This is a genomic window from Litoreibacter meonggei (genome assembly GCF_003663885.1).
Lineage (GTDB): Bacteria > Pseudomonadota > Alphaproteobacteria > Rhodobacterales > Rhodobacteraceae > Litoreibacter > Litoreibacter meonggei.
Genome location: NZ_RCCE01000004.1, coordinates 339,883 through 396,346 on the forward strand (window position 1 = coordinate 339,883; position 56,464 = coordinate 396,346).

The 56,464-nt window shown below is 59.2% G+C and carries 56 protein-coding genes (2 of these 56 running past the window's edge); 30 read left to right on the top strand and 26 right to left on the bottom strand.

Going from position 1 to position 56,464, the window contains the following annotated elements:
• The 4 genes in view from BCF46_RS13600 to BCF46_RS13615 are tightly spaced (at most 37 nt apart) and all read left to right on the top strand, a layout consistent with a single transcriptional unit that may run on beyond the window.
• Positions 1–40, top strand: the 3' end of a protein-coding gene (locus tag BCF46_RS13600; RefSeq protein ID WP_245990138.1) for a type III polyketide synthase. The gene continues 1,001 nt to the left of window position 1, outside the view; only the last 40 of its 1,041 coding nucleotides appear in the window; the start codon falls outside the window, past its left edge; it ends in the stop codon at positions 38–40.
• On the top strand, positions 37–528 hold the full coding sequence (locus BCF46_RS13605) for an isoprenylcysteine carboxyl methyltransferase family protein (RefSeq protein ID WP_121025164.1): 492 nt from the start codon (positions 37–39) through the stop codon (positions 526–528). Before BCF46_RS13600 ends, BCF46_RS13605 begins: the two co-directional genes overlap by 4 nt.
• A gap of 37 nt (positions 529–565) precedes the next feature.
• On the top strand, positions 566–913 hold the full coding sequence (locus BCF46_RS13610) for a Lin0512 family protein (protein ID WP_121025168.1): 348 nt from the start codon (positions 566–568) through the stop codon (positions 911–913).
• Positions 913–1,272, top strand: a complete 360-nt coding sequence (locus BCF46_RS13615) for a Lin0512 family protein (RefSeq protein WP_121025171.1) — start codon at positions 913–915, stop codon at positions 1,270–1,272. Before BCF46_RS13610 ends, BCF46_RS13615 begins: the two co-directional genes overlap by 1 nt.
• A gap of 91 nt (positions 1,273–1,363) precedes the next feature.
• Here BCF46_RS13615 and BCF46_RS13620 read toward each other — a convergent pair whose 3' ends face one another.
• On the bottom strand, positions 1,364–1,855 hold the full coding sequence (locus tag BCF46_RS13620) for a ClbS/DfsB family four-helix bundle protein (RefSeq protein ID WP_121025174.1): 492 nt from the start codon (positions 1,853–1,855) through the stop codon (positions 1,364–1,366).
• A 92-nt stretch (positions 1,856–1,947) separates the two neighbouring features.
• Complete coding sequence (locus BCF46_RS13625) at positions 1,948–3,267, bottom strand: aspartate aminotransferase family protein (protein WP_121025177.1); 1,320 nt, start codon at positions 3,265–3,267, stop codon at positions 1,948–1,950.
• 432 nt (positions 3,268–3,699) lie between these two features.
• Between BCF46_RS13625 and BCF46_RS13630 the strand changes: the two genes are divergently transcribed.
• The 3 genes from BCF46_RS13630 (at position 3,700) to BCF46_RS13640 (ending at position 7,800) form a co-directional block, all read left to right on the top strand.
• Positions 3,700–4,668 (top strand): TAXI family TRAP transporter solute-binding subunit, encoded by a 969-nt coding sequence (locus tag BCF46_RS13630; protein WP_121025180.1) that lies wholly within the window; start codon positions 3,700–3,702, stop codon positions 4,666–4,668.
• Positions 4,669–4,765: 97 nt separating this feature from the next.
• Entirely contained in the window at positions 4,766–7,372 is a 2,607-nt protein-coding gene (locus BCF46_RS13635) for a TRAP transporter permease (RefSeq protein ID WP_121025183.1), read from the top strand.
• On the top strand, positions 7,369–7,800 hold the full coding sequence (locus BCF46_RS13640) for a universal stress protein (RefSeq protein WP_121025186.1): 432 nt from the start codon (positions 7,369–7,371) through the stop codon (positions 7,798–7,800). Before BCF46_RS13635 ends, BCF46_RS13640 begins: the two co-directional genes overlap by 4 nt.
• Before the next feature lie 13 nt (positions 7,801–7,813).
• On the opposite strand, the gene BCF46_RS13645 is transcribed toward BCF46_RS13640, so the two are convergent.
• A complete protein-coding gene (locus tag BCF46_RS13645) occupies positions 7,814–8,458 on the bottom strand; it encodes a response regulator transcription factor (protein ID WP_121025189.1) in 645 nt (214 codons plus the stop codon).
• On the bottom strand, positions 8,455–9,900 hold the full coding sequence (locus BCF46_RS13650) for a cache domain-containing protein (RefSeq protein WP_121025192.1): 1,446 nt from the start codon (positions 9,898–9,900) through the stop codon (positions 8,455–8,457). Before BCF46_RS13650 ends, BCF46_RS13645 begins: the two co-directional genes overlap by 4 nt.
• A gap of 222 nt (positions 9,901–10,122) precedes the next feature.
• Here BCF46_RS13650 and BCF46_RS13655 point away from each other — a divergent pair, with 222 nt between their 5' ends.
• From BCF46_RS13655 to BCF46_RS13670, 4 genes are all read left to right on the top strand, one after another.
• Positions 10,123–11,208 carry a TRAP transporter substrate-binding protein gene (locus tag BCF46_RS13655; protein ID WP_121025195.1) on the top strand — a complete coding sequence of 362 codons (1,086 nt, stop codon included), beginning with the start codon at positions 10,123–10,125 and terminating at the stop codon, positions 11,206–11,208.
• Between the two features lie 129 nt (positions 11,209–11,337).
• Positions 11,338–12,264 (top strand): TRAP transporter small permease subunit, encoded by a 927-nt coding sequence (locus BCF46_RS13660; protein ID WP_121025197.1) that lies wholly within the window; start codon positions 11,338–11,340, stop codon positions 12,262–12,264.
• 12 nt (positions 12,265–12,276) lie between these two features.
• Complete coding sequence (locus BCF46_RS13665; protein ID WP_121025201.1) at positions 12,277–14,631, top strand: TRAP transporter large permease; 2,355 nt, start codon at positions 12,277–12,279, stop codon at positions 14,629–14,631.
• A gap of 268 nt (positions 14,632–14,899) precedes the next feature.
• Positions 14,900–15,571 carry a Crp/Fnr family transcriptional regulator gene (locus tag BCF46_RS13670; RefSeq protein WP_121025204.1) on the top strand — a complete coding sequence of 224 codons (672 nt, stop codon included), beginning with the start codon at positions 14,900–14,902 and terminating at the stop codon, positions 15,569–15,571.
• Here the strand turns inward: BCF46_RS13670 and BCF46_RS13675 are convergent.
• From BCF46_RS13675 to BCF46_RS13710, 8 genes are all read right to left on the bottom strand, one after another.
• Positions 15,561–15,953 carry a VOC family protein gene (locus BCF46_RS13675; protein ID WP_121025207.1) on the bottom strand — a complete coding sequence of 131 codons (393 nt, stop codon included), beginning with the start codon at positions 15,951–15,953 and terminating at the stop codon, positions 15,561–15,563. The two genes, BCF46_RS13670 and BCF46_RS13675, sit on opposite strands and share 11 nt — an antisense overlap.
• Positions 15,950–16,777: an arginyltransferase gene (locus tag BCF46_RS13680; RefSeq protein ID WP_121025210.1), complete on the bottom strand. Its 828-nt coding sequence runs from the start codon at positions 16,775–16,777 to the stop codon at positions 15,950–15,952. Before BCF46_RS13680 ends, BCF46_RS13675 begins: the two co-directional genes overlap by 4 nt.
• 123 nt (positions 16,778–16,900) lie before the next feature.
• Entirely contained in the window at positions 16,901–17,362 is a 462-nt protein-coding gene (locus BCF46_RS13685) for an RDD family protein (protein WP_121025213.1), read from the bottom strand.
• A 63-nt stretch (positions 17,363–17,425) separates the two neighbouring features.
• Positions 17,426–17,839: a DUF2852 domain-containing protein gene (locus BCF46_RS13690; RefSeq protein WP_121025216.1), complete on the bottom strand. Its 414-nt coding sequence runs from the start codon at positions 17,837–17,839 to the stop codon at positions 17,426–17,428.
• Between the two features lie 139 nt (positions 17,840–17,978).
• Positions 17,979–19,160 carry an ammonium transporter gene (locus BCF46_RS13695; RefSeq protein ID WP_121025219.1) on the bottom strand — a complete coding sequence of 394 codons (1,182 nt, stop codon included), beginning with the start codon at positions 19,158–19,160 and terminating at the stop codon, positions 17,979–17,981.
• 142 nt (positions 19,161–19,302) lie between these two features.
• On the bottom strand, positions 19,303–19,770 hold the full coding sequence (locus tag BCF46_RS13700) for a CinA family protein (RefSeq protein WP_121025222.1): 468 nt from the start codon (positions 19,768–19,770) through the stop codon (positions 19,303–19,305).
• Positions 19,763–20,251: a phosphatidylglycerophosphatase A family protein gene (locus tag BCF46_RS13705; protein WP_121025225.1), complete on the bottom strand. Its 489-nt coding sequence runs from the start codon at positions 20,249–20,251 to the stop codon at positions 19,763–19,765. The genes BCF46_RS13700 and BCF46_RS13705 overlap by 8 nt, the downstream gene beginning before the upstream one ends.
• Before the next feature lie 4 nt (positions 20,252–20,255).
• On the bottom strand, positions 20,256–21,395 hold the full coding sequence (locus BCF46_RS13710; RefSeq protein WP_121025228.1) for a bifunctional 2-C-methyl-D-erythritol 4-phosphate cytidylyltransferase/2-C-methyl-D-erythritol 2,4-cyclodiphosphate synthase: 1,140 nt from the start codon (positions 21,393–21,395) through the stop codon (positions 20,256–20,258).
• A 182-nt stretch (positions 21,396–21,577) separates the two neighbouring features.
• On the opposite strand from BCF46_RS13710, the gene dusB reads away from it, so the two are divergent.
• The 12 genes from dusB to BCF46_RS13770 all read left to right on the top strand — a co-directional run bounded on the left by dusB (position 21,578) and on the right by BCF46_RS13770 (position 35,533).
• Positions 21,578–22,543 carry a tRNA dihydrouridine synthase DusB gene (dusB, locus tag BCF46_RS13715; RefSeq protein WP_121025231.1) on the top strand — a complete coding sequence of 322 codons (966 nt, stop codon included), beginning with the start codon at positions 21,578–21,580 and terminating at the stop codon, positions 22,541–22,543.
• On the top strand, positions 22,540–23,616 hold the full coding sequence (locus BCF46_RS13720; RefSeq protein WP_245990140.1) for a two-component system sensor histidine kinase NtrB: 1,077 nt from the start codon (positions 22,540–22,542) through the stop codon (positions 23,614–23,616). Before dusB ends, BCF46_RS13720 begins: the two co-directional genes overlap by 4 nt.
• Positions 23,617–23,642: 26 nt before the next feature.
• On the top strand, positions 23,643–25,013 hold the full coding sequence (locus tag BCF46_RS13725) for a response regulator (protein WP_121025234.1): 1,371 nt from the start codon (positions 23,643–23,645) through the stop codon (positions 25,011–25,013).
• A gap of 86 nt (positions 25,014–25,099) precedes the next feature.
• Positions 25,100–27,358, top strand: a complete 2,259-nt coding sequence (locus BCF46_RS13730; RefSeq protein ID WP_121025237.1) for a sensor histidine kinase NtrY-like — start codon at positions 25,100–25,102, stop codon at positions 27,356–27,358.
• A 25-nt stretch (positions 27,359–27,383) separates the two neighbouring features.
• Positions 27,384–28,805: a nitrogen assimilation response regulator NtrX gene (gene ntrX, locus BCF46_RS13735; RefSeq protein ID WP_121025240.1), complete on the top strand. Its 1,422-nt coding sequence runs from the start codon at positions 27,384–27,386 to the stop codon at positions 28,803–28,805.
• A 61-nt stretch (positions 28,806–28,866) separates the two neighbouring features.
• Positions 28,867–30,261 (top strand): Trk system potassium transporter TrkA, encoded by a 1,395-nt coding sequence (trkA, locus tag BCF46_RS13740; RefSeq protein ID WP_281272104.1) that lies wholly within the window; start codon positions 28,867–28,869, stop codon positions 30,259–30,261.
• A gap of 2 nt (positions 30,262–30,263) precedes the next feature.
• On the top strand, positions 30,264–31,811 hold the full coding sequence (locus BCF46_RS13745) for a TrkH family potassium uptake protein (RefSeq protein ID WP_121025247.1): 1,548 nt from the start codon (positions 30,264–30,266) through the stop codon (positions 31,809–31,811).
• A gap of 153 nt (positions 31,812–31,964) precedes the next feature.
• The gene (gene hfq, locus BCF46_RS13750) at positions 31,965–32,204 is read left to right on the top strand and encodes an RNA chaperone Hfq (RefSeq protein WP_121025250.1); all 240 of its coding nucleotides are present in this window, start codon (positions 31,965–31,967) and stop codon (positions 32,202–32,204) included.
• Entirely contained in the window at positions 32,188–33,474 is a 1,287-nt protein-coding gene (hflX, locus tag BCF46_RS13755; protein WP_245990142.1) for a GTPase HflX, read from the top strand. The genes hfq and hflX overlap by 17 nt, the downstream gene beginning before the upstream one ends.
• A gap of 66 nt (positions 33,475–33,540) precedes the next feature.
• On the top strand, positions 33,541–33,948 hold the full coding sequence (locus tag BCF46_RS13760; RefSeq protein WP_121025256.1) for a DUF2177 family protein: 408 nt from the start codon (positions 33,541–33,543) through the stop codon (positions 33,946–33,948).
• A 77-nt stretch (positions 33,949–34,025) separates the two neighbouring features.
• Positions 34,026–35,090 (top strand): agmatine deiminase family protein, encoded by a 1,065-nt coding sequence (locus BCF46_RS13765; RefSeq protein ID WP_121025259.1) that lies wholly within the window; start codon positions 34,026–34,028, stop codon positions 35,088–35,090.
• Positions 35,087–35,533 carry a hypothetical protein gene (locus tag BCF46_RS13770; protein ID WP_121025262.1) on the top strand — a complete coding sequence of 149 codons (447 nt, stop codon included), beginning with the start codon at positions 35,087–35,089 and terminating at the stop codon, positions 35,531–35,533. Before BCF46_RS13765 ends, BCF46_RS13770 begins: the two co-directional genes overlap by 4 nt.
• Before the next feature lie 13 nt (positions 35,534–35,546).
• Here the strand turns inward: BCF46_RS13770 and BCF46_RS13775 are convergent, their stop codons facing one another.
• The gene (locus tag BCF46_RS13775; protein WP_170157940.1) at positions 35,547–36,083 is read right to left on the bottom strand and encodes a histidine phosphatase family protein; all 537 of its coding nucleotides are present in this window, start codon (positions 36,081–36,083) and stop codon (positions 35,547–35,549) included.
• Positions 36,080–38,545: a penicillin acylase family protein gene (locus BCF46_RS13780; RefSeq protein ID WP_121025268.1), complete on the bottom strand. Its 2,466-nt coding sequence runs from the start codon at positions 38,543–38,545 to the stop codon at positions 36,080–36,082. Before BCF46_RS13780 ends, BCF46_RS13775 begins: the two co-directional genes overlap by 4 nt.
• Before the next feature lie 99 nt (positions 38,546–38,644).
• On the opposite strand from BCF46_RS13780, the gene BCF46_RS13785 reads away from it, so the two are divergent.
• Positions 38,645–39,526 (top strand): NAD(P)-dependent oxidoreductase, encoded by an 882-nt coding sequence (locus tag BCF46_RS13785; protein WP_121025271.1) that lies wholly within the window; start codon positions 38,645–38,647, stop codon positions 39,524–39,526.
• Positions 39,527–40,167: 641 nt separating this feature from the next.
• On the opposite strand, the gene BCF46_RS13790 is transcribed toward BCF46_RS13785, so the two are convergent.
• The 3 genes from BCF46_RS13790 to hemB form a co-directional block, all read right to left on the bottom strand.
• Positions 40,168–40,725 (bottom strand): lipid-binding SYLF domain-containing protein, encoded by a 558-nt coding sequence (locus tag BCF46_RS13790; protein WP_121025274.1) that lies wholly within the window; start codon positions 40,723–40,725, stop codon positions 40,168–40,170.
• A 128-nt stretch (positions 40,726–40,853) separates the two neighbouring features.
• A complete protein-coding gene (locus BCF46_RS13795) occupies positions 40,854–41,240 on the bottom strand; it encodes a hypothetical protein (protein ID WP_121025277.1) in 387 nt (128 codons plus the stop codon).
• A complete protein-coding gene (hemB, locus tag BCF46_RS13800; RefSeq protein ID WP_425454428.1) occupies positions 41,237–42,241 on the bottom strand; it encodes a porphobilinogen synthase in 1,005 nt (334 codons plus the stop codon). Before hemB ends, BCF46_RS13795 begins: the two co-directional genes overlap by 4 nt.
• Positions 42,242–42,400: 159 nt before the next feature.
• Between hemB and BCF46_RS13805 the strand changes: the two genes are divergently transcribed.
• Together BCF46_RS13805 and mfd are read left to right on the top strand one after the other, a co-directional pair.
• A complete protein-coding gene (locus BCF46_RS13805; protein WP_121025283.1) occupies positions 42,401–42,922 on the top strand; it encodes a component of SufBCD complex in 522 nt (173 codons plus the stop codon).
• 31 nt (positions 42,923–42,953) lie between these two features.
• Positions 42,954–46,400, top strand: a complete 3,447-nt coding sequence (gene mfd / locus BCF46_RS13810) for a transcription-repair coupling factor (RefSeq protein WP_121025286.1) — start codon at positions 42,954–42,956, stop codon at positions 46,398–46,400.
• 237 nt (positions 46,401–46,637) lie between these two features.
• On the opposite strand, the gene BCF46_RS13815 is transcribed toward mfd, so the two are convergent.
• From BCF46_RS13815 to BCF46_RS13835, 5 genes are read right to left on the bottom strand one after another with little or no spacing between them, the layout of a single operon-like run.
• Positions 46,638–47,063 carry a hypothetical protein gene (locus BCF46_RS13815; RefSeq protein ID WP_121025289.1) on the bottom strand — a complete coding sequence of 142 codons (426 nt, stop codon included), beginning with the start codon at positions 47,061–47,063 and terminating at the stop codon, positions 46,638–46,640.
• A gap of 43 nt (positions 47,064–47,106) precedes the next feature.
• The gene (locus BCF46_RS13820) at positions 47,107–48,294 is read right to left on the bottom strand and encodes a multidrug effflux MFS transporter (RefSeq protein ID WP_121025292.1); all 1,188 of its coding nucleotides are present in this window, start codon (positions 48,292–48,294) and stop codon (positions 47,107–47,109) included.
• Positions 48,291–48,767 (bottom strand): metal-dependent hydrolase, encoded by a 477-nt coding sequence (locus BCF46_RS13825; RefSeq protein ID WP_121025295.1) that lies wholly within the window; start codon positions 48,765–48,767, stop codon positions 48,291–48,293. The genes BCF46_RS13820 and BCF46_RS13825 overlap by 4 nt, the downstream gene beginning before the upstream one ends.
• Positions 48,764–49,408 (bottom strand): DsbA family oxidoreductase, encoded by a 645-nt coding sequence (locus BCF46_RS13830; protein ID WP_211332818.1) that lies wholly within the window; start codon positions 49,406–49,408, stop codon positions 48,764–48,766. Before BCF46_RS13830 ends, BCF46_RS13825 begins: the two co-directional genes overlap by 4 nt.
• Positions 49,401–50,888, bottom strand: coding sequence for a class I adenylate-forming enzyme family protein (locus tag BCF46_RS13835; protein ID WP_121025301.1), 1,488 nt, complete (start codon positions 50,886–50,888; stop codon positions 49,401–49,403). The genes BCF46_RS13830 and BCF46_RS13835 overlap by 8 nt, the downstream gene beginning before the upstream one ends.
• Before the next feature lie 57 nt (positions 50,889–50,945).
• On the opposite strand from BCF46_RS13835, the gene BCF46_RS13840 reads away from it, so the two are divergent.
• On the top strand, positions 50,946–51,569 hold the full coding sequence (locus tag BCF46_RS13840; protein WP_121025304.1) for a helix-turn-helix domain-containing protein: 624 nt from the start codon (positions 50,946–50,948) through the stop codon (positions 51,567–51,569).
• 54 nt (positions 51,570–51,623) lie between these two features.
• Here the strand turns inward: BCF46_RS13840 and BCF46_RS13845 are convergent, their stop codons facing one another.
• Positions 51,624–52,277 carry an aquaporin gene (locus tag BCF46_RS13845; RefSeq protein WP_121025307.1) on the bottom strand — a complete coding sequence of 218 codons (654 nt, stop codon included), beginning with the start codon at positions 52,275–52,277 and terminating at the stop codon, positions 51,624–51,626.
• 82 nt (positions 52,278–52,359) lie between these two features.
• Positions 52,360–52,956: a TetR/AcrR family transcriptional regulator gene (locus tag BCF46_RS13850; protein ID WP_121025309.1), complete on the bottom strand. Its 597-nt coding sequence runs from the start codon at positions 52,954–52,956 to the stop codon at positions 52,360–52,362.
• A 108-nt stretch (positions 52,957–53,064) separates the two neighbouring features.
• Here BCF46_RS13850 and BCF46_RS13855 point away from each other — a divergent pair, with 108 nt between their 5' ends.
• Positions 53,065–53,382, top strand: coding sequence for a YciI family protein (locus BCF46_RS13855; RefSeq protein ID WP_121025312.1), 318 nt, complete (start codon positions 53,065–53,067; stop codon positions 53,380–53,382).
• 12 nt (positions 53,383–53,394) lie between these two features.
• On the top strand, positions 53,395–53,838 hold the full coding sequence (locus BCF46_RS13860; RefSeq protein WP_121025315.1) for an MAPEG family protein: 444 nt from the start codon (positions 53,395–53,397) through the stop codon (positions 53,836–53,838).
• Positions 53,839–53,858: 20 nt separating this feature from the next.
• Here BCF46_RS13860 and BCF46_RS13865 read toward each other — a convergent pair whose 3' ends face one another.
• Both BCF46_RS13865 and BCF46_RS13870 read right to left on the bottom strand, forming a co-directional pair.
• Positions 53,859–54,890: a patatin-like phospholipase family protein gene (locus BCF46_RS13865; protein ID WP_121025439.1), complete on the bottom strand. Its 1,032-nt coding sequence runs from the start codon at positions 54,888–54,890 to the stop codon at positions 53,859–53,861.
• A gap of 16 nt (positions 54,891–54,906) precedes the next feature.
• Positions 54,907–55,692 (bottom strand): 3-hydroxybutyrate dehydrogenase, encoded by a 786-nt coding sequence (locus BCF46_RS13870; protein WP_121025318.1) that lies wholly within the window; start codon positions 55,690–55,692, stop codon positions 54,907–54,909.
• A 127-nt stretch (positions 55,693–55,819) separates the two neighbouring features.
• Between BCF46_RS13870 and BCF46_RS13875 the strand changes: the two genes are divergently transcribed.
• Positions 55,820–56,464, top strand: the 5' portion of a protein-coding gene (locus BCF46_RS13875) for a calcium-binding protein (protein WP_121025321.1). It continues 243 nt past the right edge of the window; only the first 645 of its 888 coding nucleotides appear in the window; the start codon lies at positions 55,820–55,822; its stop codon lies beyond the right edge, outside the window.

Below are 56,464 nucleotides of genomic sequence, written 5' to 3' on the forward strand. Positions count from 1 at the left end.
CGGTTTTACCGGTGCCTTCCTGCCGCTGGAGGCCCCATGACACCCGCCACCCTGTTCCTCGCCTTCATCATCGTGCAGCGCCTGTCCGAGCTGGTCATCGCCAAGCGCAACACCGCGCGGCTCGTGGCGAACGGCGCCACCGAGGTTGGCGCCGCGCATTACCCCGCCATGGTCGCGATGCACACCGCATGGATTGCGGCTCTGGTGGTCTTTGGCTGGCAAAACCCCGTTTCGGTCCCGTGGCTGGTCCTTTTTGCCGCCCTTCAGGTGTTGCGCGTGTGGATATTGCTCACGCTGGGGCGGCGCTGGACCACGCGCATCATCCTCACTGATACGCCCTTGGTCACCACCGGCCCGTTCCGCTACCTGCGCCATCCCAATTATACGCTGGTGGTGGCGGAGATCATCGTCGCGCCGATGGTGCTGGGGCTGGTCTGGGTCGCCGTGGTCTGGACGGTCCTGAATGCGGCGATGCTGTATGTCCGGATCAGCGCCGAGAACGCAGGGCTTGCGCCGCAGCGACGCTAGGGTCACAACTCTCAAGACCCAACACAGGAGCAGCCCCTTGGCCAAGACCCGCATGATCCACGAATTCGGCATGGGCACGTCGCTCCGCCGCCGCGACTACACCGAGGCCGCCGCCCGCGCCATCCGTGACGCGCTCTGGCACAACTCGGTCAGTCTGGCCGAGGCATTCGGCTTCGAGAAATCCGACATGATTATCGACGTGGAAATTGGCGTGCAGACTCCCGAAGAAGTGGATGTCTCCAAGCTGCTCGACATTTTCCCCTACGGCCAGCCCAGTATCACCGTCAAGCAGGGCGGGTTGGACATTCCCAAGCCCGACGGCTCCGGCACCACTGTCATTGCCAACGCCGCCGTCATGGTCAGCTTCGACATGGAGGCTGCGTAATGGAACATCGCATCATTCTTGAGATGGGCACCGGCAACGACCTTTACGGGCACGACTATACCAAGGCGGCCAAACGGGCCATTCACGACGCGCTGCATCATTCGTCGATCGTGATGTTCAAGTCGTTGAACATCCCCCATGAAGAGATGCGCGTGCAGGTCACCATTGGTGTGCAGCAGCCGGAACAACTCGATATTGCGGTCCTGACGGCAGAGCTGCCACGCGGCAAGGCGCAGGTCACAGCCGTGAAGGGCGGGTTGGATGTGCATGACGCGGAAAACGACCAGACCCATGTGATTGCGACCGCGGCAATCGAGGCTTTTGTGCCGATCACGGCCAAAGACTGGAAACTGTCCTAACCTACATCATTGCTTCAAAAATACCTCGGAGGGGTCCGGGGAGGCAGCGCCTCCCCGGCGGGTCGCCGTGCCGAAGGCAAGGCGAAAACACTTATATCGACCGAAGCACTGCGCGGATATATTTTGCGGCCGACCTATAGTGGCTCGCTCCCGCGGCCTCTGCCCACCGTCCCGTGGTCCAGGTGTTGTTGGCGCCCTTCATCGGGCCGCCATAAAGCGCATCTTCTGATGCTCCTTCAATGAATGCCACGAGAGCGGCGTGTCGTTTTGCAAGACGTTCAGTGACGTCGTCCCAACTCAGATCAGCCTGACGCGCCCGCAGGTCAGCATTATATCGTTTTAGATCGTTCCACTTATAGCCTTCGGCGGGGAAGTAGACGGTCCTGCCGGCTTGCCCATCCGTGTACCAGCCCAGAAACAGGTCAATCCAGTGGGCGCGATGCCCGATTACATCCCTAATTGATGTGCCGTCATCACGGATCATCACCTGATCGGCCTTCAATGACGCAATCAGCGTTTCGAGCTTTTCGTACTCTTTGAGTGTGACCGCCAATAGTGCGGCTTTGTCTGTTGCTGCTGGCATGGCTCGCCCCTTTCAACCGAAAGTCTAGCGGCCCGTGAACAAAGCCGCGTTGACCTTTGTCAAACGCGCTTCGCGCACCATCTAGCGCCCAATCACAGTACCCGCGCGATTGCGGTTTGCAGCTTTGAGATGATTTCGTCGATATGCCTATCCTCCATGATAAAGGGCGGCGCGAGAAGGATGTGATCGCCTTGCTTGCCATCAATCGTGCCGCCCATCGGATAGCAAATCAGCCCCGCCTCAAAGGTCTCTTTCTTGAGGGCTTTGTGAAGTGCACGCTCTGGCGCGAAGGGGCGCTTGGTCTCGCGATCCTCTACAAATTCTATCCCGTGAAACAAGCCACGCCCGCGGATATCCCCAATGTTCGGGTGCTGACCAAAAGCCTGCATCAAACCGCTCTGCAGCTTGGCTCCCATGACCGCGCATTTGTCGACCAACCCACCATCGGTCAGCTTGGTCAACACGGCCAAACCCGCGGCACTTGCGGTTGGGTGGCCGACATAAGTGTGCCCATGTTGGAAAAACCCGCTGCCTTGTTCAATCGCGGCATATATCTTTGCGGAACACAGCATTGCCCCGATGGGCTGGTATCCGGCCCCAAGGCCCTTGGCGACAGCAACGATATCGGGGTTGATGCCCTCTTGTTCGCTGGCAAATAACGTGCCGGTGCGCCCCATGCCGCACATCACCTCGTCCAGGATCAAGAGCACGCCATACGTGTCGCAAATCTCCCGGATGCGTTTGAAGTAACCTTCGACAGCAGGAACTGCACCCGCGGTTGCCCCGACGACGGGTTCTGCCACAAACGCGATAACAGCGTCTTCGCCAAGTCTGAGGATCTCTGCCTCAAGCTCGTTCGCCACGCGCAAACCGTAATCCGACGTGGATTCGTCGTCCCGCTTGCCGCGATATTCAAAACACGGCGAGATATGTGTGGTCTCGACCAACAAAGGCGAGAAGGGCGCGCGCCGCCATTCATTTCCACCCGTCGCCAATGCCCCGAGCGTGTTGCCGTGATAGCTTTGTCGTCTTGCAATGACGTGACGGCGCTGAGGTTGGCCTGTTTCCACGAAATATTGCCGCGCCAGTTTCAAAGCGGCCTCCATGGCTTCGGAGCCGCCCGACACAAGATATACGCGATCGATACCCTCAGGAGCATGTGCAATCAACTTGTCGGCCAGTTGTTCCGCCGGATCAGACGTGAAGAAGCTGGTATGCGCGAAAGCGACCTGATCCAGCTGGGCTTTGATGGCGTCTGTTACATCGCGGTCCCCATGACCAAGACAAGACACTGCCGCGCCGCCGGAGCCGTCAAAATATGCCTTGCCTGAATGATCATACAGATAAACACCGTCTCCCTTCGCGACTGTCGGGAGCGAGGATTTTGTATGCCGAGGAAAAACATGTGACACTGGCGTCATTCCTTGATGAGATGAAGAGCTTTACTGAAACATACGAAACTGGCGTTGACAATGTGCTGAAACAATTGGAACATTCTCGGAACTGAAGGCTTCTGGGGGAAGTTTATTTTTTTACAATTGTCATTTGAACAGCAAAGCTCTGGCAAATGCGCGTCATTGAGTGCCACGCTGAACGAGACTGTGGAAGTTGTTGTGTCGACCCCAGTAGGTGCCGCCGCGCGCCGCCTTCGCACAACCACAAGATGCGCAAAACTGTCATTTGCCGTTTTCTTACATCGCGTCGAGAGTCTGATCTCGAGTGCATCAACGACCGGCATGCGCGCTTCTTGGAGATGCGCCGTATCCGTCGAAAACAGAAACCGTCGTTTCGGACGTATCTGGAACGACTAACACCACGACTACATCAACTTTGGGAGACTACTGATGTCGAAAAACTTCAAACTATCCGTAACCACATTCGCTGCGGCGGCCATGTTGGCGCCGGCTGCATTCGCAGAAGAGTTCATCACGATCGGCACCGGCGGTGTCACCGGGGTTTACTACCCGACCGGCGGCGCAATTTGCCGTCTGGTCAACAAAGGCCGCAAAGAGCATGGCATTCGTTGCTCGGTCGAGTCCACGGGTGGGTCGGTTTACAACATCAACACCATCCGCGAAGGCGAGCTGGAATTTGGCGTGGCCCAATCTGACTGGCAGTACCATGCCTATAACGGCACGTCCAAATTCGAAGACGCTGGCCCCTTTGAAGGTCTTCGCGCCGTGTTCTCCGTACACCCCGAGCCCTTCACCGTTGTGGCCCGTGCGGATTCAGGCATCACCAATTTCGATGACCTGAAAGGCAAGCGTGTCAATATCGGCAACCCTGGTTCCGGCGCGCGTGGCACGATGGAAGTTCTGATGGGGGCCAAAGGATGGACCACCGATGACTTCACTCTGGCATCCGAATTGAAGCCTGCCGAGCAATCCGCTGCGCTGTGTGACAACCAGATCGACGCTATGGTCTTCACGGTTGGCCACCCTTCTGGCACCATCCAAGAAGCGACCACTGCTTGTGACTCCGTGCTGGTTACCGTCGATGGCGATTCCGTAAGCGCGCTGATCGCAGATAACTCTTTCTACCGGACAGCTACAGTTCCCGGTGGAATGTATCGCGGCAACGACAGCGACGTAGCCACGTTTGGTGTGGGTGCGACTTTCGTGACGTCGACAGCCGTTTCGGATGACGCGGTTTATGCCGTCGTCAGCGCAGTGTTCGAAAACTTCGACGACTTCAAGAAACTGCACCCTGCATTTGCAAATCTCGACCCTAAAGAGATGGCGACTGCTGGTCTGTCCGCTCCGCTGCACCCCGGTGCTGCGAAGTACTACAAAGAAAAAGGTCTGATCGAGTAAGGTCATACCTATCGGGAGCGGGCGGCAACGCCCCTCCCACGCTGCCTCAATGAACAAAAAGCGCTGATAAAATTCAGACATTCCGACCGGGGGACACATGACAGATAATCAATCTCAGAACCGCGCCTTGAGCGAGGAAGAGCTACAGGATCTCGTAGCCTCGTCCGACGCCGGCGCGCGCGACCCGGCCGGAGGCGTCGGCACGCTTCTTGCGGTTGTCGCCGTTGTTTGGTCCTTGTTTCAGGTCCTGCTCGCGTCACCCCTGGCGAACTACATCTTGCCCGGTGACATCATCAATAATTCCCGGCAGGTTCACCTTGCCTTTGCGGTCTTCCTCGCCTTTATGGCGTATCCCGCCTTCAAATCCAGCCCGCGCCATTACATTCCCATCGCCGATTGGATCCTTGGCCTCGCAGGCGCGTTCATCGCGATGTACGGGTTTATTTTCTACCAGAAGATCGTCGACGCAGGCGGCCTTGCCGACGACATGGATAAGTGGTTCGCGCTCGCGGGCTTGCTGATCCTGTTCGAGGGCGCGCGCCGCGCGCTTGGCCCCGCCATGGCGATTATCGCCACGATCTTCCTCGCCTATGTGTTCTTCGGATCCTCGGACCTAGTGCCCGACGTTATCCGCTGGAAAGGCGCATCGCTGAAAAAAGCCATGAGCCATATGTGGATCACCTCGGAAGGGGTCTTCGGTATTGCTTTGGGTGTATCGACGAAATTCGTGTTCCTGTTCGTGTTGTTCGGGGCCTTGCTCGATAAAGCGGGTGCCGGCAACTATTTCATCAAAATGGCGTTTGGTGCGCTTGGCCACCTTAAAGGTGGACCTGCGAAAGCTGCTGTTGTGGGCTCCGCTGCAACCGGCCTGATCTCGGGCTCGTCCATCGCTAACGTTGTGACCACAGGTACGTTCACTATCCCACTGATGAAACGCGTGGGCTTCTCGGCCGAGAAGGCTGGCGCGGTCGAGGTTGCGTCCTCGGTCAATGGCCAGATCATGCCGCCGGTCATGGGTGCTGCGGCGTTCTTGATGGTCGAGTATGTGGGCATCTCCTATGTGGAGGTCATCACGCACGCGTTCCTGCCGGCGACGATTTCCTATATCGCGCTGGTCTATATCGTTCACTTGGAAGCGGTGAAGAGCAACATGCCGACGCTGGGCAACCGCGTTGTGTCGATGGGCAAAACCATCGGTGGCATGATGGCATTCTTCTTCGGCTTTGCTGCGCTTTGCTACGGGGTTCAGTATCCGGTAGCTTGGGTTGCCGCCATCGCCGGTGACGCGTCCGGTACGGTCATGTCGATCCTGATCTTTGCGGCGTATGCCGGATTGTTGTGGCTGGCCGCGAGCGTTCCAGATCTGGAGCCAGACGACCCCAATGCCGAAGAGGTGGAACTCCCTGTCGTGGGTGAGATTTACAAATCCGGTCTATACTATCTGCTGCCAATCATCGTTCTGGTCTACTTCCTGATGATCGAGCAAAAATCCCCCGGCCTTTCGGCCTTCTGGGCGACGATGCTGCTCTTCGTGATCTTGCTCACACAAAAACCGCTTAAGGCGATTTTCCGTGGTGAGAGCCAGATGATGAACAGCTTTAAAGATGGCGTCGCGGACTTGATCCAAGGCCTCATCGACGGCGCGCGCAACATGATCGGGATCGGCCTTGCCACGGCAACAGCCGGCGTGATCGTGGGGACAGTGACCCTGACAGGGGTTGGCCAAGTTATGGCTGATCTGGTCGAGTTCCTGTCCGGCGGCAATTTGATCTTGATGCTGGTGATGGTGGGCTTGCTATCGCTCATCCTTGGCATGGGTTTGCCGACAACGGCGAACTACATCGTTGTGTCGTCTCTTATGGCTGGTGTTGTGGTCGAGCTTGGGGCGCAATCAGGTCTGATCGTGCCGCTGATCGCGGTCCACCTGTTCGTGTTCTACTTCGGCATCATGGCCGATGTGACGCCACCTGTGGGTCTTGCCAGTTTCGCCGCCGCAGCCGTGTCTGGTGGCGATGCCATCAAAACCGGCTTCGTGGCGTTCTTCTACAGCTTGCGCACCGTGGCCTTGCCCTTCGTGTTCATCTTCAACACTGACTTGTTGTTGATTGATGTGACGTGGGTCCAAGGCATCTTGGTGTTCATAACGGCGTCAATCGCGATCCTTGTCTTCACGGCAGGGACGATGGGCTGGTTCCTGACCAAAAGCCGCATCTATGAAAGCGTCGCATTGGTTCTGATCGCTTTTGCGTTGTTCCGTCCGGACTTCGTGATGGACCGTATCCAGCCGCCATTCGCGCAGGTTGAGCCCGCCGGGTTTGCAACGGCTCTTGGCAATGCGTCTGAAGGCGACGAGATACGATTGGTCGTCTCCGGCCCTGACTTTGACACGGGCGAGACCAAGGAAACCACGCTGGTTCTACCGGTCGGTGCGGGTTCTGAAGACGAGCGCATGACCGCGTCCGGCCTGCTGTTGTTGGAAGAAGATGGCGTTGTGAAAATGGACGAGCCGTCCTTCGGATCACCCTTCGCCGACACGCTTCAGAGCTTTGATTTCTATGGCGACAATCCGGTGCAAATTGCCTCGGTCAAAGCGCCGGCCAATCAGATGCCCAAAGAACTTGTGTTCATTCCGGCACTGATATTCCTTGCTTTCATCGCCTTCCTGCAACGTGCCCGCATCTCTCGTGAAGGAGTTCCAGCATGACCAATTCAGTTCTGTGTGCCGTCGATGTCAGCAATGGTGACGACGACATAAACGTCATTCAGGCCGCTGCACGTTTGGCGGCGCTGGACGATGCACAGTTGGATGTTGTCGCGGTTGTTCCGGACTATGGGTTGAGCCAAGTCGGCGCGTTCTTCAGCAAGGACCATCACGACACGATGGTCGATGAGGCTAAGGTTCACCTCAATGCGCTGGTCACCAAGGCACTGGATGCGGCGCAAAATGCCAAGGTAAGGCATGTGGTCGCGACAGGGCGTATTTATGTGGAAGTTCTGTCCCTAGCCAAGAAGAGCAAGGCTTCGCTGATTGTTGTCGGATCGCACAAGGCTGACTTTTCCGATTACTTGTTGGGGCCAAACGCGTCGCGCATCGTCAGGCACGCGACATGCTCTGTCTATGTAGTTCGCTAGGAGAGACTGGCACCTAAAACTCCACGCCGGTGCCTTGCAGCACGCCATGCTCCATCGCGTAGCGTGTAAGGCCGGCGGTCGAGTTGATGCCGAGCTTGCGTTTGATGTTCTTGCGGTGCGTTTCGACTGTATGGACGGATATATCCAACTCCACCGCCACTTCCTTGTTCGACTTGCCCTGCGCCAGTTGCAGCAAAATCGTCTGTTCCCGTGCCGTCAGCGCCTCGCGCGTGTCGTTGCTACTGGGGGAGATCGACGCTGTCGCCCCGCCACATAGATAGGTCTCGCCGCGCATGACGGCCTGAATGGCGGTATGAATTTCTTCGGTCGGAATATCCTTCAACAGATAGCCGCGCGCACCGTGTGACATGGCGGTCGAAACATATTCCGGCGCGTCATGCATCGACAGGATCAGGATGCGGGTCTCGGGGTTTTTCTCCAGCAATATTTCGGTGGCGGTTAATCCACCCATCTGCGGCATGTTTAAATCCATCAAGATCACGTCGGGGTCCAGATCGTCGACCTGATCCAGCACTTCTTGACCGTTGCTGAGCGTCGCGATCACCTCGATATCGTCGTAGCTTTCCAGAATGGCGCAAATGCCATCGGCCACCATCGGATGGTCGTCCGCGATCAAGACTTTGATGGCTGCGCTCATGCGGTTTTCCTCGGTTTGGGGGCTGGGGACTCTGACATGGTTTCCGGTGACAACATATGGCTCAGCGGAACGGAGGCTTCAATAATGGTGCCGTTCTCGCTCGACAAGACGCGCAGCGTGCCTTTGAGCTGGTCAATGCGTTCTTGCATGTTTCGCAATCCAAGCCCGCCCACGCCATCGCGGGCGCTTCTGTCTGAAATGCCCGTGCCATTGTCGGTAATCCGCATGGTCGCCCCTGATCGGTGGCCGAACACTTCAATGGAGACATGGTTGGCCTCCGCATGGCGCTCCACATTGGTTAGCGCCTCTTGGGCGATCCGGTACAGTGCAATCTTTGCGTCCTTGTCCAAGCGGTTGCGGAATACCACAGTCTTGAACTCGGTCTTGATGCTGGTGCGGCGGGCGAACTCGTCAATCAGTGATTTCAGGGCCGGTCCCAACCCCAGGTCATCCAGCACGCCGGGACGCAAATCAGCCGATATACGCCGGACTTCATGGATGGCCTCGGTCAATCCGCCTATGCCTTTATCAAGGCTTTCCGAGGCTCGTGGATCGCCGCCCATCACCCGCTTGCGCGCCAACTCCAACGTGTAGCGGATCCCGATCAGGATTTGGCTGATGCTGTCATGCAATTCGCGGGCCACTCGCCCGCGCTCTTCTTCCTGTGTGTCGATAATCCGCTCGGTCAAGGCACGCAGTTTGGTGTCAGCAAGGCGGCGTTCGCGTAAATTCAGCAGCAAACCGGCGACAAATACGCCGAACAGGGCGAGGATCGTGATCAGAACGATATAGATGAATGTCTTCTGGATACGCGCCTGAACCTCGGCCTCGGCAGCGGCGACGGTACTGAGTACGTCATCAATAAAGATACCGGTGCCAAGCGCCCATTTCCAGTCCTGCAACCCGATCACATAGACCACCATCCGGGCGGTTTCGCGGGTCGACGGCTTGGCCCAATCGTAAGCGTGGTACCCTCCACCGGATCGCGCGGTGTCGATGATTGTGTCGACCACTGGTACGCCGTTCAGGTCACTTAGCCCTTTCCAGTTCTTACCGATCAGGAAGGTTTGGCGCGGCGACACGAGGTTGTTGCCATCGTAGTCATACACAAAGAAAAATCCGTCTTGACCGTAGATCATGGCGCTAAGCGTCTGTTGCACCTTGATTTTAGCGACTTCATCGTCAGGTGCCGCATTGCCGTAGACCGAGCCTATCGCTGTGCGCGCCAACGACAGGTAGTTTTTCAACTCCGCTCTTTTGGCCTCGATCAACTGCGATTCTAGTTCGCGAATTTCGCGCGCCGCCAGCTGGCGTGACTGCACCGTGACCACAGCGGAAATCGCCGCCACCGCCAGCACAAGGGGCAGGGTGGTCAGCAGAAAAATCTTCTGCCGATAGTTGAACGCAAGCCGCGCCCTTATCTGGGTCCACAGATGAAACATGAACTGGCCGCTCCTCCCTGAGACGACGGGGCTAGGATGCGCCACGCGGTTCAAGGCGTCAATGAGATGCCATAAGCCGTTCGTGTCGCGATTTTTTTTCCAATCTACCCAGCGATGGGTATTTAGCTTCCTGAAAAGCCTGCGTAAGGTCGCGGCACTTGTAACGATCCGTCGAGTCACCGGTTATCCTGTGACCCGATGAAACCTTTGGGAGGAGAACCTATGGATCGTCGTTCTTTTTTGAAAACATCCGCACTTGGCGGCACCGCAGCGGCAGCAACGACTGCGCTGGCCGCACCGGCCTATGCGCAAGGTAAGCGCACGCTGACCATGGTCACGACGTGGGGTCGTGGCCTTGCGGGTGTGTTTGACGCTGCTCAGCACGCGGCTGACAGCATCACTGCCATGTCCGACGGCAACCTCACGGTTGACGTCAAAGCTGCGGGCGAGCTGGTTGGCGCGTTCGAAGTGTTTGACGCCGTGACCTCTGGTCAGGCCGACATGTATCACGGCGCTGACTACTACTTCGTAGGTCAGCACCCGGGCTATGCGTTCTTCACCTCCGTGCCATTCGGCATGACTGCGCAAGAGCTGGCCAACTGGTATTACCACGGCAACGGCCACGCGCTGCATGACGAGCTGGGCGAAATCTTCGGTCTGAAATCCTTCCTCGGCGGCAACACCGGCGCGCAGGCTGGTGGCTGGTTCCGCAAGGAAATCAATGGCCCCGAAGACTTCAACGGTCTGAAATTCCGCATGCCGGGCCTTGGCGGTCTTGCACTTGGTAAACTGGGTGCATCGGTGCAGAACCTGCCCGGGTCCGAAGTGTATCAAGCACTGGCGTCCGGCGCTATCGACGGCACGGAATGGATCGGCCCATGGGCTGACGAAAAAGCTGGTTTCCAAGAGATCACCAAGACCTACTACACCGCTGGTTTCCACGAGCCGGGCGCGGGTCTGTCGATCGCAACCAACCGCGAAGTCTACGACTCGCTGTCGCCTGCGCATCAGAAGATCGTCGAGATCGCATCCGCCGAGGCCCACCAGTGGAACCTCGCGCAGTTCCTCAACAACAACGGTGCGGCACTTCAGCGTCTGCAGTCTGCTGGTGTGAAAACGCTGGAATTCCCCGACTCTGTTTGGGATGCGTTCGGCAAGGCTTCCGACGAAGTGCACCAAGAGAACATGGGTGACGAGCTCTACAAGAAGATCTTCGACGATTACCAAGCGTCGATGAAAGCGTCTTCCGCGTGGATTCAGAAGTCCGAAAGCGCCTATCGCGCCCAGCGTGACCGCGTTCTTGGCTAAGGTCAGCTTTGCCCGATAGGGCGCTGATTAAAATACAATTTTGGCCCTCCTCTGCCGGGGAGGGCCAAAACACCCAACTGGGCCGCCACGGGGAGTTTGGCGGCGTTTTGGTATAACGGGGGGCACGCCATGCTGGACGCAATCGTCTGGTTCTTCACCAACATCGCCACATCATTCTACAACTTTGCCTATGCGATCACGCATCCGGGGCAATGGCTGTCTTGGCTGCCCTATATCAACCAAACCCTGCCAACGACCGAGCACAAACAAGCCTTAATGCGCTTCATTTACTATGGTGCGTCGGTGGAGCTGTTCTTCGTCATCCTGTCCGCCTTCCTTGTGCTGGTGGCCATCGGGTTGTGGCGCAATGAATTCATGTGGGGATGCGTGCGCAAGCTGGAAGGCTTCGCAAATGGTGTGGGCCGGATCGCTGCATGGGCCGGACTGATCATGGTGATGCAGCAAATCGTCATCATCTTCATGCAGCGCATCTTTGCGCGCGCCGAAATCTCCATGGGCTTCGGCATGAGCTTTTCCAAGGACATCAGCTGGTGGGCCGAGGAGTTGAAGCTCTACAACGCCCTCGTGGTGGCCTTATGCGTCACCTACACGTTCGTGCAGGGCAGCCATGTGCGTGTGGATCTGGTGTATTCCGCCGTGAGTTACCGCACTAAGAAGACCATCGACATGGTCGGCTCAATCTTGTTCATGATGCCAGTTGCCGTCCTGACATGGCTCTATGGCTGGTTTTTCATGTGGAGGCATCTGGTGGTGCCAAATCCGTCCGCGTCCGATGCGCTGGACAAACTGATGCTGAAATCGCGCGCGTTGCGCTGGAATATCGAGACCATCGGGTTCTCGCCCAACGGCTTCAACGCTTACTTCCTCTTCAAGATATTGTTGTGCCTGTTCACCGCCATGGTGTTCTTGCAAGCAATAGCCTTCTTCATGCGTTCGTATCTGGAACGCAAGGAAGGGCCGGAGAGTGAGGGCAAATACCTCGACAAAGACGTGCTGGGCGACGAAGACGCCGAGTTGGTCGCAAATATTCACTAAGGGGCTGAACCAATGCTTTTCGGATTAGATGGCGTCGAAGTCGGCCTTATCATCGTTTTTCTCTGCCTCTTTGGTGGCATCCTGTCTGGCTTCCCTGTGGCGTTTGCCATTGGCGGCTCCGCGGTTATTTCCTTCGCGATTATCGCGGCGCTCGATACCGGCGGGTTGCTGATCCATCAGGCAATTGACTCAGGGTCGGCTGAATATGCAGCCTTGATCGCCGAAGGCTTGAAGCCCGAAACAATATCGGTTTTCCGATACCCCGACTTGCCGCGACTGCCCGAGCCTGTGTTCGTACAGGGTTGGGAAACGGCGTTGGACCGCAACGTGTCGTTCATTGTGAACCGCATCAACGAGCGGGTGCTGGCCGGTGCCTCGATCGAGACCTTGCTGGCGGTGTTGATGTTCGTGTTGATGGGCATCACGCTGGAACGCTCCAAAATCGCCAATGACCTGCTGACCACCATGGCTCGCGTGTTCGGCCCGCTGCCCGGCGGTTTGGCCGTATCTGTGGTCCTTGTGGGCGCATTCTTGGCAGCTTCGACGGGTATCGTCGGTGCCACGGTTGTCACCATGGGCTTGCTATCGCTGCCGACGATGCTGCGCAACGGCTACTCGCCAGAGCTGGCAACCGGCGTCATCGCGGCGTCTGGCACGCTGGGCCAGATCATCCCGCCCTCCATCGTGATCGTGCTGCTCGGCACCTTGGCGGGGGATCTCTATTCTGCCGCCCAAGAAGCCCGCGCCCAAGAGGTCGGCTGTTCCGACGCGCTCACCTATCTGGGCGAACCCGCTGTGGTGTCCGTCGGCACCTTGTTCCAAGCCGCCCTGTTGCCCGGCATTATGCTGGCGCTGCTCTACGCGCTTTATGCCTTTGGTTACGCGGTGCTGAACCCGTCCAAGGCCCCGGCTGTCGAGTTGGGGGCCGCCAATGGCGAGCCGATCCGCCGCTCCGAGGCGCTGACATGGTTCCTGTTCGCACCGATCGGGCTGATCGTAGGGCTGATCTTGTTGATGCAGGTCAACGTCATCGGCTCGCAGAACTTTCAGGTGGATAGCTTCTCTGATGCCGGTCAATCGTCATCGCTTCGCACCAATGTGTCCGAGCAATGTGCAGGCGCTATGATCGATCTGCACGGCCAAGAGGCGTGGGACACCGCGCTCTCCGAACAAGAGACCATCGACGCCGCGGGTGGAGTTGTCCAATCTGTCAAGCTGACCGAGGACGAGTTGGCCGCAGCTATTGACGCCAAAGTGGCCGCTGCGGCGCCAATCGGCACTGGTATCTCGGTTGGCTTGCTGCTTTTTGCGATGATGTTTGTCGTCGCACGCGGCGTGTCGCCCTCGGCAAGCCCGATCCCGCTTATCGTCGGGACTGCGGGCATCTTGTTGGCGATGCTGGTGGATACGCTGCTGATTGCCCCGACAACTTCACCGGGGGTCACTTTCCTGCTGCTACTCATCCCGCTGGCGCTGATCCTCTATGGTGCCAAACACGCGGCAGCCATCCTTGGCAGCAACGATCTGATCCGCGTGGTTTTCCCACCGTTGGTGCTGATCGTGGCCGTTCTTGGCTCGATCCTTGGCGGCATTACCAACCCGACACCGGCAGCGGCACTTGGGGCAGGCGGGGCAATCATGCTTGCGGCCTACCGCAAGTTGCAGGATGAGGGTCGCTCTGGTCGCATCGTGATCTGGACCACATTTGCGATCATCATCATGATCCTCGTCGGGGTGAACTTCGATCTGCGCGTGAATATCGAGCAGGTCAGTTTCGAGAACACGCTAGCCTTCCTTGTGGCGCAAGCCGCCTATCTCTTTGCCATGTTCGGCCTGCTATATGGCTGCTACGTGCTGTGGAACTACGGCGTTCTTAGCCCGGTAGTGCGCGAAACCGCCAAGGTGACGTCGATGGTGTTTACGATCCTCATCGGGTCGCAATTACTGAACCTCGTGGTCATCTCCTTCGGCGGGGAGCACTACATCCAGCAGTTCCTGAAGTCCTTCGACAGCGAATTTCAGGTCTTCATTATCGTGATGCTGGTCTTGTTCGTGCTGGGCTTCGTGCTCGATTTCCTAGAGATCATCTACATCGTGATCCCCATCGTCGGCCCCGTCATTTATGGCGGCACGATGGACCCGAAATGGGTGACGATCATGATCGCAGTGAACCTGCAAACCTCGTTCCTGACGCCGCCCTTCGGCTTTGCGCTATTCTACTTGCGCGGCGTTGCCCCGAAAGAGGTCACGACAGGGCATATCTATCGCGGGATCATCCCATTCGTGCTGATCCAGGTCTTCGCGCTTGGCTTGCTGGCACTGTTCCCGTCGGTGGTCACAATATTGCCGAATCTGATCGGTAACTAACCTCGGAGGCCTGCCGCGTCCTTGTCCGCGGCAGGTCAAAAAATCGTGTAGAAATGTTTCAGCACATTCCTCAAAAGTGAGGTATTTCTGTCAACTGGGCGACAACCCGCTGATTTCGCCACCCTATAAGCTTGAACGGTATGGTAACGAGTAATTTGTTTTCCCCGTGTCTTGCTTTTGAATGCGGTCTAATTGCAATCTAAGCTTTTGATACTATTCCCCAATTAGACGGCACCATATTTTGAAAAATTCCACTCGATTTCCGCATTTGCTGGACCATAATCTGCTTCGCGATCTTCCGCGCGAGACCCAATCAGAGTTTCTTGATTCCTGTAAACGTCGCTCTTTCAAACCCACGAACGTCATGCTGCGCCAAGGCGAACTAACCGACCGAATGTATATGGTGGCAGAGGGTCGCGTTGAGGTCAGTTATGTCAACGAGACTGGTCACAATTCGATCATCTATCACGCAATGCCCGGTCAAGTGTTGGGCACGGTTGAAACCCTGTCAGAGCGCCCCTGCGCGGGCACCTGTACCGCACTTTCAGACACGACAGTCCTAATCTGCCGTCGCGCCGATCTGTTTGACAAGATGACCTCTCCGATCTTCGTGCGAAACTTTGCCGCCGATTTGCATGATGTTTTGACCCACGACAATCGGTTCAAATCCGTTGATCAGTTTTTTTCGGCGGAGCAAAAAATCTGCGCTTATCTTGATAAGCTCTCGGATATTGATGACGTATTCAAGGAGAGCCAAGGGTATCTTGCCGATGTTGCGGGGTGCTCTCGCCAGACAGTTAACAAAGAACTTGGGCGCCTGCGCGATCGGGGCGTTGTCGAAATGTCCAAGTCGGGAATCCGGATCCTTGATTATGATGCGTTGTCCCAACGCCTATCTGAATTGGGCGAGCATAGTCCGAAGACAACGCCTAGCTCTTGAGTTGCAACAAATCCCAACGGTTGCCCCAAGGATCACGCCAAACCGCAACTTTGCCATAAGGCTCGTCGCGCGGCGCTTCCTCGAACGTCACACCTGCCTCTGTCATTCGGCCAAAATCCGCGTCAAAATCATCGCTGTGTAGAAAGAACCCGACGCGCCCGCCGGTCTGATTTCCAATCGCAGCCGCCTGCGTGCCGCCTTTGGCCTCGGCAAGCAATATGCGCGTCTCGGCATCGGGCGAGGGGGCAATCAAGACCCACCGCTTCCCATCGCCCATGTCGGTATCTTCAATCAGGGAAAAACCAGCGCGATCCACATAGAATGCGATCCCGTCATCATAGCTCGGCACCACAATGGTGAAGGCCGAGATATGTCGGCTCATTCTTTCGGGGCGCGGGTGTCGGGCAGGCTGATGCGCGCAACTTGCTCGGCGATGGGATCAACTGACAGCGGGTGTGTGTCCGCATCGTAATCCTCGGCATCGCTCATGTCTTGCCACGCGCCACCGCGGAAAATCTCCAGCGCGCTGAAACCGGCCTTGTAGCCCATTTTCGATGACCCCGGCACCCAGTAGCCCAGATACACATAAGGCAGACCCGCCTCTTGGGCGATCCGCACATGGTCCAGAATGATGTAGCTGCCAAGGGAATTGCGCGCCCAATCTGGGTCGTAGAACGAATAGACCATCGACAACCCGTCATCGAGCACATCCGTCAGGCAGGTCGCGATCAACTCCGGATCGTCACCGGAGCGATCCCAATATTCGATCACGCGGCTTTTCACCGGTGTTTCTTCGATCATGGCGGCAAACTCGAAGATATCCATATCCGCCATGCCACCTTCGGCATGACGCGAATCCAGATAGCGGCGGAACAGCTCGTATTGCTCTTCAGTGGCCCAAGGTGAGGTCGCTTCGCGCTCCAACATCTTGTTGCGCTTCAGGCATCGACGCTGGCTCCGGCTCGGCTCGAAATCGACCACGCGGATACGGGCGGACAAACAGGCCGAGCAATCGGCGCAAGACGGGCGATACAAGACGTTCTGAGATCGCCGAAAGCCCTGCTTGCTCAGGGTGTTATTCAACGTGTTCGCGTGCTCGCCCTGCAACGCCGTGAACAGTTTACGTTCGCGGCGCTTGTCCAGATACGGGCAGGCCTGTGGGGCCGTCACGTAGAACTGGGGGGCAATGGGCAGTGTGTGGCGCATGGGGCCTCGGGCATGTGCAATTCCAGAAGAGCCTAGCAACGCCCCTCGCGAGTCACAAATGCTTTTTGGGAATGGTCCCCGCACAGCTTGGAAAACGTTGTAACCGTGCAGGGATTAGAGGGCTTAGTAGCGGCTTGGTTTGTTGATTGCGACCACTCCGGTGAACATATCATGCAGGCCTTGGCCACGTTCGGTCATAAGCATCAGGAAGACGGATGCGATCTGCGGAATGAAGAAGGCGCTGGCGATCATGAAGGCGATGGTGTGCAAAGCCGCCGCAGACCCGTCCAGCCGCTGGCCATCATGGGCGCGCAGCTCGACATTGAACAGCTGCATGCCCGGCGTCGCGGAATATGCGCGGATAGATCCGATCCGATAGATCAGGGAGACGACCAAAAACACCAGCGGGAACACGAACCACAGCAAGAACAGCGGGATGCTCGCGACGATTGCAGCGATCGTGCCTATCAATACCGTATCCACAACCCACGCCAAAAGCCGTTTGACGCCCACGCCTTCATAAAAGGCGGGCTGGGTCGCGGGGTTTGGCAATGCGTCGTAGGTGTCATTCATGGTGAAAGACATGGGGGTGCGTCTCCGGATTTAAAAGGGGGTGCCGCGCCCCGAATTGGGGCGCAGCGGGTTGGTTTAAGCGTCTTCGCTGGATTTGGCGGCGTCTGCGCGCTCATCCATGAAGGCGTCGAATTCGGACTTGTCCTTGGCTTCACGCAGGCGCTCCAAGAAGGTCTCGAACGCGTGCTGCTCGTCTTCAAGGCGTTTCAGCATGTCTGCTTTGTAGGAATCGAACGCTGTGTTGCCGGAGGTTTTGAACCCGTGGTTAGAACGGTGCGCCATGGCGCGGCTGCGGCAGGAAGAGTTGAACATGCGTTTGCTCCAGATCATATATGCGAGGATTGCGAGGCCGACGGGCCACACGAAGATAAAGCCGAAGACCATGGCTGCGATCCATGCGCCCTTACCGCGCTCGTCCAGCCAGGCTTCAGCCCGGGCGAACCAGCCCATGCGGGGCATCGTGTGGGTGGCTGTTGGGGTAGGGGTCATCTGTCGCTCCTTTATGTGAATGTTATTTACATTTACATATTTGGGTATTGCTGACGCGCTTTCAAGTATTTTCGGTGGAAAAACACGAAAAAGGGCGCAGTTTCCCGCGCCCTCATTGAATTTGTTCAGATATTTCGGCTTAGGAGGTCAGCTCGTAAGCCCGTTCCCCATGCGACGCGAGGTCCAAACCGGTGATTTCATCCTCTTCCGACACGCGGATCGGCAGGATCATCCTGACCAGAACCACCAATCCGGCGGTCACAACAGCCGTCCAGATGCCAACCACCAGCAGCCCGCCCAGTTGCGCAGTCCAGCTTGCGTGACCAAACACCGCCAACATAATGATGCCGAAGATACCGCCCACACCATGCACTGCGAAAACGTCCAGCGTATCGTCGATTTTGAGGAGGTTCTTCACCACGCCACACAGCTCTTGGCACATGATGCCCGCGATACCGCCAATCAGCATGGCCTCCATCGGCCCGACCGAGCCGGAGGCAGGCGTGATCGACGCCAAGCCCGCGATGGTGCCTGTGACCATGCCCACCAGCGACGCTTTGCCAAAGCGAACCCGCTCCCAAGCGGCCCACGTAATAGACGCCATCGCCGCCGAGATATGCGTGACAGTGATCGCCATCGCAGCACCACCATTCGCTGCAAGTTGCGAGCCGCCGTTGAAGCCGAACCAGCCGACCCACAACATCGCCGCCCCGATCATCACCATGCCGGGATTATGCGGCGGGGTGGTCGCCTTGCGGCGCGGCCCAAGGAAGACTGCAAGGATCAACGCTGCGATGCCCGCTGTCTGGTGCACCACGATGCCGCCCGCAAAATCGTTGACGCCGTCTTCAAACAACGACCATTCCGCGCCCGCTAGCAAGCCGCCGCCCCAGATCCAATGCGCCACGGGTGCGTAGCAGATCAGCATCCACAGCGACGAGAACACCATGATAAAGGCATAGCTGATGCGCTCCACATAGGCGCCGACGATCAGGGCAGGGGTGATGATGGCGAAGGTCATCTGGAAGGCAAAGAACAGCACTTCGGGGATCGTCCCCGACAGGCTGTCCGCCGTGACACCGTTCAGGAACGCCTTGTCCAACCCGCCCCAAAACGCGTTACCCTCGCCGAACGCGATGGAATATCCTGCGACGAGCCACAGGATGCTCATCACGCAGGCGATGGAGAAGCACTGCATAAAGACGCTGAGCACGTTCCGCGCCCGTACCAGCCCGCCATAAAACAAGGCCAGCCCCGGCAGGGTCATAAACAGCACCAAAGCCGTTGCGACGAGTATCCAGGCGGTGTCCGCTCCGTTCATGGGGTCATTCCTTTGTTGTCCTGACCAGACGAGAAACGGGCAGCGGAGCGGAGGAAAGAGGCAACCTGCCCAAAACATGGGCGATTGCGTCAGTGCTGAAATTTTAGGCTAAAACAACGGGGCCTGCTGCGATAGCGGGCAGTTAGGAAAGCGCGGAGTGCAACAATTTCAGCGCATGGGAAACGGTGGCTTGCCGGACTTCGCTGCGCCCGAGCGCGCCAAATTGCACGGTTTCAGTCACAACACCGCGCGCCGTTGCCACGCCAAAGCAGACCATGCCTTCCGGTTTGACCTCCGACCCACCCGGCCCGGCGATCCCTGTCACGGACACCGCCAGTTCCACGCCGGACGCCCGCAACGCGCCGAGCACCATTTCCCGCGCGACTTGTTCGGATACTGCGCCATGTGCTTCAAGCGAGGTTTCGGTCACGCCCAGCATCTTTTGCTTGGCCGCGTTGGAATAGGTCACAAACCCGCACTCCACCACGTCCGATGATCCTGCAATTTCGGTCAACGCCCCCGCGATCAGCCCGCCCGTGCAGCTCTCCGCTGTGGCGATGCGCCAGCCCTTGGCACGCGCCGCCTGCAATACTTGCGCCGCGTCAGCCATGGGCCAGCCACGCGCCAATCGCCACGACGATGGCCGCCAGAACGCCCGCAATCACGTCGTCCAGCATCACGCCCAGCGGCCCTTCCTTGCGATCCGCCCAGCCGACAGGGCCGGGTTTCCAGATGTCGAACAGCCGGAACGCGATGAAGGCCGTCACGACGCCGGGCCACAGGGTCCAGAACGACGCGCCGGAATGGCTCAGACCGACGGCCACGGGTAAAAGCGCGATCCATTGCCCCACGACCTCGTCGATCACGATCTCTGACGGGTCATGGTCATCCTTGCCCTTGGTCTCCATCGCGGTCACATACCAGCCCAACACGAACATAATCACCGTCAGCGACGCCAAAGCCGTGTAGCCGCGCCACTCTATAATGCCCCACGCCGCGATCACCGCTGCAGCCGAGCCCCACGTACCCGGCGCAGGGCGCAACAGGCCCACATAGAAGAACGTCGCCCAGAATTTCGAGACCGAGAACATCGCGTTACCCCTTCACCAGCGTGGCGGTTGCCACGCAGGCAATCCCCTCGCGTCGACCCGTAAAGCCCAATTGCTCGGATGTGGTGGCTTTGACGCTCACTCGATCCAAGGAAATATCCAACAATTCCGATACGTTCTGCCGCATCGTTAAAGCATGTGGCCCGACCTTCGGCTCTTCACAAATCAAAGTGCAATCCACGTTGGAGATCGCAAACCCCATCTCAGCAGCCAAATCCCGCGCGTGTTCCAGAAACACATGGCTGGCCATGCCTTTCCATTGCGGATCGCTTGGCGGGAAATGCTGGCCAATGTCGCCCTGTGCCAAGGCGCCGTAAATCGCGTCCGTAATCGTGTGCAGCCCCACATCGGCATCCGAGTGGCCCTGCAACCCGCGCCCATGCGGTACCTTGATCCCGCAAAGCACCACATGATCGCCATCTCCGAAGCGATGCACATCAAACCCGTTGCCAACCCGTATATCCACGGTGTTCTCCAAATATTGCTCGGCCCGCGTGAAATCCTCGGGCGTGGTGATTTTAAGGTTCCGCTCGCTGCCGGCCACAATGACCACATCCATGCCTGCCGCGCGGGCGATTTCAACGTCGTCAGCAGCCCCGCCGACATGCGCACGGTGCGCGGACAGAATATCCGCCAAATGGAACCCTTGCGGGGTCTGCGCGCGGTATAAATCGGTGCGGTCCTGCGTGCCGGACACCTTGCCGCCATCACCGCGCCACAGCGCATCCGTCACCGCCAAGGCAGGGGCCGCACCTTGCGCCTCGCCCAACGCAGCCAGCACGCCGTCAATGACATCAGCGCTCACCAAAGGCCGCGCGCCGTCATGGATCAACACCAGATCAAAGCGACCCTCGACTGCCTGCAACCCGTTCAGGACCGAGGCGTCACGGGTATCCCCACCAACGACCATGCTAACCCCGTCCGGTATCCAGTCCGCAGGCGCGTCGTCGGAGACCACCAAGACGATTTCGTCCACAGAGGGGTGCCCAGCAAAGGCCGCGCAGGTCCAGTCGATCACGCGGCGACGCCCAAGCGGTTGCCATTGCTTGGCAATCTCGCCACCCGCACGGGTGCCACGACCTGCCGCAACGATCACGGCGGCCACTGAGGGGCGGTTCAATTTCATGGATTTTGTCTATGATGTGCGCGTCCAGAGAACAATGCCCACGTAGTGGGTGCCTAATTTTTGGGCATTTGCAACTAAAGCGCCGCGTCCTGGTGGTTTCCCTTGCGCATAACGTTGCCAGCCCTGTTCTAAGCGGGTAGCCAAGTGATAACTGCACAAGGATTAATCGTTTGTCCATTCAGATGGCAGATCACCTGATCGACCCTCCGGTTTTGCTCGCCCCTTTGGCGGGCATCACCGATTTGCCGTTTCGCAAGCTGGTCTCCAGTTTCGGCGCAGGTCTGGTGGTGTCTGAAATGGTCGCCAGCCAAGAGATGGTCCAAGCCAGACCCGGCACGCGGGAAAAAGCCGAGTTGGGTATGGAATTTGCCAACACATCCGTGCAATTGGCCGGACGCGAGGCATACTGGATGGCCGAAGCCGCTCGCATCGTCGCCGCCAACGGCGCCCGTGTGATCGACATCAACATGGGTTGTCCTGCCAAGAAGGTCACCAGTGGCTACTCTGGCTCGGCGCTGATGAAAGACCTCGACCACGCTTTGACGCTCATCGAGGCGGTGGTGGAGGCGGTCGACGTCCCTGTGACCCTCAAAACGCGTCTTGGCTGGGACGATTCCCTGCTGAATGCGCCGACACTGGCGATCCGCGCGCAGGAGTCGGGGATACAGATGATCACGATCCATGGCCGCACCCGCTGCCAGTTCTACAAGGGTCACGCCGATTGGTCCGCGATCCGTGCGGTGAAAGATGTGGTGTCCATCCCTGTGGTCGCGAACGGCGATATCACCGATGTAACAACCGCCCGCACCGCGCTCGACGCCTCCGGCGCAGATGGCGTGATGATCGGGCGCGGTGCGCAAGGCCGTCCTTGGGCGTTGGCCGAGGTCGCGCACGATCTTCACGGCACGACTGCCCCCACCATCCCGCAAGGCGCAGCTCTGGGCGACATGATCGCCACGCATTACGAGGATATGCTTGAATTCTACGGCAGCGACCTTGGCTTGCGCGTCTCACGCAAACACTTGGGCTGGTACATGGACGGGGCAGGGACCGCTGCCCCGCTCCGCCGCGAGATTCTGACGGCGAAAAGTCCGTCGCATGTGCTGAAACTCTTGCCACTCGCCCTGCACGAAGGGAACGCCGCGTGACCGCCCATTTCTTTGACACATTGTGGATTTCGCTGCCCGTACCCTGTCTCGTCATCGACGGGCAGAGCAACATCGCCGAGATTAACCCCGCGGGCGAGATATTCATGAACGCCTCCGCCAAGTCCCTGCGCGGTGCGCCGGTCTGGGATAAACTCCACGTTAACGCCCCGCTGGACGAGGCCGTTACCCGCGTGCGCCGCGATAACTCCGCGCTATTCGTGAACACCGTCGATGTTGGTTCGGGTGAAAAACCTCCGGTGCAGTGCAACGTGCAGCTGACCACCATGGTCGACAGGCCCGACTATATCATGATCCTGATGGAGCCGCGCGAAATTGCCCAAAAGATGGGCCGCGACCTGAAATCCAAAAGTGCGGCGCGGTCCGCCATAGGCATGGCAGAAATGCTGGCCCATGAGATTAAAAACCCTCTCGCGGGCATCACCGGCGCGGCGCAACTTCTCAGCATGAGCCTGTCTGGCGACGACATCGAGTTGACCGATCTGATCGTCGAGGAATCCCGCCGCGTGGTTAAACTTCTGGAACAGGTGGAGCAGTTTGGTAATCTACGCCCGCCTATGCGCAAGCCAGTAAACCTGCACGACGTGCTGGACCGCGCGCAGAAAAGCGCTGCCGTGGGCTTCGCTGCACATATGAAGATCAAGGAAAACTACGACCCCTCGCTGCCCTCTACCTTTGCGGATTCTGACCAGTTGCTTCAGGTCTTCCAGAACCTGCTGAAGAACGCGGCGGAGGCCTCCGACAAAACTGGCGGGACGATAGAAATCCGGACCTTCTACGAGATGTCCCTGCGTGTAGAGCGCCCCGATGGCACCCGCGCGGCCGTACCACTTCAGGTCGAGATTATCGACGACGGGCCGGGATTGCCCGACAACCTGGCCGGTCAGGTTTTCGAGCCGTTCGTCTCCGGTCGTGACAACGGCACAGGTCTCGGGCTGGCATTGGTATCGAAAATCGTATCCGAACATGACGGTTGGATATCGGTCAGCTCTGCACCCGGGCGCACGGTGTTTCGCATTTCACTTCCCGTCGCCCCAAAAGATCACATTACATGACAAAGCCGAAAGAGAGACCTTAACCGATGGACGGCACCGTATTGGTCGCAGATGACGACCGCACTATTCGCACCGTATTGACGCAAGCCCTGACACGGGCAGGCTGCAAGGTTCACGCCACCTCGTCGCTAACAACCCTGATGCGATGGGTGGGTGAGGGGAAGGGCGATCTGGTGATCTCCGACGTGATGATGCCTGACGGTAACGGGCTGGAACTGCTGCCAGCCATCAAAGAACAACGCCCGTCTTTGCCCGTGATTATCATCTCGGCGCAAAACACCATCATGACCGCCATTCAGGCGACCGAGGCCGACGCCTACGACTATCTGCCCAAGCCGTTTGACCTGCCCGACCTGATGAAACGCGCTGCGCGTGCGCTGGACCGCAAACGCGTGGTGTCCAAGCCACGCACAGCTGATGAGCCGACGGGCGAGGGGGACGACCTGCCACTGGTCGGGCGCACGCCGGCCATGCAAGAGCTGTATCGCCTCGTGGCACGGGTTATGAACACGGATCTCGCGGTGATGATCACTGGCGAAAGTGGAACCGGAAAAAGCCTGATCGCCCGCGCCATTCACGATTTTTCCGACCGTCGAAATTTGCCCTTTGTGACCGCAACCCCAAATGATCTGGCCGCGATGGAGGGCCCCGCGACCATCCTCAGCCGCGCGCGCGGTGGGTCAATCTTGTTCGACGAAGTGTCCGACCTTGATGATGATGCACAGGCCCGCATCGTACGGATGCTCGACAGCCTAACCGACGACGCGCCGCGCATTCTGGCGACGTCCCAACAAGACTTGATGGCCAAGATGGAAGCCGGTGATTTTCGCCAGGATCTGTTCTATCGCCTGTGCGGTGTCACTGTGACTGTGCCGTCCTTGCGTGAACGGGTGGAAGACATTCCGCTTTTGACGGACCATTTCTTGCTAAAAGCTGAACGCGATGGCGCGCCGTCGCGACAATTTTCGAAAGAAGCGCTTGAAATGGTCCGTGCCTATAGCTGGCCCGGCAATGTGCGCCAGCTGGAAAATACTGTACGCCGCCTGATCGTCACCGCCGCCGAAACAGATATCGGGCGCGGCGACGTTGAAACGGTTCTTGGCAATCAGCCCGAAATGGAGCCCCTGATGGGCGGTGGCAGCGCCGACAAACTGTCCTCCTGCGTGGCGTTGCACCTGCGCCGCTATTTCGACCTGCATGGCGGAGTGTTGCCGCCACCGGGCCTTTACCAGCGTATTTTGCGCGAGGTGGAGCTTCCAATGATGGAGATTGCACTCGAAGCCACAGGCGGAAATCAGGCTAAATGTGCCGATTTACTTGGCATCAACCGCAATACCTTGAGAAAAAAGGTGACCGACCTCGATATTCGCGTGACACGGCGCCGTAAGTTGATGTAAAACCGCAACAGTCACCGTGACGATTGAGCCGCATGGACGGTTCAACGATCACATCAACAAGACGTGGCAAGGCGGTAAGAAAGCAGATGAAAACCCAAAGCGGGACTCACGGTCGCACTGCGGCTTGGGACAGGCTGAATCGGTTACGCAAGCAGCGCAGGGTGCAAAATTTTGCCACCCTCGGCCTTGTTGTGTTGGGTCCAGTGCTGGCGGTTCTCACCTATATGGGCCTTGGCCCGTTTGAATTGGACCCGACATCGAGCGGTATTCGCCTGATCCTTTTGGCCGATCTGGTCTATGTCCTCGTGGTCGCCGCATTGGTGGCCCAGAAGGTCGGCAAGATCGTTGCCTCCCGCCGTGCCAATTCTGCCGGATCCCAGTTGCATTTGCGCCTCACTGGCGTGTTCGCGTTGGTCGCGCTCATCCCGACTGTTCTGGTGGCAATCTTCGCGGTTGTGACGCTGAATTTCGGCCTTGAAGGCTGGTTTTCCGATCGCGTGCGTAATGTGGTCGGCACCTCACTTTCGGCGGCTCAGGCCTACGAGAAGAAGCAGCATGACGACCTGAGCGAAGATGCGTTGCGGCTTGCCGGTTACATGAATATCGCCAAGCAAACGACTAATTTCATTTCTGATTCCGATCTGCGGCAGGTTCTCACGCAGGCCCAAGAACAGGTTCAGCGTGGCCTGAAAGAAGCGTTTATCGTCGATGGTGTTGGCAACCTGAAGGCACGGGGAAACAGATCGTATCGCTTTGACTTCGAGCCTGTCCCCGAGGTCGCATTTAAGGAAGCGCAGAATAACAAACCTGTGGTGATCGAGGACTGGCCTAATAACGAGTTCCGCTCGCTCCTGCGCCTCAGCGCTTATCCGGATCGCTACCTCTACATTAGCCGCACGGTGGACGGCGAGATCCTGAGTCTGTTGGACCAGACCCAAGAGACGGTGCGCCTCTATCAACAACTCGAAAACGATCGCGGCAGGCTGCTGTTTGAGTTCGGCCTGATCTACTTGGGTTTCGCGCTGATTCTGATCCTTGCGGCGATCTGGCTGGGCCTGTGGTTCGCCGAGCGTCTTGCCCGCCCGGTGGGCCAGCTCGCCAGTGCGGCACAGCGGGTTGGGGCAGGTGATCTGGACGTGCAGGTCATCGAGGCCAAAAGCGAGGACGAAATCGCCCTTTTAGGACGTCTTTTCAACCAAATGACGCGCGAACTTAAAGTGCAACGGGAAACGCTTCTGAGCAACACGGAACAGATCGAGCGCCGTCGTCGCTTGTTTGACTCTGTCCTGTCATCGGTCACCGCCGGCGTGATCGGTCTTGATGCTGACAATCAAATTACATTCATGAACCGCTCCGCTTTGCGCCTGCTGGATTTGGAGGGTGAAACCGACATTTCCGGTGCCTTGACCGATGCAGTCCCAGAGTTTGGGTCCCTGTTGACCCTGCTGGCCGATACCGGCGCAGAAACAGCACAGGAAGAGGTCAAGATCACCCGCCGCGGCCAGCTCGAAAGCCTGTTGGTACGGATTGCCACTCGGAACTCCGAATATGGCGATCTGGAGGGCTATGTGCTGGCCTTCGATGACGTATCCGAGTTGGTCAGCGCCCAGAAGATGGCCGCATGGGGCGATGTGGCCCGCCGGATTGCACATGAGATCAAGAATCCGTTAACCCCGATCCAGCTGTCTGCTGAACGTCTGAAACGCAAGTTCGCGCCGCTGGCAGGTGATGAGTTGGAGAGTTTGGAGCAATACACCGACGTAATTATCCGCCAAACCAACGACCTGCGCCGCATCGTCGACGAGTTCTCGAAATTCGCCCGCATGCCGGAGCCTGAGCTGCGAGAGACAGACCTTATGAAGCTGGTGCGCGATGCCGTGGTGCTTCAACAATCCGGCCAACCCGGCGTTGAGATTACGTTGGAGTGCGGCGAGCCCTCCATTCTGGCTGATCTGGATCAAACCATGATCGGGCAGGCGCTGACCAACTTGATCAAAAACGCAGGCGAAGCGATCGAGAGTTACCAAGAGGCGGGCGCGCCGGACAGCCATACCCCACAGATCAAGCTGGCGGTCAGCACCACCGACAAGGACGTGACATTAACCATTTCGGACAACGGCATCGGCCTTCCAGAAGACCGCACACGGCTGTTTGAGCCGTATGTAACCACCCGCGCGAAGGGCACCGGTCTTGGCCTGCCCATCGTGAAGAAAATTATCGAAGAGCATGGCGGCAGCCTCGTGCTGCGCGACGCCGATCCCTTCGACGACACTGGCCATCAAGGCGCTAAGGCAGTCGTAAAACTGCCACGTCTGTCGGCCGCTAAACGCAAGAACGTGGCCTAACGGGCCGTTTATAAGGAACAGAAATATGGGCGATATTCTGATCGTAGACGACGAACGGGACATTCGGGAACTGATCTCGGACATCCTTAAGGATGAAGGGTTCACCACGCGGCTGGCGGGCACATCTGAGGCCTGCATGGCTGAGATCAACGCTGAACCTCCGGCGCTGATGATCCTTGATATCTGGCTAAAAGACAGCGCCATGGACGGGATCGACATTCTCAAACACGTCAAACGCGACAATCCTGATGTACCGGTGGTCATCATCTCTGGTCACGGCAATATCGAAATCGCTGTCGCTGCAATAAAACAAGGCGCTTACGACTTCATCGAGAAGCCGTTCAACATCGACCAGTTAATGGTGGTGATCACTCGCGCCATGGAAACCTCTCGCCTGCGCCGCGAGAACAACCAGTTGAAACGCGGCGAGGTAACTTCCGCCGAGATCATTGGCGAAAGCTCGGCCTTCAAGGCGCTGCAAGCCCAGCTCGACAAAGTGACAGGCTCTAATGGCCGCGTCATGCTGACGGGTGGGGCAGGGGCTGGCAAGGATGTGGCAGCCCATTATATCCACACCAATTCCAACCGCGCCCAAGCGCCATTCGTGACCGTCAACTGCGCCACCGTCGAGCCGGAGCGTATGGAAGAGGTCCTGTTCGGTCGTGAAAGCAAGGAACGCGGTGTCGAGCCGGGCCTGCTGGAACAGGCCCATGGCGGTATCATCTTCTTTGACGAGGTGGCCGACATGCCCCTTGGCACGCAATCCAAAATCCTTCGGGTACTGGTCGAGCAACAATTCCAGCGCGTTGGTGGTAACGATATGGTGCGCGTCGATCTACGGGTCATCACGTCAACCAACCGTGATCTGGCGGCAGCGATCGAAGAGGGCTCCTTCCGCGAAGAGCTGTATCATCGCCTCAACGTAGTGCCGATCCATGTTCCAAGCCTTGAAGACCGCCGCGAGGACATTCCGACCCTTGCCAACTATTTCATCGAAAGCTTCAACAAGACCCAAGGCTTGCCAATGCGCACGCTGGCCGAGGATGCTGTGACGCTGCTGCAAACCATGCAGTGGCCGGGCAATATCCGCCAGCTCAAGAATGTCATCGAGCGGGTTTTGATCCTTGGTCCAGACAAAGGCGAGATCGAAGCCAAGGAACTGCCGCAATCCGAGGGCGCTGTGGAAAGCGAAAGCGGTGTGACCATCAGCGGCAACCTTGCAACATTGCCTTTGCGCGAAGCGCGTGAACTGTTCGAGCGCGAGTATCTGATGACCCAGATCAACCGCTTTGGTGGCAACATATCCCGCACTGCGGCCTTTGTCGGGATGGAGCGCAGCGCCTTGCACCGCAAGCTCAAATCCCTTGGTGTGGTGACCTCCAACAAAGCAGGCGCACGGGTGGCGCAAGTTCAGGACGAAGATATGGCGGAGGCGGGATCCGAGTAAGAAGGGCCGCGTGCTAACCAATTGACCGGCGCGCGCCCATCTGCCATGGCTTGGCACTCGAATAAACGGGGTTAATCCGATGAAAGTCATCATCTGTGGGGCCGGTCAGGTGGGGTGGCAAATCGCCCGCCATCTGTCGAGCGAGAAGAACGACGTAACGGTCGTGGACAACAACCCCGAACTGGTGGCCCGCGCCACCGAGACGCTGGACGTGCAAGGCATAACCGGTTTCGCCAGCTATCCAGACGTGCTGGATCGTGCAGGCGCGCGCGATGCCGATATGATCATCGCCGCGACCTATTCGGACGAGGTGAATATGGTCACCTGTCAGGTGGCGCACTCGGCTTTTTCCGTCCCGCGCAAAATTGCGCGGCTGCGGTCGCAAAGCTATCTCACGGCGATCTATTCCGACCTCTATCGCCGCGACCACATGCCCATCGACGTGGTGATCAGCCCGGAGAAAGAAGTGGCCGAGGCCGCGCTGCAACGCCTTGCCGATCCCGCCGCCTTTGACACCGAAAACTTCCTGTCAGGCCAAGCGCAGCTTCTGGGCATCCAGCTTCTGGATGACTGCCCCGTTCTCAACACGCCGCTTCGGCAACTGACCGAGCTGTTTTCCACCCTGCGGGCCGTCGTCGTGGCTGTCCGCCGCGAAGGTCATCTATTTGCACCTGATCCGAACGATCAGCTGTTTGATGGCGATCAGGTTTATGTCTGCGCCCATCGCGAAGACGTGCCGCGCACCATGGAAATTTTCGGCAAAACCCAGTCCAAGCAGGAACGTGTGGTTATCATCGGCGGCGGCAATGTTGGCCTTGCAGTGGCGCAGGCCTTAGAGGCCCGCACTGACCGCATCCGTGCCAAGATTATCGAGAAAGACCGCAAAATCGCCGAGCGCGCCGCCAATCTGCTGGAGCGCACAATTGTGCTACATGGCGACGGGCTAAGTGCGGATTTGCTCAACGAAGCCAACATCAAACGCGCCGACGCTGTTTTATGCGTAACCGATGACGATAAGACCAATCTGCTGGCCGCTGTGCGCGCCAAGGCCGAAGGCTGCCCCATGGCTATTGCGCTGGTCAACGATCCGACACTGGTGCCCTTGATGGAGCCACTCGACGTCGACGCGTATATTAATCCGCGCGCCACCACCGTGTCGTCGATCCTGCGCCACATCCGCCATGGCCGCGTGCGCCAGATTTACTCCATTGGCGATGCCGAGGCCGAAGTGATCGAGGCGCAAGTGCTGTCCACATCCCCGATTGCGGGCCAGCGCATCCGCGACATGAACTTTCCCGAAGGCGTGCTTGTCGGCGCAATTCAGAAGGGGCAAAAAATCGTCCGGCCTGAAGGCGGCACGCGCATCGAAGAAGGTGATATCATCGTGATTTTCGCGCTTTCCGCGGATGTCCCAGAGGTCGAGCGGCTGTTGCAGGTCTCGGTCGACTTCTTCTGATCATGGGCCAGAGCACCAAAGCGTCAACCATTCCCGTACTGCTTAGGCTGCCTCTGCTGGTGCAACTCATGGGGGCAGGGGCTGCGGCCATGCTGATCCCCGCAATCCACGCGTTGGCCTTGAACCAGCACCGTGTTGCACAGCCGTTTTTCTACGGTGCGGTGCTGTTTTTGACCCTCTCCGCGCTTATCGCTTTGGCGACCTTCCGCCAGCCGGTCCGCAATGTGGCCCGCAGCCAGCTTCTAACCCTCGTGGCGGCGTTTTTGGTGCTGCCGGTGATGCTCGCCATACCGTTGCACGAGGCGCGGCCGTCGATGTCGTTCTTCAACGCATATTTCGAGATGGTGTCCAGCATCACCACAACAGGCGCGTCGATCCTCGACACCCCGCGCGTGGTGCCCGATCCTGTTCACTTGTGGCGTGGCCTTGTGGGCTGGATGGGCGGCTTTCTTGTGATCCTGTCGGCAGTCGCCATTCTAGCCCCGATGACCCTTGGCGGTTTCGAGGTCCTACGGCCCACCGCCTCCAGCGGCGGACGCCCGGGATCAGGCGCGCAACTGGCCAAAGCCACCGAGCCCAATCAACGCATGGCCCGCTACACGGCTAAAATCCTGCCGATATATCTGGCGCTGACACTCATCATCTGGTTGCTTCAGGTGATCAGCGGCACGGGCAGCTTTCACGGCCTGATGATCGCCCTTTCAACCATGTCGACTAGCGGCATTCTGCCAATGAAAACGATGATTGATATGGGCATGACGACCCCGGGAGAGGTGGTTATCTTTGCCTTTCTAATGGTCGCGATCTCCCGTCAGGTTATCGCGTTACCTTTGGACAAGCACTACCTGCCCAGTTTGAAGGAAGACGCGGAAATGCGGGTGGCGTTTGTCTTTGTGATCGCCGTGCCGCTGGCCTTGTGGTTTCGGCATTTTATCGGCGCGATCGAGGTCAACGAGGAAGCCAATGTTCTGGCGTCCATCAAGGCGTTCTGGGGTGCCATGTTCACCGTGCTGTCCTTCCTGACAACCACAGGGTTTGTCTCGACCGATTGGGAGGCTGCGCGCGACTGGTCGGCATTGCCCACACCGGGGTTGATCCTTGCTGGGTTGGCAATCATGGGCGGCGGCGTCGCCACCACGGCGGGCGGGGTGAAACTGCTACGCTTCTATGCGCTCTACAAACACGGGCTGCGAGAGATGGAGCGGCTGGTTCATCCATCCTCGGTCGGGGGCGGCGGACGGCTTGGGCGTGGCATGCGCCGCGAGGGCGCGTTTATCGCGTGGATTTTCTTCATGCTCTTCGCATTGTCGATTGCAGGTGTCGTCGTAGCACTGGCGTTCACCGGGTTGCGCTTTGATGAAGCTGTCATCTTCGCAATCGCGGCATTGTCGACCACCGGTCCACTGGTTCACGTCGCCTTGGACACTGGCGCCAGCTACGCCGATCTGTCGGTTCAAGCCAAAACGATCCTGATCGGCGCTATGGTGCTGGGACGGATGGAAACCCTTGCCATCATCGCCTTGTTCAACCCCGACTTCTGGCGGCGTTAATCGACGTGCGAATTTGGGCAACAGCCTGCCAGAAAACCTTAATTTCGGGGCTGGACCTCCTATAAAACCCAAGACATACTGACAATTCGTCAGGGACAGTGTGCCCAATTCAATGGCACTCGCACAGTAAGCGCAAAAACAAAGGCAATAAAAATGGCCGCTGATAAGCAAAACCTTCAAGACGCATTTTTGAATAACGTCCGGAAAACCAAAATTCCGGTTACGATCTTTCTGATCAACGGCGTCAAATTGCAGGGCGTCATCACCTGGTTCGACAATTTCTGCGTGCTCTTGCGCCGTGATGGACAGTCGCAGCTTGTCTACAAGCACGCGATCTCCACGATCATGCCATCGCAGCCCATCAACCTTTACGACGGTGAAAATAATTCTTGAAACCGAAGAAGCCGGCCTCACCCGCGCTTGGGTGATCCACCCCGACATTAAAGACGTCAAGGCCCGCAGGTTGTCCAGCATGGCGCTGGCCGAAGCCGTATCCTTGGCTGACGCGTTACCCGGACTGGAAGTCGCGGGCTCTGAAATCGTGCCATTGCCGAAGGTCAAAGCAGGCACACTTTTCGGCACCGGCAAAATCGTCGAGTTAAAGAACCGCCTGAAAGAAGCCGAGGTCGAGCTTGTCCTGATCGACGGCCCCGTGTCCCCAGTGCAGCAGCGCAATCTGGAGAAGGAGTGGGGGGTCAAGATCCTCGACCGCACCGGCCTGATTTTGGAAATCTTCTCCGACCGCGCAGCTACCCGCGAAGGCGTGTTGCAGGTGGAACTTGCCGCCCTCAGCTACCAACGCACCCGCCTTGTCCGCGCATGGACCCACCTTGAACGCCAGCGCGGCGGGCTTGGCTTTGTCGGCGGCCCCGGCGAGACGCAGATCGAGGCCGACAGGCGCGCCATCGACGACGCCATCGTGCGTATCCGCCGACAGCTAGAGAAAACCGTCAAAACCCGCGAGCTGCACCGCGCCGCCCGCGCCAAGGTGCCCTATCCGGTGGTGGCCCTCGTGGGCTACACCAACGCAGGCAAATCCACACTGTTCAACCGCCTGACGGGAGCCGAAGTGCTGGTGAAAGACATGCTGTTTGCCACGCTGGACCCGACCATGCGCTCGGTCGAGTTGCCGGACGGGCTGGAAATCATCATGTCCGACACGGTGGGCTTCATCTCGGACCTGCCAACACAACTCGTCGCCGCCTTCCGCGCCACGCTGGAGGAGGTGTTGTCAGCCGATCTGATCCTCCATGTCCGCGATATTTCGCATCCTGAAAGCGAAGGCCAAGCCCGCGACGTGCGCGCGATTATGACCGATCTGGGCGTCGACAAGGACGTGCCGGTGCTGGAGGTCTGGAACAAGTCCGACAAACTGGCCACCGACGCGCTGGAAGCCGCGACCAACAAGGCGGACCGAGACGAGCATATCTTCCTGACCTCCTCGATCACGGGGGCAGGGGTCGACGGGCTGCTGGACGCGGTCACGACTTTGCTGCGTGCAGGCTCCACCACCGAAGTGATCGAGTTGGGTTTTGCCGACGGCAAGGCGCGCGCATGGTTGTTCGGACAGGAAGTCGTGGATAGCGAAGAGCAGACCGAGACCGGATTCAACCTGACGGTGACATGGAATGCGGCCCAGAAAGGCCAGTTCGAAAAACTGTAGCCCAGGCGTGGCCCTGCCCGTTTCCCGCTCTATATGCGTCAGGTAACGCAAAGGAGCATTTCGCACATGGCCAGCACCTACCTGATCCTCTACGCCGCGACCTTCGGGCTGTTCTTGGTTCTCGACTACATCGGGTTGAGCTACCTGATCAAACCCGTATTTGAGCGCTACATTCCCGACTTGATTCTGGACCAGCCCCGCTATGGCCCGGCGTTGCTGTTCTATGCGTTCTACATCGTGGCCTTGCTGTGGTTTGTCTCCATCCCCGCATTGGCAGAGGACAAATCCTTGCTTTGGGTCTTCGGCACCGCCGCCCTTCTCGGGGCGTTCGGCTATGGTACATACGAATTCACCTCGCTGGCGGTGATAAAAGGCTGGACATGGACCATGGTCGCCACCGATTTGACATGGGGCACGCTGCTGACCGCAACCTCCGCCACCTTGGGGGTCATGATCACGCGGGCAGTCGGCTAATGGCTTTTCCACACAGGAGTATTTGACGCGGAAACAGCACAGCCCTACGGTCGAAAATGACCTCGAGGGTATGATTTATGAACCGACGCCAAGCACTTAAAGGAGGGGCCGCCATGATCCTCGCCGCCTCTTTGCCCACATCCGTTCTGGCCCGTGACGGCTTCCGCGTGCCACCAGAGGAAAGCCCGCATCAACGGACGTTTATGCAATGGCCCGTCAGCCGGAAGGTCCATCCCGATCCGGTTTTTCTGGACATGACTCAAGACGCAATAGCACGGATTGCCAATGCCATTTCCGAGTTCGAGCCGGTGACGATGCTGGCGGCAAAGTCCGACCATTCCCGCGCCCGCAAGATGCTGTCCGCCAAGGTCGAGCTTTGGGATATCCCGACCGAGGATTTGTGGTGCCGTGACGCAGGCCCGATCTTCGTCACCGATGGCAAGCAATTGGCCATCCGCCATATCCAGTTCAACGGTTGGGGCGAAAAGCAGGTCAACACCCGCGATGCCCGCATTGCCGAAGCCGTGGCCGCACGCCTCGATCTGCCGCTGTTGCCCACGCCCTTGAAGGGCGAGGCTGGTGGCGTGGAGCAAGACGGGCACGGGCTGCTGGCCGCTCATGAAAGCTCGTGGGTGAATGACAACCGCAACCCCGGTATGAGCCGTGATCAAATCGAAGCCGCGTTATTGGAGGCGTATGGTGCCGACCGGATGATCTGGTCTGAGGGCGTTTGGGGCGAGGACATCACCGACTACCACATCGACAGTCTGGCACGGTTCACCGGACCGGGCAGGGTCCTGATCAACCTGCCCGCAGAACCGGACAAGTCCGACCCATTCCACATGGCCGCCCTCGACACCCATGACGCACTGGAAGCCGCAGGGCTGGACATGGACGTGATCTACGAGCCGGACCGCCGTCGGGTCAAATCCGTCGACTTCGTTGCGTCCTATGCCAACTACTACGTTTGCAACGGCGGTGTGATCGCCGCACAGTTCGGCGACCAGCAGGCCGATGCGGAGGCGGTCGCAGCTCTGAAGCGCCACTACCCGGGGCGGGAAATCATCACGCTGAATGTCGACCCTCTGGGAGAGCTGGGCGGCGGTATCCACTGCGCGACCCAGCAGATGCCCGCGATATGAGCTGGTTCAAACGGAACGCCGTAGGAATCGAGGCGGGGGCGGCAATCGTCACAGCCTGCGTTGCGGTGATCGCGTTGATAGGTGTGAAAGTGCAGCTGGACGAGGCCGACCGCATCGCCGCCGCTGCCTCTGCCCGCGAGGCCTATCGCAGCCACCTCACGTTGTCCGTCAGCCATCCGGATTTCGCAACACCCGTCGATGCCTGTGCCTTGATGGAGGGTGACACCGCAGGGGCCTATCGCGCCTTCGTGGATCACTTGCTCTATTCCGCCGAGCAGATGCTGGAAGTCAGCGAAGGCTGGGAGGCCACCTTCACCGACGCGCTCATGCCGCATCAGGCGGCGATCTGCGCCGCGGGCCAGCATCTGGGCGAGACGGATGCCATGGCGACCTTGCTCAAGCAGTTCCGCGCGGCGAACTGTCCTGCAACGCCGTCCTGCTAGCGGGCAGCCGTATCTAGTTTCGAAGCTCCACGATGCCGCAATTATCGGGATGCGTGCCTGTCAGCGCGTCAATCACATGCCCGTGGCAGACTACGGCTAACGGGCGGGCATCGCGAGCGCGTAAAGCGCTTGCAAGCAGCACCATTCGCGCCTCGAACACATCCGCTGGCTCAACCGGCACGCCGACGGCATTCAACTCCCCTTGATGCCACCAGATGTCGGGCAGATGGCTGAAACTAATGTCCGGAAAGACTGCCTGCAATGCGGCGGGCGCGCGTCCGACGTCGCAGCTATGCCCCAAATGCTCTCGGGTTTCGGCGACCACATGAATGTGGTCGGTCGGAAAGATCAGCCGGGCGGTTTGCAGCGCACGGGTCAGCGGCGAGCAGATCACCTCGCGAATGCCCAGCTCCGCCACATGTATGCGAGCTGCGGTAGCCTGTTCATGCCCAAGCGGGGTCAGGCCGGCATCAAAGATCATCGGGTCGCCTGCACCGGTAAACACGGCGTTGAAGGCGGACTGGCCATGGCGGATCAAGTGGATACTCATGGCATAGGCTTTAGCGTGATCGTGCCGACAGCACCAGCGCGCGCCAGTTCGGGGTCCAGCGACATCGGGATATACTCGCCGCGTCGCCATAGCACGCCCAAGTCATCGTAATGGCGTGAAAGTGGGTGGCCGGATTGTCCGGTCGCCATCACGAACAGCGAGCTGTCAGGGTCGCCGAAATCATAGACCCCGCGATACCCCGCCGCATGCACGTTCTGGAACGGCTCTGCTCCCTTGCCGGACGTGCGCCCGCGTAACAGCGTGTTGTCGCCGCCAGAGGTCGATTGACGAATATTCACGAAGACCGACAGCAACGGGATTTTTCCCAACACCTGATGGTCATGCGTCGCCTCATGCGCGTCGCCCCACCGCCAGCTTTCGATTGCAGGGCCATATTTCTCGCTCAGCCAGACCAAGGCGTCGTCCAGTGCCTGACGGGAGACATCCGTACAGGTCTCGATGGGGGCGGATTGCAGCACGTCACACCACACGGCAGCGCCCTCGGCATCGCGAAACACGCGCTCGATGAACAGCGGCTCCACATGGGTAAATTCCGTCTCCAGCGGACCAAGCTCATCGCGGATCAGCCGCGATTGCAACGCGCGAAGCCACGCAGCGTAAATCAATGGCTCGGGCAAATGCTCCGACATCTCGCCGTTCCATTCGGCCATCAGGTCCAGCGCGCGCTGGCGTTGCCGCTCCGGCGTGCCATCGGGCGCAGCCTCGCCGGTAAACCACAGATCGGCGGCAATCAGCGGCAACAGGGAGCGCGCGGTGAACGACACCGTGTCCAACTGCGCCTCCACGAAGCTGTCGCGGGTATGCACCTGACGGTTTAACATCAGCCGCCGCCAGCGCTGGACGCGCTGCGTGTCGCCATAGGTGTAGCTGACATGGTCGGGGAAGGGGCGCTCGATCACCTTGTTGTTGGTGTTGCCCAGAATGCCACCCGAGGGCCGTGTGAACTCGGGGTTCGACGCATAAGGCATCACTCCCACCCAGCGGTTCTGGTCCAGCCATCCCGGCGATGGAATACGTCCACGCGATTGATGCGCAGGGTTGCGGCGCGGTACATGGCCGATGGTTTTCAGCGCGATGCTGTCCTGATCCACGATGGTCAGGTTTTGCGCCGGGGACACGTAGTCGGCCGCCGCGGCAATGACCCCGGCTGTGCTGCTCGCTTTCATGATGCGCAAGGCGGCCTGAATGGAGGTGTCCTTGTCCGTGAGTAACGTCCAACTTAGTGCCGCCTCATGGTTCAACGGAGTGATTGTGCCAAGGTTGTAATGAGTCTCTGGCAGCACGGGGCCATTATCGGTCCAACGCAAATTGATGGTCTGGGACGGGGCGTCCTTGATCTCGATGATCGACTGACCGGTGCGGAACGGCTTGTAGCCGTCTGGTGTCAGGTATTCGTTCGGGTTGTCGGGGTTGAGCTTCTCGATCAGCACGTCCTGGTCGTCCACATAGGCTGTCGTCACGCCCCAACCCACTTTGTCGGAGCGACCGGTCAGCACAATCGGCATTCCCGGAATGGTCCCCCCGATAACCCCGCCCGAGGACAGGTCCAGCCGTGCCAGATACCAGATCGACGGGGCAGACAGCGCAAGGTGAGGGTCATTTGCCAGCAAAGTACCACCAGCCGCCGAACGCTCAGGGGCCGCCGCGAAAGCATTGGACGCACCCGCCAAGTCGCGCTCGGGGAAAGGTGATAGCGGGCCCTTCGGCCCACTGGTATTCGCGGCATAACGCGGCAGATCAAGGCCCTGCATCAGGCCCGCATAGTCCAACTCCGCTATGCCTTTGCCCGGTGTATCCGGCAGCAAATCGCGGACGCGTTCCGGTGTTAGCAGCAGCGAGGTGCGGGCGCGGATGACTTCCTCTTCCAGATGGCCGGACAGCTGAAGTCCCATAAGTTTGATAACCCCGATGCTGTCAGCGGGTTGCCATGGGGCGATTTGGGGCGAAAAGACAAAGAACTCCGGTGCGCCGCGCCCCAAGGCTTGCTGGTTCACCGTGCGCAGCCATGCGTTGACGCCAGCGGAATATGCGTCAAGTGCGGCCATGGTCTCCGCGTCTTGTGCGGCAACCGAGCGTTGCGCGAGACCGTACAGGTCAAGGCGCCGGATCAGTTTGTCTACATTCAGCGTGCGCTCACCGAACAGCTCGCTCAGGCGGCCTTGCACGGTACGGCGCAGCATGACCATTTGCCACAAACGGTCTTGGGCATGGGCAAACCCCAGCCCGAAATAGACGTCCTCATCCGCCTCGGCGAAAATATGCGGCACGCCGGAATTGTTTCGGATGATCTCGACCGGACCGCTAATCGCAGGCACGGTGTAGTCGGCATTGTAGTCGATCAACGAGCGCGAGGCGAGGTAATACACAGCCGTCAGCGCCAGCCCCGCCAGTACCACAAGCAGCATGAAAAGCCGCAACGACCATCTAAAAATCAGACCCATAGCCCCGCCATGTCCGCGCGCCGCTATTGACGCCTCAGCCCCTGTCGTTACATCGGTTGGCAGGCATAATCAAACAGATGAAACAGGGAGGGCCCGCGCATGGCCAAAGTTAGTTTTTTAGGGTTGGGCGTCATGGGCTACCCGATGGCGGGGCATCTGGCCAAGGCGGGCCACGAGGTTACCGTTTACAACCGTACTGCGGCCAAAGCGCAGAAATGGGCCTCCGAGCATGGCGGCACAGCCGCAGCCACCCCGCGCGAGGCGGCGCAAGGCGCAGATTTCGTCATGGCCTGTGTGGGCAACGACGACGACCTGCGCGCGGTGTGTCTGGGCGATGACGGAGCTTTTGCAGGCATGTCGGCCGGGTCGATCTTCGTGGACCACACGACAGTGTCGGCTAAAGTCACCCGCGAACTGTATGCAGTGGCGGATGCCAAGCAGATCAGCTTCGTCGACGCGCCGGTCTCCGGCGGCCAAGCGGGGGCCGAGAATGGCCAGCTGGGTGTCATGTGCGGCGGCGACCAAGGCGCCTATGACCGCGCGGAGCCTGTGATCGACGCCTACGCCAAGGCCTGCAAACGGCTCGGCGAGAACGGGGCAGGGCAGTTGACCAAGATGGTCAACCAAATCTGCATCGCAGGACTGGTTCAAGGCCTGTCTGAAGCGTTGCATTTCGCCGACAAAGCCGGGCTGGATGGCAAAGCGGTGGTCGAGGTGATCAGCCAAGGCGCGGCGGGGTCATGGCAGATGTCGAACCGCTTCGAGACGATGATTGACGACGAGTTCAACCACGGCTTCGCAGTCGACTGGATGCGCAAGGATTTGGGCATTTGTCTGGACACCGCCGACGAGAACGGCGCGTCCCTTCCGGTGACCGCCTTGGTGGATCAGTTCTACAAGGATGTGCAGAAGATCGGCGGTGGACGCTGGGACACGTCGTCTCTGATCAAGCGGTTGAGAGCGTTGGACGGGGAGGGTTGAAAACCAGACTATTGGCAAACATATCCGCAGTAGGACCTAACGGTGACGCGTGCGCGAGGTCGTGGCCCAAACGGCCAGCAGCTCCCGCTCGTGCTGTTTTCGGTCGCGCCCCGCTGGCGGCTGATTGTACAACGTCCGGTGTTGTCGATCCGTGTAACAACCTCCGCTCCTCTCTCGGCGCGGTCGATGCCATCCTCGCGCGTAACTTGGACCGAGGGTACGTTGCTCGCAACGAAATCTTTGCCCACATCTGCACAACGACTTGCGGCGTTTGCGGCATCTAATGATGGGCATTGCTCAGATGCCAACTCATGAGACCGATTTTGCGCTCGATCATAGGCCTGCGACTCCGGCGATCCCCAACAAGTTGAAACCGTACTTGCAACCGAAATATTTCCTCCGCTGACACCATCTATGCGGCACATACCAATTGTGCTGAGTACACCGTCATCTTGAGCGCTAACGGCCGAAGCGAGTGAACCAAGGAGAAACAGAAGCGAAAAAGCTCTAAACATCATAACATCCAATCATAAAAAAATATGACAAAGAATATCACGATGAGAACCCCGCGATCAAGTTTGAGACGCGGAGCACACTAGTCTTAGGGCGATATCCGCGTTTTGCGGGCCCTATTTGACCCCTTACGGGATGATACGGTTATACTTGTTGCCCTCAACCTGCGCGCCGGCGATCAGGCCGGATTGGCCGAAGACCACGGCAATAACCGGTGTCAGCGCTGTCGTGGTATCCACGCCCAGATTGCCCGCGTCATTGGCCACCGCGTAGCGGGCGTCTGCGCCAAGGGTCCAGCCGGGGGAACGGCGGAAGTCTGACAGGGCCTGCTCGGTCATGAAGAACAGCGCGTGGGAATATTGCTGCGCGCCGATCTGGAAACCAAAGCTGGCGGCAGTGGTCGAGTAGTAATCCACCGTCACGTCATTGACCCTGAGCGCGCCGCGCCCGTAGGAGCCGCCGATGCCGAAGCCCGCCTCGGAGACCAGCGGCATCATCAAGATGCCCGTTGCTTTGTTCGCAAGGTCGGTCGTGCCACCCACATTGCTATACATAAAGTCAAAGGCGCTATCCACGCGGGCGTCAATCTTTGACCCGCCTTGAGAGTTTACGCCGTTGCCGCAGGCCGCCAAAACTGTTGCGCTGCCGGAAGTCGCAAGGAAATTGCGCCGAGTGAGAATGCTCATGGGATATGCCTATATTTGTTTTACTGCCGTTGACCTCTGAAATTGGGCCTTGTGGATAAAATAAGGCAAGCCGTGCGCGATGTCACGCAAATTGAGGGGGGTCATGGGCGGGGGATCGCCGATTGTGATCACTTTCTATCCGCATAAATCTGCAAAATCGCGGCATAGGCCTCGGGTGGGGCGACGGTGAACACCCCAGCATTGCCCGCATCAAACGCGTCGCGCCAAGTCTGGTAACCCTCGGCAAAGCCGTCTGGTGGGGTCACGCCATCCATTACCAACTCGCCCGTGCCATCCGCATTGAACGCGGTTTCTGCGATAGGAGTATGGCCAACCTCCGGCCAGTCAAGCTTGCGCGCTTCGTCGTCGGGGGTCATGGATACCGACAGAACTGCACTATTGGCAGGTTCCGCACCCAGATCGGCGGCTGTGTCTATCCGTCCGATGGTGACGATTAATTGAGGGTGATCTTCCGTCTCGGGAAAGGTCCAGACTTGACCGACAGAATAACTCATCCGTTCAGCAGCTTTGCGGCGCGGGGGGCGAAATAGGTCAGGATGCCGTCGCAGCCCGCGCGTTTGAAGGCCATCAGGCTTTCCATCATCACCTTTTCCTCGTCGATCCAGCCTTTGGCACCTGCGCCCGCGATCATCGCGTATTCGCCGCTGACTTGATAGGCATAGGTCGGTGCCCCGAACTGGTCCTTCACGCGACGGCAGATGTCCAGATAGGGCAAGCCGGGTTTGACCATGACCATATCCGCACCCTCGCTAAGGTCACGGGCCACCAGACGCAGCGCCTCGTCGGAATTGGCGGGGTTCATCTGGTAGGTCTTCTTGTCGCCGGTCAAAGCTCCCGATGCGCCAACTGCGTCACGGAACGGACCGTAGAACGCCGAGGCGTACTTGGCGGCATAGCTGAGGATTGCGACGTCCTGACAGCCGTCCGCCTCCAACGCGCGGCGCATCGCGCCGATGCGGCCATCCATCATGTCGGACGGCCCGAGGATATCCGCGCCCGCCGCCGCCTGAGCCAGCGCCATCTTCACCAAGGCCTCCACGCTTTCGTCGTTGATGATCACCCCCTCGCGCACGATGCCGTCATGGCCGGACGCATTGTAAGGGTCGAGCGCCACGTCGGTCATCACCGCGACCTCCGGCACCGCCGATTTGATTGCCGCCGTGACGCGGTTGGACAGGTTGTCAGGGGACCACGCCAAGGCGCAATCATCGGTTTTCAGCGACGGGTCGATATAGGGAAAGATGCAGATCGCGGGGATGCCGAGGTCGCGGGCCTCCTTCGCGGCGTCCACCGCGCGGTCGAGCGTCAAGCGCGACACGCCGGGCATGGAGAGGATCGGGTGCACGTCATTCTCGCCGTCCATCACGAAGATCGGCCAGATCAGGTCGTCCACCGACAACACGTTCTCGGCAGCCAACCCGCGCAAGGCAGGGGTGCGGCGCAACCGGCGCAGGCGGGTGGCGGGAAAGGGCGCGTTGATCGGAATGAGGGACATCGGGCAGGGGCTTTCGTGGTAGGATTTCGTTAGTGGTCGCATGATATTCACACCGCCTCAAGCCCTTGGCGGGAAAACGCGGGCCCTGGCCTTTCCATCGCCGTAATCCGCGACTAGGGTGCGCTCTGCATAACCAACCGACCAATGAGGCGCCTAAGCGTGGATTTTTACTCAACCGCTTTCGAGCTGATCGACATGCGCTCCTTCTCAAACCTGTGGTTCTGGATCACGCTGGCCTACGCATGGTCGGCAGCTTCACATTACGTGATCGGCGTGCCGTATGATGTCGTGGCGCGGGCCGTAAAATATGGCGGGCAAGTGGAACAAGATCTGAAAGATCTGGTCCGCATCAACGCCAACCGCTTCACCTATATCGCAGATACAGCCGGTAACTGGCTGGTAGGATTTGGTTTTTTCGCGCTGACCGCGCTGGCCTTGCTGGGCTTTTACTACGGGTTGGAGTTTTCACAGGCGATGTTCCTGATATTCGCGCCCATGTCGCTGGTCTTTGCGCTGTCGGTGCGTTGCGCACGGCGGATCGACCACACATCGCTCGTCGATATCCGGCTGAAACTGCGGCGCCAACGGCTGGCCATTCAGGTGATCGGGATGTTCTCGATCCTTGTTACGTCAATGTGGGGGATGTTCCACAACCTGTCCGTGGGCGTGCTGGGCGGTTGACACCCGCGCCCGATGACGTAGGTCAGCGGCCATGGACATGATCACGATTTCCGGCGCCCCCGAGGGCTTTGACGCGCAACTCTTGCTCAAGGAGCTGGAGCGCGGCCCCGTCGTGCATGTGGCCCGCGACGACAAGCGCATGGCCGCGATGCGCACTGCGTTAAGTTTTTTCGCGCCCGAAGTGCCGGTGCTGGACTTCCCCGCATGGGATTGCCTGCCTTACGACCGCGTGTCCCCCAACGCCGATGTGGCTGCCGCGCGGATGGCGACATTGGCGGGGCTGGCAGGCGGTGTGCCGGGGCCGTTTATTTTGCTGACGACTTTGGCCGCCGCCACGCAATACGTACCTGCGCGCGAGGTCTTGGCTGGGGCCTCCTTCGTGGCCGAGGTGGACCGCCAGATCAACGAAACCGCCTTGCGCGACTACCTTGTGCGCATGGGCTTTTCGCAAAGCCCAACGGTGATGGAGCCGGGCGATTACGCCATTCGCGGCGGCATCATCGACATCTATCCACCGGGCGAATCCGGCCCCGTGCGGCTGGACCTGTTCGGCGACGTGCTGGACGGCGCGCGGCGGTTTGATCCGGCGACGCAACGCACGACCGAGAAGTTGACGCGGGTTGAATTAGCCCCCGTCTCCGAAATCATTCTGGACGAGGCGGCGATCACCCGGTTCCGCCAGAACTACCGCATCGAGTTCGGCGCGGCGGGGACGGATGATCCTTTGTATGAAGCGGTCTCGGCGGGGCGCAAGCATCAAGGTGTCGAGCATTGGTTGCCGTTCTTTCACGAGAAGCTGGAAACCATCTTCGACTATCTCCCCGACGCCGTGGTGGCGCTGGACGACCAGACCGCGCCCGCACGGTTGGCGCGGTGGGAGAGCATTGCTGACCAGTACGAGAATCGCACCGAGGCGCTGAAATCCAAGGCGCGGATGGACAGTGTTTACAAACCTGTCCCGCCCCAGCTTTTGTATCTGGACGATGCCGCCTTTAAGAAAGCGTTAACTGATACCCGCGTGCTGCAACTGGCCGTGCTGCCACAGGCGACGGGCGCGGGTGTGGTGGATGCCGGCGGGCGTATTGGGCGCAATTTTGCGCCTGAGCGCCAAGCCGAAGATCGCAACATATTCAGCGCCTTGGCGGACCATATTAATGCGCTCAAGGCCGAGCGCGCGGTGGTCATCGCCAGCTTCTCGGACGGGGCGCGGGAGCGGCTGCACGGGTTGCTGAGTGACCAAGACATTCACGACGTCAAGCTGGTGTCCTCCTTCAAAGATGTGCGCGAAAGCGGCGTTCATTTGACCGTTTGGGGACTGGAGCAAGGTTTCACCGGCGCGGGTCTCGCCGTGGTTTCGGAGCAGGACGTACTGGGCGACCGGCTCATCCGCCGCGCCAAGAAAACCAAGCGGGCGGAGAACTTCCTGACCGAAGCGCAAGGGCTGTCCTTGGGTGAGTTGATCGTCCATGTCGACCACGGCATCGGGCGCTATATAGGCTTGGAAACCGTCACCGCCGCCGGTGCGCCGCATGAGTGCATCTTGCTGGAATATGCGGGCGGGGACCGGCTGTATCTACCGGTCGAGAACGTGGAACTGCTGTCGCGCTACGGCCATGAGGAAGGCTTGCTCGACAAGCTGGGCGGTGGCGCGTGGCAGGCGAAGAAAGCGCGGCTGAAACAGCGCATCCGCGATATGGCTGACCGTCTGATCCGCATCGCCGCAGAACGCGAATTGCGCCGTGCGCCCATTCTGGAAGCCCCTGCGGATATGTGGGAAGCTTTCTGCGCGCGCTTTCCATATGAGGAAACCGAGGATCAGTTAACCACCATTGAGGCGGTGATGGACGATCTGGCAAAGGGTCGCCCGATGGACCGCTTGGTCTGCGGCGACGTGGGGTTCGGCAAAACCGAAGTCGCCATGCGGGCGGCCTTCATCGCGGCGGCATCCGGCTTGCAGGTGGCGGTCGTCGCGCCCACGACGCTGCTGTCGCGCCAGCACACGCAAAGCTTCAAGGATCGCTTCCGTGGCTTCCCGATCAACGTGCGGCAGCTGTCGCGGTTTGTCGGCACCAAAGAGGCCGCCGAGACCCGCAAGGGGCTGGCGGATGGCACGGTGGATATCGTTGTGGGGACCCATGCAGTGCTGTCGAAACAGGTCAATATCAAGAACCTTGGATTGCTGATTATTGATGAAGAACAACACTTTGGCGTACAACATAAAGAGCGGCTGAAGCAGCTACGCTCCGACATTCACGTGCTGACCCTGTCGGCCACGCCGATCCCGCGCACCTTGCAACTCAGCCTGTCCGGCGTTCGGGAGTTGTCGATCATCGGCACGCCGCCCATCGACCGTCTGGCGATCCGCACCTATGTGTCGGAGTTCGACACCGTCACCATGCGCGAGGCGCTTTTGCGCGAACATTATCGCGGCGGGCAAAGTTTCTACGTGGTGCCGCGCGTCACCGACCTGCCGGATATCGAGGCGTGGATGAAGGAGCATGTGCCGGAAGTGACCTATCTGGTCGCCCACGGGCAAATGGCGCCGGGCGAGTTGGACAGCCGGATGAACGCGTTTTATGACGGCAAGTATGACGTGCTGCTGGCGACCACGATTATCGAATCCGGCATCGACATTCCGACCGCCAACACAATGATCATCCACCGCGCGGATATGTTCGGACTGAGTCAGCTCTATCAAATTCGCGGACGGGTGGGCCGCTCGAAGACTCGCGCTTATGCCTACCTGACCACCAAGCCGCGCCAGAAACTGACGCCCACCGCCGAGAAGCGGTTGCGGGTGCTGGGGTCGATTGACTCACTCGGCGCGGGCTTTAACATCGCCAGCCAAGACCTTGATATCAGGGGCGCAGGTAATGTTTTGGGCGAGGAACAGTCCGGCAACATGCGCGAGGTCGGCTACGAGTTGTACCAGTCGATGCTGGAGGAGGCGGTCGCCAAAATCCGCTCCGGACAGTTGGAAGGCCTGACTGATGGGGATGACCAATGGGCGCCGACGATTAACCTTGGCGTGCCAGTGCTGATCCCGGAAGACTACGTGCCTGATCTTGATGTGCGTCTGGGGCTCTATCGCCGCCTGTCCGGCCTGACCACCAAGGTGGAGCTGGAAGGCTTTGCTGCCGAGTTGATCGACCGTTTCGGCAAGCTGCCGCGCGAGGTCAACACGCTGATGCTCGTGGTGCGGATCAAGGCGATGTGCAAACGCGCCGGTATCGCCAAGCTGAACGCGGGCGAACGCGGGGCGACCATCGAGTTCCACAACAACAAGTTCGCCAAGCCGGAAGGGTTGGTCGAGTATCTTCAGGACGAACGGAACATGGCCAAGCTGCGTGACAACAAGGTTGTCGTGCGGCGCGATTGGAAAAAAGAGGCGGACAAGATCAAGGGTGCCTTCGCCATTGCCCGCGACCTAGCGGAACATGCGGGCACGTTCAAACCGGCGAAGAAGGCGAAGGCCTGATCTGCGCGGGGTTTTGCGTCTCGGTAATGTGGTGACCTGAAAGAGAAGTCGGCGGCCGCCGGTTTGAGGCGGATCATATACCGTCTTGCGCAAAACGGATCGGCCCTTGTCCCCTGCACCCTGTCTCGGGGTGATCTTCGGAAATTCGGAAGATCCTGGTCTTCTGTCGTCGTTGGATATCCGAGCGGAGGCTTAAGCCACCAAGGCTTTCAACTGCGTTAACCTTGCGTGCGCTGCTCAGTCGATGGCGTAGTCGTCATAGGCTGAAATCCACGCCTCGTTGCAGCCCTCGGGCAGGCCGGGGCGACCGGTGGACATGTGCAAGGACACCTCGTCAAAGCCACTCAGTTGTGCGCGCAGGGCGTCGAGATCGTAAGTGTTTTGCAAGGTTTGGAGCGAGGCGGTGGTCCCAAACCACACCCGCTGCTGCTCGCCGCAGATGCCCGCGCATTCCTGAAAATAACGCTGGTAAACCAAGGGACTGCACTGCTCGATCGGGGTGATTGAGCGCAAAGCTGGGGCCATGACGAGGAAGGATACCGGCGTATAAGGCTTGATTGCATAGTTTTCGTAGAAGGCGACGACAAACAGGCCGAACAACGTGATCAACGGCGTCAGGACTATCGCGGCCAGTATCCCCAGCTTTTTGAGAGGGCGTTTCAAGCCGCACCTGTGAGAGAGCCATGGCCAGCAAAGCGTGGCATAGCTAGCGAAGTCCACCTTTCACGATGGCATACCCGATGACGGATAGGATAGAGGTGCCAACTGCCAGCGGTAGGGGAGTGCCATCGAACGCAAGGCCGATGGGCGCTGCAATTGCTGCACCTAGCACTGTTGCAACGGCCCCCAACACCGACGCGGCGAGACCTGCAATATGGCCGACCGGCTCCATCGCCAAGGCGTTCAGGTTGCCGATCACCAGCCCCGCCATGAAAAACAGAGAGATGGTCCAGACGATGTAGAGCGGGAAAGGAACCACCGCAAAAAGACCCGCCAGCAGGACCGCCACCGAGAAGAATATCTGCATCCCGAAGCCAACAGAGATCATCCGTTGCATCCCCAAACGCACCACCAGCCGTGCGTTCAGGATTGACGCGGTGCCTGCAACGAGGGCGATCAACGCAAACCAACGCGGGAAGGTGTCAGCGCGTCCAAAACTGGTCTCGAAGATTTGCTGAGTGGAACTGAGACACCCGAACAGCATCCCGAGGGATAGAACCTGAAGCAAGGTCGAGAGGGTGAACACTTTGTGCGAAAAGCATTCCTTGGTTGCCGCCACAAGTGACGCCAACCGGAATGGTCTGCGGGCCTCCAACGGCAAGGTTTCCGGTTGGCGGATCATCAGCCAGCCAATCACCAGAACGGCAAAGAGCACGAAACTGTAAAACACCGCGCGCCACCCGAATCCTGCGATAATGTAGCTTCCCACAAGGGGGGCGACCGCAGGCACGAGGGTGAAGATCATCATCGCATAGGACATGATCGCGGCCATGGACCGGCCTTCATACTGGTCGCGCACGATCGCAATGGCCACGACCCTTGGACCCGCCACGCCTAAGCCTTGCACGATACGGCTGGCAAGCATGGTTTCGAGTGACTCGGCTTGCCCTGCCATGGCCGCGCCGATGATATACAGCAACGCACCGCCAAAGATCACCGGCTTGCGGCCAAAGCTGTCGGAGAGCGGCCCCGTGACGATGGTGCCGATCCCCATGCCCAGCACAAAGCTGGTCAGCACCAGTTGCGCACGGTTCGGCGCGTCAGGGCTGAGTGCGTGGGCAATATCTGGCAGCGCTGGCAGCATGGAGTCGATGCTGAAGGCGGTTAAGGCCATGGTTGCGGCGATCAGCGCGATAAACTCGGGCTGCGACAGACGCCGTGTGGGGCGGTTCATAGCTTGGCCTTTGCGTAAAGGTAGATTGCCAATGCCCAGACCAAGAGCTCGAACGAGAAGGTCCAATGCAGGATATACGATAAGACGAAGTGGCTTTGAGTGGCAGGCACAGTGAACAGGTGGAACAGCTGATCGGTGAAGGGCAAGCCCCACGCAATATCGCCCGCAACTGTGTCGAGCAGCAGGTGCAGGAGAATGCCCGCAAAAAAGGCGCGGGCAGGCGGCAGCCAGCGCGGCTTCCAGCGGCGCAGAGCCAGCATTGTGGGCAGCCAGACGACAAACCAGAAAAAGGGAATATGGACCCAGTAGTGGTGATGATGAATGGCGCGGTTGTCGACGAGGTAGAACCAGATCAGGTCGAAATCAGGTAAGATCGCCCCGATGATCGCGGCAGGCATCAACCAAGGATGAACCCCGTAGCGTTGCGCCGTTCGGCCAAGGATGTATCCGGACGGCAAATGCGCGGTAATCATGTCTGGTCTGCGAGTTGCTCGTTGAGTTCCTCGATCACATTGGCCCAGAGTTGGGGCTGTTGCGCACCGGACAACACATGCTGGTTGGCCACAATAAAAGTCGGCACGCCTGATACACCGCGCTCGCGGGCATTGGCGTCACGGGCGCGGATGCCGTCAACGTCCTGATCGGTTGCCAACAGACGCGCAACCATTTCGCGGTCCGTCTCGGCGGCCTCGGCAATGTCGAGCAGCACCTCCGTGTCGCCGATATCAAGGCCTTCCTTGAAATAGGCCTTGAACAGCTTGGAGACGATTGCAGTCTGCCTCCCCTCCAGCCCCGCCCAATGGATCAAGCGGTGGGCGTTGATCGTGTTGGGCGTGCGCTGGATGGCCCCGAAATCTATGTCGAGCCCCGCGGCCTCTGCGGCTTCTGCGATCTGGCCGTAGACGCGCACGGCGCCTTCCTTGCCGCCGAACTTGTGCTCAAGATATTCGCGGCGGTCCATGCCGCCTGCGGGCATTGTCGGGTTCAACTGGAAAGGGTGCCATTCGATGGTGAACGGGTGATCCGGAGCGGCCTCCAACGCGCGGTCCAGATGAGCCTTGCCGATATAGCACCACGGGCAGATGACGTCGGAAATTATGTCGAGTTTAATCATTGGGGGCCTCAAATGCGTCGCGCAACAAGCGCCTGTTCAGCTTGCCGTTTCCCCCTTTAGGCAACGTGTCGCGGTGGATGTAAAGGCGCGGTTGCTTGTAGCGGGCGAGCAGGCTCTGTGCATGGGTGCGCAGAGTGTCTTCGTCGATGGGAGTATCCGCAGCATAGAACAGGGCGATCACCTGCGTGTCGGCCTTGATTTCAGCGGCTGTTGCGGCGCATCCGGTGATACCGTGAAAGTCGTTGAAGGCGGATTCGACCTCTAGCGGCGACACGCGGTAGCCGCCCGCGTTCATCATGTCATCATTGCGGCCCATATAGGTGATATCGCCCTCGGCACTCATGGTTACGGTGTCGGCGGTGGTGAACCAGTCGCCATCCGGCAGGGAGGCGTCGAGATAGCCCAGCATCAGGCCCGGATCGTCGCGGTGGATGGCGAGCAGACCGGGGGTGTCGGGCGGCACCGGTTTGCCGTCTTGCAGCACGGCAATGCGACGGCCCTGTTGCGGCCTGCCGGACGTGCCGGACTTCGCGGGCATCGCGGGGGAGCCGGAGATGAAGGTGGAGCATTCCGACATGCCGAGCGCTTCGTGGATATCGGTGCCGGTCTGCGTGCGCCATTGCGTGCGCAGCGCGTCGGGCAGGCTTTCACCAGCGGACAGGCCGTGGCGCAGATGGGGTAAGGTCGGCAAGGGTGACTTTAACATTTGCCGGTAAACGCCCGGTGCGGCTGCGAAAATACTGGCTTTGTGCTCGGACGCCAGATTGCCCAAGGCCGAGGACGGCACGCCCAAGGCGGGGATCAGCGTCGTGGCCCCGATGCTCCACGGATCCATCAAGCCGGTGCCGAGCGTATAGGTCCAGTTGAACGCGCCTGCATGCATCATCCGGTCGTCGGGCGTCAGGCCGTACCAGCCTTGCCACATCATCCGCCGCGCCCAGATGGCGCGATGGGCATGGCGCACACCGCTGGGACGGCCAGAGGTGCCGGAGGTAAAGATGATATAGGCCAGCCGGTTTGGATCGCCCATGACGGGCGGGATCGGGTCGGCCTCGGGAAGCGTGGTCAGGACTGGTGCAGCGTGGTCGGGCAGGGACACGCCGTCCTGATGCAGGATAAGCGCGGGATCGGTTTGTTGCGCAATGTCGGTCGCTTCCGGCCCGGTCAGTTGCGACGAGGCGGGGATGGGAATGAGACCCGCCCAGATGCAGGCCAGATAGGCCACGGGGAAGTCCGGGGTGTTGCCAAGACGGAACAAGATGCGGTCGCCCTCGGTGAAGCCCTGCGCGCGCAGCCCGCCCGCCACGCGGGTCACACGTGTCAGCAGCGCGCGATAGGTCAGAATTTCGGGCGCACCACCGACGACTTCCAGCGCGGCTTTGTCGCCTAAAGCTGTGGCATGGGACAGCACATAAGCGGCCATGTTGAAAGGCGCGGGACAGTGCGGCGGCGGGCCTTGATCGAAGACGGAGATTTGCATGGGCAGAGGGCTAGCCCCCATTGCCAGTCGCCGCAAGAGGGGGGTATGAGAACGGCCATGACAGCAAGCACCGAGCCCAGCCTGATCCGCCTTGCCCGTGCCAGCGGCGAGGACAGCCCCGTGGAGCCTTTGAACCTAGGCGCACGGGTGCGGGAGTTGCGCAAGGCGCGCAACTGGACGCTGGAGCAGGCGGCGAAGGAAGCGGGGCTGGCGCGGTCCACCCTGTCGAAGATCGAGAACGAGCAGATGTCACCGACCTTCGAGTTGATGAAGAAGTTGGCCGAGGGGTTGGGCATCGGTATGCCTCAGCTGTTCACTCCGCCACAAAAGGCGCAGGTCAATGGCAGGATGGATGTGACGCGTGTGGAGGAGGGAGCGACGCATGTAACACCGACCTATGAGCATGAATTGCTGTCAGGCGGGCTGACCAAGAAAGCGATGTTGCCCTATCGCGCGCGCATCCGTGCACGCAGCATGGACGAGTTCGACGGCTGGGTGCGCCATGACGGGGAAGAGTTTCTGTACGTGCTGACAGGCTCCGTGCGGTTGTTCACCGAATTCTACGAGCCGGTGGAGATGAAGCGCGGCGACAGCGCGTATTATGACGCCTCGATGGGGCATAACGTGGTGTCGACCAGTGCGGAGGATGCGCTGATCCTCTGGGTGACGTCGCTGGGGTGAGGTCGGACCCCTCCGGGGGGAATATTTTTGCCAAGATGAAACCTAGTGGCGGTTTTATTTGCGCCCGAAGAGCCAGCCGAGCAGGGGGATGGCGATCAGGGTAGTGAGCAGTTGCACCACAATAAAACCCGGCGCGTGAGAGGGCAGGATGCCCGCGAAGGTATCGGTCAGGCTGCGCGCGATGGAGACCGCCGGATTGGCGAAGCTGGTGGAGGCCGTAAACCAATAGGCGCCCGTGATATAGAGGGCCACAAGGGTCGGGACCGAGTCGGCGCGGGCGGCGAGGCCACCGAAGATCACGAAGAGCAGGCCGAACATGGCAACCGCCTCGGCGCTCCATTGGCCAATGCCAGCGCGCGCCGTTGTGGAGAGCTGCAAGAGCGGTAGATCAAACATCAGATGGGTGATCCAGACGCCGAGTATGCCACCTGCGACCTGTGCGGCGACATAGGCCAGCGCCAGTTTCGGGGTGATTTCCCACCGCATCAGAAAGGCCAGCGTCACCGCAGGGTTGAAATGCGCCCCCGAAATCGGGCCGAGCACGGTAATGATCGCATAGAGCATGCAGCCGGTTGCGATGGCATTGGCCAGCAGCGCGATGGCGGTGTTCCCACCCGCGAGGCTTTCGCCCATGATGCCGGAGCCCACGACGGAGATCAGCAGCAGCGCGGTGCCGAGTGCCTCGGCGACAATTTGGCGCGCGATCATGGGGTCCCTCCGATGCGTCTGAGCCGATTGTGACGGCATACTGCGACGGCGTTGGGCTTTCAAGGCATCGACGGGCGTCCCGTCACGCCGAATGCGCCTTGAACGCTGCCACCGCCGACGCATGCGCAGCGGCGCGCACCTCATCCGCCAGCGCGGAGTCGGGCAATGTGCGCGCCAGCACCATCCCGCCAACGCAGAGTGCCGCGATGGACAACGCCTCGCGGCGGTTGTCGGGCGCGTCAGCAGCCATATTGGTTTCGAACAACCACACCATCGCGGTCAATAACTGCTGGAACGACTGCTGGACGTCCTCACTTGCGCGCGCCACATCAGAGGGCAGGGCAATCATCGGGCATTGGCCGTCGCGGTCTCCCAGATGTTTGTCTGACAGGTAGGCGTCGATCATATGAACTGCCATTTCCGGATTGAGGTTGGTCACATCAACCCCGGCCTCTTCGCGCCATTGCGCCCCGCGTCCTGTCAGAAAACCCGAGACCGCGGCGCTAAAAAGCGCCTCTTTCGTCTTGAAGTGATTGTAGAACCCGCCGCGTGTGAGGCCGGCATTCTCCATAATCATATCAATTGTGACCGATCTGAAGCCGTGGCGGTTGAAAAGTATTCGCGCTGATTCAACAATTTTCTCGCGTGTCTGTTCTTTGTGGCTGGCACTATAGGGCATGAGGTTCACTCCAATTCGTGCCGATCATAGCAGGGCATTTAATATGTTCTTTAACATATATTGATCTGTGCCAGCTTCGTGTCGAACCCCTCAAACAGGAGACGACACATGACCAAATTTGTACTCGCTTTTCACGGCAAACCAGACTTCCAGAGCAAGGAAGAGGGTGCCGCCCATATGGTGGCATGGAAAGCATGGAGCGACGGGTTGGGCGATGCGGTCGTCGACCCCGGCTTGCCGGTTGGCCCGTCGATGACCGTGACCGCGACCGGCGTGGAGGAAGGCGGAGGCTCAAACCCGTTATCAGGGATCACCATCATTCAAGCCGACACAATGGAGCAGGCGATCGCCATGGCGAAGGGTTGCCCGCATCTGAGCGGGACCGGAACGATCGAAGTCGCCGAAGCGATGCAAATGGACATGTAAGGAGCCAGCTCTATGACCTCACTTTTTGACATCGCCCCGTATCTGTCGGCGTATCACACATCCTTTCTCGTTCTGGCCGGCTTATCGCTGGTGACCTTGGTCCAGAATTTTGCGACGGCGCCCTTGGCCTATGTCCGCGAGGAACAAGTCCCCGGCATGCCTCTCAGACACGACCATTCCAAGCTCAGCTTTCGGGCGGTGCGCACCTATGCAAACTCAGCCGAGACGTTTCCTGCCTTTGGCTGGGCGCTGCTTGTGGCGATTGTTGCCGGATCATCGCCGATGCTGGTCAACTGGTTGGCCGGTGCGTATTTCGTGTTCCGCATGGCATTCTGGGCGATCTATTACAGTGGCAAAGGGCGGATCGTCGGTGGCCCTAGAACCCTTGCGTTTGTTGGAGGGCTGCTGGCCAATATTGCACTTGCCTGCACGGCGATTTGGACCTTGCTCACGTGATCTGTTCGCGGCGGTTGTAGCTATTCGAACATCGCGCGAAGATCGACCGTAGACGTCTCGTTCAGGTCGTCAAAATGGGCGTCGAGAAACGCACCCGCTGCGTTGCGGCCTGCCAGCTTCAGTTCCTGAATCACAAAGGGGGTTGGTATCGATTTAGTCGCCACCGACAACTCGTTCATAAGCGCGTCATCGGAAATCATATGCACCAGCACATCCTTCATTGAGCCTTGTGTTACCTTGCCGCTGGTGATCAGGTCACGCACAAACTGCACCGCGCGCAACTCGCGAAACAGCGAGCCGTTGAAGCTGATCTCGTTGATACGGTTCTGGATTTCAGTCGCTTTGCGCGGCAGGTCTTCGCGGTGAAGCGGGTTAATGTTGACGATAACCACATCCGCCGGAAACTCCGGCTCGAACAGCGGAAATAGAGCGGGATTGCCCATGTAGCCGCCATCCCAATATGCCTCGATCCGGTCAGTCTTGGGATCAAATATCTCCACCGCCTGAAAGATCGTCGGTAAGCAGCCGGAGGCCAGAATAGCGTCCGTATCGGTGTCATCATGATCGAAGATCCGGATTTTGCCGGAACGCACATTGGTGGCGCAAATGAACAGGTCCGGGCCTTCCTTGGCGCAGACCTCGTCAAAGTTCAGCTGCTCCACAATCGGGCGAAGGGGATGCGCGTAGAGCAGGCCCAGATTATAAGGGCTGGCCATGCGGCTGAAAATGTCGATGGCTTGATAAAGCGGCGATGCCCCCACCGCGTGACTGACATTGCCCGGGGTCACGCCGTGCATCCAACTGTGCAGGTGGGACTGGTCCGTGGCGCCAATCTCGCCCCATAGCCAGTCAAGCTTGGCCTTGCCGCCGTCTGCTCCGCCTTCAAGCAAGCCGGATTTCAACGCCGCTCCGTTTAATGCACCGGCAGAGGTTCCGCTAATCGCAGCGATTTCGATCCGGTCATCTTCTAATATCCGGTCCAGAACGCCCCAAGTGAACGCTCCATGCGCGCCGCCGCCTTGCAGGGCGAGGTTGATGCGTTTGCGGGTCATGATCTGCTTTGTGCGTTCACAACGCGGTCCAGCCGCCATCAACCGAAATCGTCGTACCCGTGATCTGCGTCGCTGCGTCCGAGCACAAGAAAGTGGCCACGCCGCCCAATTGCTCGGTCGTGGCGAACTCTTTGGAGGGCTGGCGCTGCAACATGACTTCTTTGATCACCGTTTCGCGGTCCATGTCATATTTCTTCATCGTGTCGGGGATTTGGCTCTCGACCAATGGCGTCATCACGTAGCCAGGACAGATGGCGTTGGCTGTGATCGGCTCTTGTGCGGTTTCCAGAGCCACTACTTTTGTCATACCGACAACGCCATGTTTTGCGGCCACATAGGCGGATTTATACGGAGAGGCGGTCAGGCCATGGGCGGACGAGATGTTGATGATCCGGCCCCAACCTGCCGCGCGCATCATAGGCAGGGCAACGGCGGTGGTATGGAACACCGAGTTCAGCATGATCGCTATGATTGCGTCCCATTTTTCCACCGGAAACTCGTCAATCGGGGCCACGTGCTGGATGCCTGCATTATTCACTAGGATATCGCACTTTCCAGCAGTCTCGATCAGGCGGCGCGCGTCATCGCCTTTGGACAGATCGGCTTGGATATAGCGGGCCTCGTTGCCGGTCTCTTTTGTGATCTCGGCAGCCAGTGCGTGATCTTCGGCATTGTCAGTGTAAGAGTTTAAAACCACATTCGCGCCAGCCTTGGCCAACTCCCGCGCGATACCAAGACCAATACCGGAATTGGAACCCGTGACGACGGCGGTTTTATCTTTGAGCGGGGTCGGGTGCGACATGAACGTGGTCCTTTGACGTAAATCTTTGCGCCAGACATATCTTGCTGCACCTGCGAAATGAAGGGCCAAAGCCGGCTCTGTCGCGGAGTTTACCAAATATTGGCGGTTTGCAGCGATAGGTGACGGTATGAAAAATCCAATTGTCCCTGATTCCGCCCCGCAGCTCGCGTCAAATATCACATTGCCTGTCGCCCAATTTGAAAGCCCAGATACCCCACTGGTGGGCGGGAGTGGTGATGACATCCTTATCGGGACTGAGGCCAGCGAAACGATCCGTGGCGGCGATGGTGACGATTTCATCCAAGGGGAAGGGGGCGACAACGAGTTATGGGGCCAAAATGGTGACGACCGCATGCAGGGCGGCACCGGTCAGGACCGGCTGAATGGCGGCAATGGCGATGACAACCTTGATGGCGGGGACGGCGATGATCTTGTGGCTGGGGGTGCCGGGAACGATGCCCTGCGCGGCGGGTCGGGCGATGATCGGCTGTATGGTGGTGCCGGAAACGATCGTGTCGAGGGAAATCGTGGTGACGACAGACTTTACGGACAGGCAGGCGACGACGTTCTAACCGACACCGCAGGCAACAACCACCTCAGCGGAGGGGCAGGGAACGACGTGCTACGGGTCGGGCTTGGGGATGATCGCCTTGATGGTGGCACAGGTGACGACACGCTCTATGGATTCGGAGGTCGCGATACGCTGAAAGGCGGCGCAGGGGCGGATCAGTTCATCTTTGTCACGGATGGGCTGGAGGGGGATAGCGAGATG

What these genes read in the sequence shown, in the direction of transcription:
- BCF46_RS13605 (WP_121025164.1), top strand. Translation starts at nt 37, where the DNA reads ATGACACCCGCCACCCTGTTCCTCGCCTTCATCATCGTGCAGCGCCTG.
- BCF46_RS13615 (WP_121025171.1), top strand. Translation starts at nt 913, where the DNA reads ATGGAACATCGCATCATTCTTGAGATGGGCACCGGCAACGACCTTTAC.
- BCF46_RS13620 (WP_121025174.1), bottom strand. Translation starts at nt 1,855, where the DNA reads ATGCCAGCAGCAACAGACAAAGCCGCACTATTGGCGGTCACACTCAAA.
- BCF46_RS13630 (WP_121025180.1), top strand. Translation starts at nt 3,700, where the DNA reads ATGTCGAAAAACTTCAAACTATCCGTAACCACATTCGCTGCGGCGGCC.
- BCF46_RS13635 (WP_121025183.1), top strand. Translation starts at nt 4,766, where the DNA reads ATGACAGATAATCAATCTCAGAACCGCGCCTTGAGCGAGGAAGAGCTA.
- BCF46_RS13640 (WP_121025186.1), top strand. Translation starts at nt 7,369, where the DNA reads ATGACCAATTCAGTTCTGTGTGCCGTCGATGTCAGCAATGGTGACGAC.
- BCF46_RS13645 (WP_121025189.1), bottom strand. Translation starts at nt 8,458, where the DNA reads ATGAGCGCAGCCATCAAAGTCTTGATCGCGGACGACCATCCGATGGTG.
- BCF46_RS13650 (WP_121025192.1), bottom strand. Translation starts at nt 9,900, where the DNA reads ATGTTTCATCTGTGGACCCAGATAAGGGCGCGGCTTGCGTTCAACTAT.
- BCF46_RS13655 (WP_121025195.1), top strand. Translation starts at nt 10,123, where the DNA reads ATGGATCGTCGTTCTTTTTTGAAAACATCCGCACTTGGCGGCACCGCA.
- BCF46_RS13660 (WP_121025197.1), top strand. Translation starts at nt 11,338, where the DNA reads ATGCTGGACGCAATCGTCTGGTTCTTCACCAACATCGCCACATCATTC.
- BCF46_RS13665 (WP_121025201.1), top strand. Translation starts at nt 12,277, where the DNA reads ATGCTTTTCGGATTAGATGGCGTCGAAGTCGGCCTTATCATCGTTTTT.
- BCF46_RS13675 (WP_121025207.1), bottom strand. Translation starts at nt 15,953, where the DNA reads ATGAGCCGACATATCTCGGCCTTCACCATTGTGGTGCCGAGCTATGAT.
- BCF46_RS13680 (WP_121025210.1), bottom strand. Translation starts at nt 16,777, where the DNA reads ATGCGCCACACACTGCCCATTGCCCCCCAGTTCTACGTGACGGCCCCA.
- BCF46_RS13685 (WP_121025213.1), bottom strand. Translation starts at nt 17,362, where the DNA reads ATGTCTTTCACCATGAATGACACCTACGACGCATTGCCAAACCCCGCG.
- BCF46_RS13690 (WP_121025216.1), bottom strand. Translation starts at nt 17,839, where the DNA reads ATGACCCCTACCCCAACAGCCACCCACACGATGCCCCGCATGGGCTGG.
- BCF46_RS13695 (WP_121025219.1), bottom strand. Translation starts at nt 19,160, where the DNA reads ATGAACGGAGCGGACACCGCCTGGATACTCGTCGCAACGGCTTTGGTG.
- BCF46_RS13700 (WP_121025222.1), bottom strand. Translation starts at nt 19,770, where the DNA reads ATGGCTGACGCGGCGCAAGTATTGCAGGCGGCGCGTGCCAAGGGCTGG.
- BCF46_RS13705 (WP_121025225.1), bottom strand. Translation starts at nt 20,251, where the DNA reads ATGTTCTCGGTCTCGAAATTCTGGGCGACGTTCTTCTATGTGGGCCTG.
- BCF46_RS13710 (WP_121025228.1), bottom strand. Translation starts at nt 21,395, where the DNA reads ATGAAATTGAACCGCCCCTCAGTGGCCGCCGTGATCGTTGCGGCAGGT.
- dusB (WP_121025231.1), top strand. Translation starts at nt 21,578, where the DNA reads ATGGCAGATCACCTGATCGACCCTCCGGTTTTGCTCGCCCCTTTGGCG.
- BCF46_RS13725 (WP_121025234.1), top strand. Translation starts at nt 23,643, where the DNA reads ATGGACGGCACCGTATTGGTCGCAGATGACGACCGCACTATTCGCACC.
- BCF46_RS13730 (WP_121025237.1), top strand. Translation starts at nt 25,100, where the DNA reads ATGAAAACCCAAAGCGGGACTCACGGTCGCACTGCGGCTTGGGACAGG.
- ntrX (WP_121025240.1), top strand. Translation starts at nt 27,384, where the DNA reads ATGGGCGATATTCTGATCGTAGACGACGAACGGGACATTCGGGAACTG.
- BCF46_RS13745 (WP_121025247.1), top strand. Translation starts at nt 30,264, where the DNA reads ATGGGCCAGAGCACCAAAGCGTCAACCATTCCCGTACTGCTTAGGCTG.
- hfq (WP_121025250.1), top strand. Translation starts at nt 31,965, where the DNA reads ATGGCCGCTGATAAGCAAAACCTTCAAGACGCATTTTTGAATAACGTC.
- BCF46_RS13760 (WP_121025256.1), top strand. Translation starts at nt 33,541, where the DNA reads ATGGCCAGCACCTACCTGATCCTCTACGCCGCGACCTTCGGGCTGTTC.
- BCF46_RS13765 (WP_121025259.1), top strand. Translation starts at nt 34,026, where the DNA reads ATGAACCGACGCCAAGCACTTAAAGGAGGGGCCGCCATGATCCTCGCC.
- BCF46_RS13770 (WP_121025262.1), top strand. Translation starts at nt 35,087, where the DNA reads ATGAGCTGGTTCAAACGGAACGCCGTAGGAATCGAGGCGGGGGCGGCA.
- BCF46_RS13775 (WP_170157940.1), bottom strand. Translation starts at nt 36,083, where the DNA reads ATGAGTATCCACTTGATCCGCCATGGCCAGTCCGCCTTCAACGCCGTG.
- BCF46_RS13780 (WP_121025268.1), bottom strand. Translation starts at nt 38,545, where the DNA reads ATGGGTCTGATTTTTAGATGGTCGTTGCGGCTTTTCATGCTGCTTGTG.
- BCF46_RS13785 (WP_121025271.1), top strand. Translation starts at nt 38,645, where the DNA reads ATGGCCAAAGTTAGTTTTTTAGGGTTGGGCGTCATGGGCTACCCGATG.
- BCF46_RS13790 (WP_121025274.1), bottom strand. Translation starts at nt 40,725, where the DNA reads ATGAGCATTCTCACTCGGCGCAATTTCCTTGCGACTTCCGGCAGCGCA.
- BCF46_RS13795 (WP_121025277.1), bottom strand. Translation starts at nt 41,240, where the DNA reads ATGAGTTATTCTGTCGGTCAAGTCTGGACCTTTCCCGAGACGGAAGAT.
- hemB (WP_425454428.1), bottom strand. Translation starts at nt 42,241, where the DNA reads ATGTCCCTCATTCCGATCAACGCGCCCTTTCCCGCCACCCGCCTGCGC.
- mfd (WP_121025286.1), top strand. Translation starts at nt 42,954, where the DNA reads ATGGACATGATCACGATTTCCGGCGCCCCCGAGGGCTTTGACGCGCAA.
- BCF46_RS13820 (WP_121025292.1), bottom strand. Translation starts at nt 48,294, where the DNA reads ATGAACCGCCCCACACGGCGTCTGTCGCAGCCCGAGTTTATCGCGCTG.
- BCF46_RS13825 (WP_121025295.1), bottom strand. Translation starts at nt 48,767, where the DNA reads ATGATTACCGCGCATTTGCCGTCCGGATACATCCTTGGCCGAACGGCG.
- BCF46_RS13830 (WP_211332818.1), bottom strand. Translation starts at nt 49,408, where the DNA reads ATGATTAAACTCGACATAATTTCCGACGTCATCTGCCCGTGGTGCTAT.
- BCF46_RS13835 (WP_121025301.1), bottom strand. Translation starts at nt 50,888, where the DNA reads ATGCAAATCTCCGTCTTCGATCAAGGCCCGCCGCCGCACTGTCCCGCG.
- BCF46_RS13840 (WP_121025304.1), top strand. Translation starts at nt 50,946, where the DNA reads ATGACAGCAAGCACCGAGCCCAGCCTGATCCGCCTTGCCCGTGCCAGC.
- BCF46_RS13845 (WP_121025307.1), bottom strand. Translation starts at nt 52,277, where the DNA reads ATGATCGCGCGCCAAATTGTCGCCGAGGCACTCGGCACCGCGCTGCTG.
- BCF46_RS13850 (WP_121025309.1), bottom strand. Translation starts at nt 52,956, where the DNA reads ATGCCCTATAGTGCCAGCCACAAAGAACAGACACGCGAGAAAATTGTT.
- BCF46_RS13855 (WP_121025312.1), top strand. Translation starts at nt 53,065, where the DNA reads ATGACCAAATTTGTACTCGCTTTTCACGGCAAACCAGACTTCCAGAGC.
- BCF46_RS13860 (WP_121025315.1), top strand. Translation starts at nt 53,395, where the DNA reads ATGACCTCACTTTTTGACATCGCCCCGTATCTGTCGGCGTATCACACA.
- BCF46_RS13865 (WP_121025439.1), bottom strand. Translation starts at nt 54,890, where the DNA reads ATGACCCGCAAACGCATCAACCTCGCCCTGCAAGGCGGCGGCGCGCAT.
- BCF46_RS13870 (WP_121025318.1), bottom strand. Translation starts at nt 55,692, where the DNA reads ATGTCGCACCCGACCCCGCTCAAAGATAAAACCGCCGTCGTCACGGGT.